The following is a 55,241-nucleotide window of genomic DNA, read 5'->3' on the forward strand; positions in this document are numbered from 1 at the left end:
CCCGCGACCTTGGCCGCGATCGGCTCGAGGGCCGAGAGCTCGTCCGCCGTCAGTTCGATCCGCGTGGCCGCCGTGTTCTCGTCCAGGCGGGACCGCTTGCGCGTGCCGGGGATCGGGATCACGGCCAGGCCGTGCACCTGGGCACGCTGCTGCACCCAGGCCAGCGCGATCTGGCCGGGCGTGGCACCGTGCGCCTCGGCGATGCGCCGCACCGGCTCGAGCAGGGCGGCGTTCGCGGCGGCGTTGTCGCCCGTGAAACGCGGCTGGGTACGGCGCCAGTCGTCGGCGGCCAGCTCCTTGTCGGCGCTGACGAACGAGCCCGTCAGGAAGCCCCGGCCGAGCGGCGAGTAGGGCACGAAGGCGACGCCGAGCTCGCGCGCGGCGTCGACCACGCCCTCCTCCACGTCACGGCTGAAGAGCGACCACTCCGACTGCACGGCCGCGATGGGGTGCACCGCGTACGCCGCGCGCAGCTCGTTCGGCGAGACCTCGCTCAGGCCGAGGTGACGGACCTTGCCCTCCCGCACCAGCTCGGCCATCACGCCGACGGACTCCTCCATCGGCACGTCCAGGTTGCGGCGGTGCATGTAGTAGAGGTCGATGTGGTCGACGCCCAGGCGGCGCAGGCTGCCCTCGATCGCGTTGCGGATGTAGGCGCGGTCGTTGCGGATCTGCTGGAAGGACGGGTCGTCCTCGCGCCGGTCGATGCCGAACTTGGTGGCGAGCGTGATGCGGTCGCGGTTCGCCCGGACGAAGGGTGCGATGAACTCCTCGTTGCGGCCGAAGCCGTAGACGTCCGCGGTGTCGAAGAGTGTGACGCCCAGGTCGAGGGCGTGCTCCAGAGTCGCCCGTGCCTCGGCCTCGTCGGTGGTCTGCCCGTATGCGTGGGACATGCCCATGCAGCCGAGGCCCTGGACACCGATCTCGGGGCCGGTGGTGCCGAGGGAAACGGTGCCTATCGTGTCGTGCGTCATCCCTGCCTCAAACCCTTTCGGACGCCGCTCGTCGGGCGCCGGAATAGATGTCGATCTTGTAATCGAGCACGTCGAGCGTGCCCTGCAGTTCCTCGATGCGCCGGCGCACCCCTTCGCGGTGCGCCCGCAGCAGCTGCTCGCGCTCGGCGAAGGTGTGCTCGCCGTCGCGCACCAGTTGCGCGTAACGGACCATGTCCGCCACCGGCATGCCGGTCAGCCGCAGCTTGCCGACCAGATCCAGCCAGTCCAGATCGCGGTCGGTGTAGCGGCGCTGGCCCGTGTGGGAGCGGTCGACGTGCGGCATCAGCCCGATCCGCTCGTACCAGCGCAGGGTGTGCGCGGACAGCCCGGCATAGTCGGCGACTTCGCTGATCGTGTAGCGATCCCGGCCCTCGGGGCGCCTGCGGCGCTCCTGCTCGAGCGCGGCACAACTGCGCGGGCGCACCGGCACGGTGTCGATCACGGTCATGCGAGTCCCCCTTGTGTCCCAAGTGACAGGTGTTGACTGCCGTTTCCTTGCGACGTCCTCAACGCTAGAGACTTGGAGAGCACTCCAAGCAAGCGATTCCTTGGGGAAATCTTGGCTGGGGAGGCGAGATAGGCTCGGGACCATGGAGAGCCTGCGGATGATCGAGAACTGGCCCGTGGAGACCGCCGCGGCGGCTGTCGTACGGGCCGACGGTACGCGTGCGGGGGCACACGGCCCGACCGGGCACCGGTTCGCCCTGGCGTCCGTCACCAAGCCGCTCGCCGCGTACGCCGCGCTGATCGCCGTCGAGGAGGGCGCGGTCGAGCTGGACGAACCGGCGGGCCCGCCCGGCTCCACGGTCCGTCATCTGCTCGCGCACACCTCGGGGCTGGCCTTCGACGAGGACCGGGCGATGGCCGAGCCGGGGACGCGCCGCCTGTACTCCAACGCCGGATTCGAGGCGCTCGGCGACCACATCGCCAAGGCGACCGACATCCCCTTCGCCGAGTACCTGCGCCAGGCGGTGCTCGAGCCGCTCGGCATGTCCTCGACCGACCTGGCGCTGCCGGGCTCGCCGGCCAAGGACGGTATCTCGACGGTCGATGACCTGGTTCGTTTTGCCGCTGAGTTGCAGGCGCCGCGGCTGCTCTCGCGTACGACACTCGACGAGGCGACGCGGGTGGCGTTCCCCGGCGTCACCGGTGTCCTGCCGGGGTACGGCCACCAGCGGCCGAACGACTGGGGGCTGGGCTTCGAGATCCGGGACGCCAAGTCGCCGCACTGGACGGGGAGTTCGTCCTCGCCGCGGACCTTCGGGCACTTCGGGCAGTCGGGTACGTTCCTGTGGGTCGACCCGGACGCGGGTGCGGCGTGCGTCGCCCTGGCGGACCGGGCCTTTGGGTCGTGGGCGGTCGAGGTGTGGCCGCTGCTGACGAATGCGGTGCTGGCTGAGCTGGGGTAGGGGTTGCTGCCCCGGCCCCGCCCTTTCTCCGTTTCTTCCGGGGCTCCGCCCCGGGCCCCGAAACCGCGCTCCGCGCGGTTGTCCTCAATCGCCGGACGGGCTGAATGTCACGGGAAGCTCGGCTCCGCGTGCATCTCCCACACCAGCAGCTCCGCGTCCTCCACCGCCACCGCGTCCAGTTCCACCGCGTCGAGCACCCGGGCCGCGTCCCCCGCCCCCAGCTCGTCCTCGCCCAGCCGCACCGCGCCCCGCACCACGTGCACGTACAGCCACGGCGCACCCGGCAGGGCGATCCGGTCGCCGGACAGCGGCCTGCGCACGTGCAGGACGGCCTCGGCGCGCGACAGCGCGTACGGCGCGGCGTCCGGGACGCCGCGTACGACCTCGTACGACGGCGGGCCGCCGAACTCCGACGGGGTCAGCCACATCTGCACGAACCGCAGCGGAGCGGACCCCGCGTTGCGCTCCGTGTGCCGCACGCCGACTCCCGCGCTCAGCCGCTGGACGTCGCCGGGGCGCACCACGGCCACGTGCCCCGTGGAGTCCTCGTGGGTGAGCTCGCCCTCGACCACCCAGGTGACGATCTCCACGTCCCGGTGCGGATGCTCGGCGAAGCCGGCGCCCGGCTCGAGGCGTTCCTCGTTGCAGGCCGCGAGCGGCCCGAACCGCACGTTGTCGGGGTCGTAGAACCCGGAGAAGGAGAACGCGTGCCAGGTCTCGATCCCGGCCGCCGGGTCACCGCCTCGGAAGCGCCGCGCGGCGCGCTGCACGTACGTCACCGGGCCACGGTAGCCCGCCGGTCCCCTACCGCACTCGGATAGGGCAGGCTTGTCCCGTGCCTGAACCCGCTGCTCACACCCCGCACCCGCACAGCGCCACCCTGCGCAACCTGGAGAAGTCGTCCGGGATGCTGGCCGCCGCCGCCATCGCCCGGATGGACGCCCAGCTGCCGTGGTACCGGGCGATGCCACCGGAGAACCGGTCCTGGATCGGCCTGGTCGCCCAGGCCGGTATCGCGGCCTTCACCGAGTGGTTCCGGCATCCCGAGACATCACAGGCGATCAGTACGGACGTCTTCGGGACGGCCCCCCGCGAGCTGACCCGGGCGATCACGCTGCGCCAGACCGTGGAGATGGTGCGCACCACGATCGAGGTCATGGAGTCCGCGATCGACGAGGTGGCCGCGCCGGGCGACGAGTCGTCGCTGCGCGAGGCGCTGCTGGTCTACGCCCGCGAGATCGCCTTCGCCACCGCCCAGGTGTACGCGCAGGCGGCCGAGGCGCGCGGCGCGTGGGACGCCCGGCTGGAGTCGCTGGTCGTCAACGCGGTGCTGTCGGGCGAGGCTGACGAGGGGGCGCTGTCGCGGGCGGCGGCGCTGGGCTGGAACTCGCCCTCGCACGTCTGCGTCGTGCTGGGCACGGCCCCGAACGGGGACAGCGAGCTGACGGTCGAGGCCATCCGGCGGGCCTCCCGGCACGCCAAGCTCCAGGTGCTGACGGGGGTGCTCGGCAACCGGCTGGTGGTGATCGCGGGAGGCTCCGACAATCCGCTGCAGGCGGCGAAGGCGCTGATCGGCCCGTTCGCCGCGGGTCCCGTCGTGGCGGGGCCGGTGGTCCCCGACCTGCTGGCGGCCACCCGCTCCGCGCAGGCCGCGGCGGCGGGGATCAGGGCGTCCGCGGCCTGGCCCGACGCTCCGCGGCCGGTGCTGGCGGACGATCTGCTGCCGGAGCGGGCGATGGCCGGGGATCCGGTGGCGCGCGAACAGCTGGTGGAGGAGATCTACAGACCACTGGAGGAAGCGGGTTCCGCGCTGCTCGAGACGCTGAGCGTTTATCTCGAACAGGCGAGCAGCCTGGAGGGCGCGGCGAGAATGCTGTTCGTCCACCCCAACACCGTGCGATACCGCCTCCGACGTGTGACGGACGTCACCGGATGGTCACCCTCCGATGTACGGTCCGCCTTCACTCTCCGTATCGCACTGATCCTCGGGCGTCTGGCCGAGGCCGATTGAGCGACGTAGGGTTTTGTAGAGCGTAAACAATTCCCCTGAGGGTTCTTCGTCCCTGTCCCCACGGGTGGGCGGACCCCTCCACGAGAGAGAGTGTGAGGGTGCTCGTACTCGTCGCCCCCGGCCAGGGCGCTCAGACGCCCGGCTTCCTGACCCCCTGGCTCGACCTCCCCGGTGTTGAAGACCGACTGCGGGAGTGGTCGGCCGCCATCGACCTGGACCTCGTCCACTACGGCACGAACGCCGACGCGGACGAGATCCGTGACACCGCCGTGGCCCAGCCGCTGCTGGTCGCGTCCGCCCTGATCTCGGCGGGACAGCTCTTCCCCACGTCCGAGGACTTCGCCGGCCTGGTCGGTGCCGCCGCCGGGCACAGCGTCGGCGAGCTGGCCGCCGCGGCCCTGACCGGTGTGCTCACCGAGCGGGAGGCGCTGGAGCTGGTGCGCAGGCGCGGGCTGGCCATGGCCGAGGCCGCCGCCGTCACCGAGACGGGCATGGCGGCGCTGCTCGGCGGCGAGCAGGAGACCGTGCTGCCCCACCTGGAGAAGCTCGGCCTGACCCCGGCGAACGTCAACGGCGCCGGGCAGATCGTGGCCGCGGGCACCATGGAGCAGCTCGCGGCGCTCGCCGAGGACAAGCCCGAGGGCACGCGCCGCGTGGTCCCCCTCAAGGTGGCCGGCGCGTTCCACACCGTGCACATGGCCCCCGCCGTCTCGGTCCTCGAGGCCGCGGCCGGCGAGCTGGCCCCGCGCGCCCCGCACACGCGCTACGTCTCGAACCGGGACGGCGCCGTCGTCGCCGACGGCCGCGAGGTGCTCATGCGCCTGGTCGGCCAGGTGGCCAACCCGGTCCGCTGGGACCTGTGCATGGAGACCTTCAAGGAGCTGGGGGTCACCGCGATCATCGAAGCGGCGCCCGGCGGCACCCTGACGGGCATCGCCAAGCGCGCGCTGCCAGGGGTCAAGACCCTCCCCCTCAAGACGCCGGACGACCTCGACGCGGCCCGCGCGCTGATCGCCGAGCACGCCGAGTCCCCCGCCGCTTAAGGAGCCCGAGATCATGACTTCCAAGATCAAGCCCGCCAAGGGCTCCCCGTACGCGCGCATCATGGGCGTGGGCGGCTACCGTCCCACCCGGGTGGTGCCGAACGAGGAGATCCTCAAGCGCATCGACTCCTCCGACGAGTGGATCCGCTCCCGTTCGGGCATCGCCACCCGGCACTGGGCCGGCCCCGAGGAGACCGTGGCCGCCATGTCCGTCGAGGCGGCGGGCAAGGCGATCGCGGATGCCGGGATCGCCCCCGAACAGGTCGGTGCCGTGGTCGTCGCGACGGTGTCGCACTTCAAGCAGACCCCGGCCATCGCGACCGAGATCGCCCACCGGATCGGTGCGGGCAAGCCGGCGGCGTTCGACATCTCCGCGGGCTGCGCGGGCTTCGGCTACGCGCTGACCCTCGCCAAGGGCATGGTGACCGAGGGCTCGGCCGAGTACGTGGTCGTCATCGGTGTCGAGCGGCTCTCCGACCTGACGGACCTCGACGACCGCTCCACCGCCTTCCTGTTCGGCGACGGCGCGGGCGCCGTGGTCGTCGGCCCCTCCGCGGAGCCCGCGATGGGCCCCACCGTGTGGGGTTCCGAGGGCGACAAGTCGGACACCATCAAGCAGACCGTGCCGTGGGACGCGTACCGCGAGGAGACCGAGGTACGCTTCCCCGCCATCACCCAGGAGGGCCAGGCGGTCTTCCGCTGGGCCGTCTTCGAGATGGCGAAGGTCGCCCAGCAGGCCCTGGACGAGGCGGGTGTGCGCGCCGAGGACCTCGACGTCTTCATTCCGCACCAGGCGAACATGCGGATCATCGACTCGATGGTCAAGACGCTCAAACTGCCGGAGAATGTCGTTGTCGCCCGTGATGTGGAGACCACGGGCAATACGTCCGCGGCCTCCATCCCGCTGGCGATGGAGCGGCTTCTGGCGACCGGAGCGGCGAAGAGCGGCGACACCGCCCTCCTCATCGGGTTCGGGGCGGGTCTCGTGTACGCCGCCACGGTCGTTACCCTCCCTTAGGCGAGATCCACGGGCGGTCCGGCATCAGCCGGCCGCCGACGGGCCTCTCCGCATCAGCAGTTCCTTATCGCAGTTCCACCACACGCAATATCGAAGGAGCGCCTCAATGGCTGCCACCCAGGAAGAGATCCTCGAGGGCCTCGCCGAGATCGTCAACGAGATCGCCGGTATCCCGGTCGAGGACGTCAAGCTGGACAAGTCCTTCACCGACGACCTGGACGTCGACTCGCTGTCCATGGTCGAGGTCGTCGTCGCCGCCGAGGAGCGCTTCGACGTCAAGATCCCGGACGAGGACGTCAAGAACCTCAAGACCGTCGGTGACGCGGCCGGCTACATCCTGAAGCACCAGGACTGATCCCAGCGTTCGTCGCCACCTCGCGGTGGCGGTTCCAGCACCTCTACACGTGGAGACAATTCCTGTGAATCCGACCAATCGCACCGTGGTCGTCACCGGTATCGGCGCAACCACACCGCTGGGTGGCGACAGCGCATCGACCTGGGAAGGGCTGCTCGCCGGGCGATCCGGCGTCAAGCCCCTGGAGGGTGAGCGGTTCGCCGAGCTCCCGGTCCGTATCGCCGCCCTCGCGGCGGTGGACCCGGAGGACGTACTGCCGCGCCCGCTGACCCGCAAGCTGGACCGGTCGGCGCAGTTCGCGCTGATCGCCGCCCGTGAGGCCTGGGCCGACGCGGGCTTCACGGCTAAGGCGGGCGAGGCCGACGAGGCCGGGGAAACAGCCATCGCCCCCGAGCGTCTGGGCACCGTCATCGCCTCCGGCATCGGCGGCGTGAACACCCTGCTCGACCAGTACGACGTGCTCCGGGAGAAGGGCGCCCGCCGCGTCTCCCCGCACACCGTGCCGATGCTGATGCCCAACAGCCCGTCCGCGAACGTCGGCCTGGAGGTGAACGCCCAGGCGGGCGTGCACACCACGGTCAGCGCGTGCGCGTCCGGCGCCGAGGCGATCGGCTACGCCGTCGAGATGATCCGCACCGGCCGCGCCGACGTCGTCGTCGCGGGCGGCACCGAGGCGGCCATCCACCCGCTGCCCGTCGCGGCGTTCGCCAGCATGAAGGCGATGTCCAAGAACAACGAGGAGCCCGAGAAGGCCTCCCGTCCGTACGACAAGGGCCGTGACGGCTTCGTCCTCGGCGAGGGCGCGGGCGTCGTCATCCTGGAGTCGGCCGAGCACGCCGCGAAGCGCGGTGCCCGCGTCTACTGCGAGGTGCTGGGCCAGGGCCTGTCCGCCGACAGCCACCACATCGCGCAGCCCGAGCCCACCGGCCGCGGCATCGCCGCCGCGATGCAGAACCTGCTGGACTCCAGCGACCTCAAGCCCTCGGAGATCGTGCACCTCAACGCGCACGCCACCTCCACCCCGCAGGGCGACCTCGCCGAGGTCAAGGCGCTGCGCAAGGTCCTCGGCGACGACCTCGACCACGTCGCCATCTCCGCCACCAAGTCGATGACGGGTCATCTGCTCGGCGGCGCGGGCGGCATCGAGACGGTCGCCACCGTGCTCGCGCTGCACCACCGGCTGGCTCCCCCGACCATCAACATCGACGAGCTGGACGAAGAGGTCGACGCGGACATCGTGCGCGGCGAGCCCCGCGCGCTGCCGCAGGGCACGATCGCCGCGGTCAACAACTCCTTCGGCTTCGGCGGCCACAACGTCGTGCTCGCCTTCCGCACGGTCTGATCCGTACGCGAACGATGTGAAGGGCCCGCCGGTCTTCTCGACCGGCGGGCCCTTCACGTCGTTTCAGACCACCTGGTGCAGCCAGCGGACGGGGGCGCCCTCGCCGGCGTGGCGGAAGGGCTCCAGCTCGTCGTCCCAGGGCTTGCCCAGCAGCTTGGCGATCTCGGCCTCGAGCTCCGTCTCCCCCCGCCGGGCGCGGGCGAGGGCGGCCCGCAGCCGGTCCTCGGGGACGAGGATGTCGCCGTGGATGCCGGTGACCGCGTGGAAGATGCCCAGGTCGGGCGTGGAGCTGTAGCGCTCGCCCTCGGCGGTGGCACAGGGCTCGGCGGTCACCTCGAAGCGCAGCAGGTGCCAGCCGCGCAGTGCGGAGGCCAGTTTGGAGGCGGTGCCGGGCCGGCCCCGCCAGGAGAATTCCGCGCGCCAGGTACTGGGGGCAGCGGGCTGCCGGATCCAGTCGAGGGTGACGCGCCCGCCCAGCACGCTCGCCACGGCCCACTCGACGTGCGGGCACAGCGCGCGCGGCGCGGAGTGCACATACAGAACTCCACGTGTCGTCACCGGGACCTCCTGTGCGCAAAAAGTCCAAAAAGGGACAGAATCTGATGTCATGTGATGCGGCAAAAGCTATCGTGCACCGAAAGTCCCGCGGTGACGTACCGTCGGTCCCGGACAGATATCACCCGGCCGGAGGGGGAAGTCCATGCGTACCAGGGCACGACGACGGGCCGTAACGGCGGCTTCCGCGCTCTTCGCAGCGCTGCTGATCGCAGGCTGCGACAACAAGGACGCGGCACACGAGGCCGCCGGGCCGAAGCCGAGCCCGAAGCCCGCCTGGAACACCCACCCCCGGTCCATGGCCTCGCTCGGCGACTCCATCACCCGCGGTTTCGACGCGTGTTCCCTGCTCTCCGACTGCCCCGAGGCCTCCTGGGCCACGGGTACGGACGTGGACAGCGTCGCCTCCCGCCTGCTGCCGTCCCCCGAGGGCAAGGTGTGGAACCACGCGAAGACCGGTGCCCGGATGGCCGACCTGCCCGGCCAGATGCAGGCGGCGATCGCGGACCGCCCCGAGCTCGTGACCGTGCTCCTCGGGGCCAACGACGCCTGCCGCTCGGACGTGGGCGACATGACCTCCGTCGATCGCTACCGCGCCGACTTCGAGACCTCGCTCAAGGAGCTCCGCCGGACGCTGCCGAAGGCCCAGGTGTACGTGGCGAGCGTGCCGGACCTCAAGCGGCTGTGGTCGGAGGGCAGCAAGGATCCGCTCCGCCGGCAGGTGTGGAGGCTGGGCATCTGCCCGTCCATGCTGCGCGACGCCGAGGCGGTGGACGCGGCGGCGGAGGACCGGCGCGCCCAGGTCGACCGCCGGGTCGGCGAGTACAACGCCGTCCTGAAGGAGGTCTGCGGACGGGACCCGCTGTGCCGCTACGACGGCGGCTCGGTGCACGGCTACGGCTTCACCAGCGAGGAGTTGAGCCGCTGGGACTGGTTCCACCCCAACAAGAAGGGCCAGCGGGAACTGGCCGACATGGCCTACCGCCGGATCACGGAGGACCGGCCGGTCGCGTAGCACGACAGGCAGGACGGGCAGGGCAGGGATGGGGGCCGTCAGGTCGTCCCACCCCTGCCCACCCGCACGCTATCGGATGAACACGCCGTCGCCACCGGCGAGTTCACCGGGCGGCTCATTCCGTACTGTCGCGGTGTGCGCTCAGGCCCACGCCGACGATGCCGTCCCAGTCCGTCAGCTCCTCGACGATCGGGTGCGCGGACGCCCTGCCCTCCAGGTTCAGCACGACGTCGGCCGCCTTGCCCGTGCCCTTCTCGTGGCCCTCGGACTCGATGTGCACGCCCGTCACCCGGAAGCCCTGGTCGGTGCACAGCTCCAGCACCCGCCCCAGCAGACCCCGGCGCGTCCGGTAGGACAGCCGCAGCTCGACCCGCTCGACGGCCGGCGCGGGCACCAGGTGGCGGGTCACCAAGGGGAACCCGCGCACGATCAGGAAGTGCACCACGGTCGCCGCCGCGCCGAGCAGCGGCAGCCCACCGCCGCAGGCCATGCCGACGGCGCAGGTCAGCCAGATCGTCGCCGCCGTGGTCAGACCGCGTACCGCGTCGCGGCGGACGAAGATGAGGCCGCCGCCGATGAAGCCGATGCCCGAGACGATCTGCGCGGCGACCCGCGAGGGGTCCACGTCGAAGCCGGGCACGCCGACCACGGCGCCGAAGCCGTGGATCGAGACCTCCATGAACAGCGCGCTGCCCACCCCGACCAGGGTGTGGGTGCGCAGCCCCGCGCTCTTCTGCCGCCACTCGCGCTCGAAGCCGATGAGGGAGGACAGCAGCAGGGCGAGGCCCAACTCGGCGAACTGGCGGACGTCCTGGCCGGTTCTCAGTCCGAACAGCGGGGCGGCGGAATGAGGGAACGCGGAGGATATCAGGTGTTGCGCTGAGGTGAACTCCGGTATAGCCATCGGGCCATTGTGTGGCCGGAATTCGCCGGTGCACAAGGGGAGTTGGCTGGGGGTGTCGTTTGCCCCGCACCACTGGTTTCATTCCGTCCCATGACGACCTTCACACGCACATCGGCCCTGCGGAGCGCCGCCGTGGCCGCCCTTGCGCTCACCCTGTCCCCCGTCGCCGCACCCGCCCGGGCCGCCGCCGGGCCGCCGCCGCTCACCGTGGAGGAGAGCCGGCTGGACGCACCCGTGCCGCAGGAGATCCTGCGGCGCAGCGGATTCGCCGCGACGGGGCCGGAGTTCGCCCGCGCCCTGTCCCGTACCCGCAGCGCCGCGCAGGCGGGGCGGGTCGCGGCCGACGAGGGGCGGCGGCTGTGGCGGCGCGCGGTGGACCGGGCGCAGGGCCGCGGCCCGGCGGGCGGCGACCTGAGCCGGGACGACGACCGGCCGCTGTACTGGGCCCGGTTGAGCCTGACGAAGGAGCTGCGCACGTGGCGGCCCCGCTTCCCGCTGAGCGAGGCCCGGCGCGAGGGCCTGATCGCACAGGTGGAGCGCTCCTCGCGGGGGCAGGACTCCGTAGCGTTCGCCCCGGGCCACAAGGTGAAGCGCATCCTGGTCACCGGCTTCGACCCGTTCCAGCTCGACGGCGACATCCGGCGCTCCAACCCGTCGGGTGCGGCGGCGCTGGCGCTGGACGGCACGACGGTCCGTACGCCCTCGGGTCCGGCGCGCATCGAGACCGTCGTCTTCCCGGTGCGCTGGGAGGACTTCGCGCACGGCACGGTGGAGCGGACCCTGCTGCCGTACTTCAAGGGGCCGGGGAAGGTGGACATGTTCACCACCATCAGCCAGGGCCGTCCCGGCCGTTTCGACGTCGAGCGCACCAACGGCGCCTGGCGCGGCGGCGCGCTCGACAACGCGCGCCTCTCGCGCAAGGGCACCGTGCCGGTACCGCGCGGCATTCCGACCGTCCATCCGCAGCCGCAGTGGACGCGCACGACGCTGCCGTACGCCGCGATGACCGCGGCGCACACGGGGCCGTTCCCGGTGGTCGACCACACCGAGGTCACCGAGATCCCGAAGGGCGGGACCGAGCCCGTCGTGCGCTCGGACGGGCCGACGCCGGGTTCGGCCGCACGCGAGGGCGGCGGGGGCGACTACCTGTCCAACGAAATCGCCTACCGGGCCACGCTGTTGCGCGATGCGGTGCGGCTGAGGGTCCCGGGCGGGCATCTGCACACGCCGGTGCTGCGGTTCGCTTCCGACAATACGGACCGTGTCACCGATCCCGAGTTCGTGCGCAACCGGATGGCCATCACCGCACAGGTCAGGTCGCTGCTCACGGTGGCCGCGGGCACCCTCGGTGGGTCATGATGAAGCGCATGATCATTGCAGCCGCACAGTTCACCGCCCGGCCGACGGACGTCGAGGCCAATGTCTCGGCCATGACGGGACTCGTCGCCGAGGCCGCCGGACGCGGCGCCTCGCTGGTCGTCTTCCCGGAGCTGGCCGTGAGCGGCTACGAGCTCGCCGCGATAGCGGCCGACCAGGACCGTCTCGCCCTGGACCCCGACGACCCGAGGCTCGCGCCCCTGCGCGGCACCGGCGTCACGGTCGTGGTCAACTGCGCGGGGCGCGGCGCGGCGGGGCCGACGATCAGCTCGTTCGTCTACGGCCCGGACGGCGCGTTGCTCACGCGCTACGACAAGCGGCACGTGACGACGACCGAGCGCGCCGCCGGTTTCGTCCCGGGTGACAGGGGTGAGGGCCGGTTCACGGTGGACGGGGTCGGCGTGGGCCTGGTCATCTGCTACGACGCCCACTTCCCCGAGCACGCGGCGTGTGCCGCTGCCGACAACTGCTCGCTGTTCGTGGCGAGTTCGCTGTACGGCAACGGCTGCGGCCGGCAGGAGCGTGCGGAGCTGTTCCCGGCGCTGGCCAAGGACCACGGCCTGCACGTCCTGCTCGCCAACCACGTGGGCCCGGCCGGTACCTACACCGCCTGTGGCCTCAGCGCGGTGTGGGCACCGGACGGCAGGGTGCTCGGCGAGGCCCCGGAGACGGAGCCGGGGCTGGCGCTCGCCACGGTTCCGGCCTAGGCCACGCGCAGGGTGACCTGGATGTTCCCGCGGGTGGCGACGGAGTACGGGCACACCTGGTGCGCCTTCTCCACCAGCGCCCGCGCGGTCGCCTCGTCGACGTTCGGGATGCGGGCCTCGATGACGACCGTGAGGCCGTAGCCGCCGTCCGCGGTCTTGCCGAGGCCGACCTCGGCGGTCACGGTCGAGCCGGAGATGTCGGCCTTCTCCTGGCGGGCGACGACGCCCAGGGCGCCCTGGAAGCAGGCGCTGTAGCCGGCGGCGAAGAGCTGCTCGGGGTTGGTGCCGGCGCCGCTGCCGCCGAGCTCCTTCGGCGGGTTGACGACGACGTCGAGCTTGCCGTCGTCACTGGCGACGCGGCCGTCACGGCCGTTCTCGGCGGTGGCGACGGCGGTGTAGAGGACCTCAACGGGCTGGACGGACATGGCGGTTCTCCTGGATTGCGGGGGTTCGGGCGTCAGAAGCTGACGATCATCTTGCCGGTGTTGTCACCGCGCAGCATGCCGAGGAAGGCCTCCACGGCGTTGTCGATGCCGTGCACGACGGTCTCGTCGCGCACCAGCTCGCCGGAGCGGATCCAGCCGCCGACCTCCTCGACGAACTGCGGGCGCAGGGCCTGGTGGTCGCTGACGATCATGCCCTGGAGGCGCAGCCGCTTGCCGATGGCGAGGACGAGGTTGCCCGGGCCGGGCTGCGGCTCGGTGGCGTTGTACTGGGCGATCGCCCCGCACAGCGTGACGCGGCCGTGGAGCTTGAGGGCGCCGAGAGCGGCCTCGAGGTGTTCGCCGCCGACGTTGTCGAAGTAGACGTCGATGCCGTCGGGCGCGGCCTTCGCCAGCTGCTCGGCGACGGGGCCGTTCTTGTAGTTGAACGCGGCGTCGAAGCCGTACTCCTCGACGAGGCGGCGCACCTTCTCGTCGGAGCCCGCGCTGCCGATGACGCGCGAGGCGCCCTTGAGCTTGGCGATCTGGCCGACCTGGCTGCCGACCGCTCCCGCGGCGCCGGAGACGAAGACGGCGTCGCCCTCCTTGAAGGAGGCGACCTCGAGCAGGCCCGCGTAGGCGGTCATGCCGGGCATGCCGAGCGCGCCGAGGTAGGCGGTGAGCGGCGCGGCACCGGCGTCCGCCTTGACCCCGTGCCGGGCGTCGAGCACGGCGTACTCGCGCCAGCCGAGCTCGTGCAGGACGTGGTCGCCCGGGGCGAAGCCCTCGGCGCGGGAGGCGATCACCTCGCCGACCGCCCCGCCGCTCATGGGCCGGTCGAGCTCGAAGGGCGGCACGTACGACTTGGTGTCGTTCATGCGCCCGCGCATGTAGGGGTCGACCGACATGTGCAGGTTGCGGACCAGGATCTGGCCCTCGCCGGGCTCGGGGACGGGGATCTCGCGCAGCGCGAAGTCCTCGGGCTTCGGCCAGCCGTGCGGGCGGGCGACGAGATGCCAGGCACGACCGGTGGTGGGCAGTGCGGACATAGGGGGGACCTCCTGCTTACTTCTATTACTTCAGCACCTAAAACAACATTGAACCTCAACATTTCATGTTGTCAAGCAAAGCGGTACGCTGTCCCCATGGCGCCCCGACCCATTCCCCGTACCGATCCGCTGACCGTCGAGGTCGTCGAGCTGATCGCCACCGTCGTGACCCGCTATCACGAGGAGTACGAGGCGGCCGCCGCGGGACACTCCCTCACCGGCGCCCAGGCCAAGCTGCTGACCCTGCTCGCCCGCGAGCCGCTGCCCATGCGCCGGCTCGCCGAGCGGCTCAAGTGCGAGCCGTCGAACGTCACGGGCATCGTCGACCGCCTCGAGACCCGCGGCCTGGTCGAGCGCCGGACGGACCCGGACGACCGCCGCGTCAAACTGGCCGCCGCCACGGCCGAGGGACGGGCCACGGCCGAACGGCTGCGGGAGGAGCTGAACTTCGCTCGCGAGCCCCTGGCAGGGCTGTCGCACGACGAGCGCACGGTCCTGCGCGACCTGCTCCGGCGCATGCTCGGGGACTCCGCGTAAACCCTTCCCGTAAACCTCTTCCCCGTCTTTCCCCGGACCGATCACCTGCCCCGGGCGCATACGCGACGATGACCCTCATGAGCCCCTCCGACCCTGAGCAGCCCTTCGGCCCCCTCGAGTTCCAGCTCGTCCTCCTGCGCCGCATGGCGGACCACCAGCCCGGCCTGGTCGAGGACGCCCTGCGCGAGCTGGGCGCGGAACGAGCCGCGATGCGCGAGGCCAACCGCCGCTGGCAGGCGATGCTGCACGGGCCGCGCCGCCGCGCGGCCGGAGCCCGCTACCGCTCGGTGCTCGGCCCGCCCGCGACCACGGCCACGCGCCGGGTCGGCGATCTGGACTTCGACGCCCTGACCTGGCCCGTACCGCTCTGGCCCGACCTGCGGTTCGAGGTGCTGACCGCCCCGGGCGGGGCGGTGTGGAACGAGTGGCTGGTGCGCACCCCCGGCATACCGGGCCCCGCACCCCGCACCGTCGAGGACCTGGTGCCCTGGTCGTGCACGGTGGACGAGGTGGCACGCGCCTTCGCCCCGGCCCGGCCGATGGAGGGCACGGCCCCGACCCGCTGGCGCCTCGCCTTCACCGCGCCGGACGCCTCCGGGGCGCGGGGCGAGTACGTCGCCGAGTTCACCTGGGGGCTCTTCCAGCGTCTCGTCCTTTAGGCGGATGCGCGGGGGCGGCGGACCGGCCATCTGCCCGAGGCGGCGGCGCGGGCCCCGTCCGTACGGTGAACGCATGTCCCGTACCCGCCGTCTCGCCCTCACCGGCCTCGCCCTGACGGCCCTGGCGCTGCCCGTGGCCCTGCTGGCCGGCTGCTCGCTGGGCGGGACGGACACCTCCAGGACCATCTCCGCCCCCGCCTCGCCCGACGAGCCGCAGCGGATCCGGATCCCCTCGATCGGGGTGGACAGCCCGCTGCTGCGGCTCGCCCGGAACAAGGACAAGAGCGTGCAGGAACCGCCGGCGGAAAAGGGCAGGACGGCCGGCTGGTACACCGGCAGCGCCCTGCCCGGCACCGCCGGGGCCGCCGTGATCATCGGTCACAGCAACGCCCGCGACGGCAAGGCCGTCTTCAACGACCTGCACAAGGTCGACAAGGGCACCGTGATCGACGTCGAGCGCGGCGACGGCAGGATCCTGCACTTCACCGTGACCGGCACCGAGACCGTCGACAAGAGCGCCTTCCCCACCGGCAAGGTCTACGGCAAGACCCTGGAGAAGGCCCTGCGCCTGGTCACCTGCGCAGGCGGCCAGGGCGACGCGAAGAAGCTCGTCGTCTACGCGACCCTGCGGCAGCCGTGACCGCGCCGGCTCAGGCGAGCTCGGCGTCCAGCGTGATCGTCGTGCCCGCGAGCGCCTGACTGACCGGGCAGTTCTTCTTGGCCTCCTCGGCCGCCGCGACGAAGCCCGCCTCGTCCAGCCCGGGCACCTCGCCGCGGGTCGTGAGGTGGATGCCGGTGATGCCCTCGCCGGGCTGGAAGGTCACCTCGGCCTTGGTCTCCAGCCGGGTGGGCGGCGTGCCCGCGCCGGCCAGGCCGTGGGACAGCGCCATGGAGAAGCAGCTGGAGTGGGCCGCCGCAATGAGCTCCTCCGGGCTGGTCTTCCCGTTCGCCTGCTCGGAGCGCGACGGCCAGCTCACCGGCTGCTCCCCGATGCCGGACGAGTCGAAGCTGACGACGCCGCTGCCCTTGAGCAGGTCGCCCGTCCAGACCGTGTGCGCAATGCGGTTGGTGGCCACGATGGTCCTCCTGGATGAATGCGGTTGATACGACGATCATCCGGGCCCGCGTCCGGCGGTCCCGGATCCGACACGCGCCCCGGCGCTTGGCCGGCGATTCCTCGCCGCAGGGCGCGGTGACTCCCTCCCGGAAGCCCGGCTACGGCACCGTGTTCCAGGCCACCAGCGCGGGGCGGCCGTGCTCGGTGCCGATGCGGCTGACGGTCCCGGTGTCCAGCCGGAACAGGGCGCCCGCCGAGGGCGGCAGCCCGAGCCTACGGGCCGTCAGCACCCGCAGGAAGTGCCCGTGGGCGACCAGCACCACATCGCCGCCCCGCGCATCCCGCAGGTACGGCTCGACGCGGGCCAGCACCCGGTCGGCGCGCGCCCCGACCTGCGCGGGACTCTCGCCCGGGTGCCCGGCGGGCCCCGGCACGGCCCCGTCGTCGAAGAGGAACCAGCCCGGCCGCGTCCGGTGGATCTCGGCGGTGGTGATCCCCTCGTAACCGCCGTAATCCCACTCCCGCATGTCCTCGTCGGTCTTCGCGCCGGACAGCCCGGCCAGCTCCGCGGTCCGTACGGCCCGCGCGGCCGGGCTGGTGAGCACCAGCCCGTACTCCCGCCCCGCGAGCAGCGGGTGCAGGGCCGCCGCCTGCTGCTCGCCGCGCCCGGTCAGCCCGACGTCGGTCCAGCTGGTGTGACGGCCCGTACGGCTCCACTCGGTCTCGCCGTGCCGGACGAGCAGGAGCTCACTCACCCGGGGTTCCCTGCGCCTCGGCGACGGAGGCCCGTACCTCGTCCATGTCGAGCGCGCGTGCCTGGCGGATGACGTCCTCCAGAGCGACCTCGGGAAGGGCGCCGGGCTGGGCGTACACCGCGATGTTGTCGCGCACGATCATCAGGGTCGGGATCGAGCGGATCTCGAAGGTCGCCGCCAGCTCGGGCTGCGCCTCGGTGTCGACCTTGGCGAACACCACGTCCTCGTGGCGCCGCGCGGCTGCCTCGTAGACCGGCGCGAACTGCCGGCACGGGCCGCACCAGGCGGCCCAGAAGTCGATGAGGACGAACGGACTGCCCGCCACCACCTCGTCGAAGTTGTCCTTGGTGAGCTCCACGGTGCTGCCGCTCATGCGCACACCCGCTTCCGGTCGTCGTCACTGTGACTCACGTACGGCAACCAGGGTGTGCCGGGGCGTATTCCTGCCCCTCCCGGCTGGCACCCGATGGCCTACACGGACCTACCGGCCGAGCGAATGTGACCGTGGTTACATGACCACCGATGGAGGTGATCATATGACCGGTGACAGAAAGCCGGCCCCGGAAGCGCACCTGTCCACCACCCGCCGGCGGGTGATGACCGCCGCCGCCCTGACCCCCGTTCTGGCCGGCACGGCCGCCGCGGGCTTCCGGTCCTTGCGGTCCGACTCCCGGCCCGACGACAAGCCGCCCGTCCCGGACCGGACGCTCATCAAACCCGTGCAGACCAAGACCGCCGACTGGCAGGAGGTCGGTGACATGCTGCGCGGCAGGGGCCGCGTCGCCGGCAACACCGTCTACCGGATCGGCTTCCCCCGCTACGACCTGTGCGTGCGCTCGCAGGGCGTCGAACTCGACGCCAACATGGGGGTCGGGTCGTACGTCTCCTTCATCCGCTACGCCGACGACCGGACCATGCTCATGGGCGACATGGCGGTCACGGACAACGAGCTGCAGCACGTGATCGACATCCTGAACGACCACGGCATCGGGCAGACCGCGATCCACAAGCACCTGCTCGCGCACGAGCCCAACGTGTGGTGGACGCACGTCCACGGGATCGGCAGGGCCGAGACCCTGGCCCGGGGGCTGCGCGCGGCGCTGAAGGTCACGGGCACCCCGGCGTGGTCCGAGCTCAAGCGGCGCGACGTCGACCTGGACACGAGCCGCATCGACTCGGTGTTCGGTGTCAAGGGCGGTGCCGAGGGCGGGATCCACAAGGTCACCTTCGCCCGCCGCGAGACCATCACCGACCACAACCGGCTGATGCCCAAGGGGACGGGGGCCACCACGGCCATCTCGTTCCAGCCGCTCGGCAACGGACGGGCCGTGGCCATCGGCGACTTCGTGCTGCTCGCCGGCGAGGTCCAGCCCGTCATCAAGGCACTGCGGCACGGGGGCATCAAGGTGGTCTCCCTGCACAGCCACATGCTGCGGGACGACCCGCGGCTCTTCTACCTCCACTTCTGGGGCGACGGCGACGCCGTGAAGCTCTCCCGGACGCTGCACACCGCCGTGAAGGCGACCAACGTCGCCCCATCAGGCGCCTCCGACGCCTGACGCGCTCCGCCCCCTCCCCCTCTCCCCGGGTGGGGAAGGGGGGTCCGCGGGGAAAGGGGCAGGCATGGTGACGATCGCGCTCCACTCCCTCGGCGGAACCATCGCCATGACCACCGACCCCGCGACCGACAGCGTGGTGCCGACGCTGTCCGCCCACGACCTCCTCGCCGCCGTCCCCGGCCTGGACGCGCTCGGCGTCGACTTACGCGTGCACGACGTGTGCCGGGTCCCCGGGGCGTCGCTCACCTTCGAGCACCTCACCGAACTCGCCGAGTCCGTCGACCGGTTACTGGCAGGAGGCGGCGTCGACGGCGTGGTGGTCACCCAGGGGACCGACACGATCGAGGAGGCCGCCTTCTTCCTGGACCTCTGCCACGCCCACCAGGCCCCGCTGATCGTCACGGGCGCCATGCGCAACCCGGCCATGGCGGGCCCGGACGGCCCCGGGAACCTCTACGCCGCCGTTGTCGCGGCGGCCGACCCGAAGCTGCGAGGCGCCGGATGCCTCGTCGTCATGGGCGACGAGATCCACGCGGCCCGGCACGTACGCAAGTCCCACACCACCAGCCCCGCCGCCTTCACCTCACCGGGCGCGGGCCCGCTCGGCCGCGTCACCGAAGGCCGCGTACAGCTCGTCGCCACGCCGCCTCGACGCCCCGCCCCCATGAAACCCCTGGCAGCACACGCGGCCAGAGTCGGCCTGTACACCGTCGCCCTCGGCGACGACGGGGCCCTGCTCGACCAGTGGGGCGACTCGTGCGACGGCCTGGTCATCGCCGCCTTCGGGGCGGGGCACGTACCGCGGCAACTCGCGGCAACGCTCGAGCGCCTCGCCGCGCGCATGCCGGTGATCCTCGCCTCACGGATCACCAACGGCCCCGTACTGACCCGCACTTACGGCTTCGCGGGCTCGGAGACGGACCTCATCGGCCGTGGCCTCATCCCGGCGGGCACCCTCAGCCCGTACCAGGCCAGGATCCTTCTCCGTCAACTGCTCGCCCAGGGTGCGGAACGCGCCGCGATCGAAGCGGCTTTCACGGCCGACTAGGGAAGGCCGGCGGCCACTACGCTTGGCGCATGTCCAAGACCGTTCGAGTTCGCTTCGCTCCGTCGCCGACGGGCATGTTCCATGTGGGCGGCGCCCGTTCCGCTCTGTTCAACTGGGCCGTCGCACGACAGCGACAGGGCAAGTTCGTCCTGCGGATCGAGGACACGGACACCGAACGCAACCGTCCCGAGTGGGTGGACGGGATCATCAATGCCTTGACGGCGATCGGGATCAGCGAGAAGGAACCGGCCTTCGAAGGACCGTACTTCCAGTCGCACAACACCGGGGCACAGCGGGAAGCCGCGCTGCGGCTGTTCGCCGAGGGCAAGGCGTACTACTGCGACTGCCGGCGGGACGACCTGGTCGAGCGCACCGGTTCGCAGCACCTCGGGTACGACGGTTTCTGCCGTGAGCGTGGCCTGGAGTACGCGGAAGGGCGTGCCCTGCGCTTCCGGACCCCGGACGCCGGAGCGACGGTGGTCGACGACGTCGTACGAGGACGCACCGAGTTCCCGAACGCGTCCCTCGAGGACTTCGTGATCGCCCGCGGGAACGGCTCCCCCGTCTTCGTGCTGGCCAACGCCGTGGACGACATCCGCGAGACCATCACCCACGTGATCCGCGGCGAAGAGCACCTGTCGAACGCCCCGAAGCAGCAGCTGCTGTGGGAAGCGCTGGGCGCCGGGCCGCCGGTGTGGGCGCATCTGCCGGTGATCGTCAACGAGAAGCGGCAGAAGCTGTCCAAGCGCCGTGACAAGGTGGCGCTGGAGGACTATCTCGCCGAGGGCTACCTGCCGGACGCGATGGTCAACTACCTGATGCTTCTGGGCTGGGGTCCGGGCGACGATGCCGAGATCCGGCCGTACGACGAGCTGGAGAAGCTGTTCCGCCTGGAAGACGTGAACAAGGCATCGGCCTACTTCGACGTGAAGAAGCTGTCCGCCTTCAACGGCGAGTACCTCCGGGCCCTGCCGCTGGAGCGGTTCGTCACCGAGTGCCGCAGGTGGCTGGAAGCGCCGTACGCCCCGTGGGCCCCGGAGGCGTTCGACGAGGCGGCGTTCCGGGCCGTGGCCGGCCTGGCCCAAACACGGCTGACGGTGCTGTCGGAGATCACGAGGTACGTGGACTGGCTGTTCCTGGACACCGCGCCCGCCGATGAGGCGTCGTGGGCGAAGGCCATGAAGCCGGACGCCCGCGACGTGCTGCTGTCGGCCCGGGCCCGCTGGGCGGAGTGCGACTGGACGGCGGACGGCCTCAAGGCCGGGCTGGAAGCCGCGGCGGCGGAGCACGGGCTGAAGCTGGGGAAGGCACAGGCCCCGGTGCGCGTCGCGGTCACCGGGCGGGCGGTGGGGCTTCCGCTCTTCGAGTCGGTGGAAGTCTTCGGGCGCGGGCGTACGTTGACCCGGATCGATGCGGCGCTCGAGCGGCTACCCGAAGCCGTGTGAGCCGGGATCAGGATCCCGACAACACGATGCCCCGCCCGGTCGTGACCGGTCGGGGCTCCGAAGACGCAGGCCAGATCGTTTCTGCATCGATGCCGTACGAGTGGGGCGGGTGGGACTCGAACCCACGACCGACGGATTATGAGTCCGCTGCTCTAACCGGCTGAGCTACCGCCCCGTCCACGGCGCGTCGCGCACATCTGTGCGCGCCGTCTGCCGCAGCATAGCCGCTCATACGATCTGCTGCCCCAGCGGGGCCGCATCGCGTGACCAGCCTGACCTTGAGGACTTCGATCACGGCCGGGTCGGTTCCCTTACAGACATAAAAAAGGACCCCCGAGGGGGTCCTCTTCCTTGCTCCTCCGACTGGACTCGAACCAGTAACCTGCCGGTTAACAGCCGGCTGCTCTGCCAATTGAGCTACAGAGGATCGCGCTCCCCCGACTGGACTCGAACCAGTAACCTGCCGGTTAACAGCCGGCTGCTCTGCCAATTGAGCTACAGGGGACTGTGCGTGTGCCTCGAATGCCTCTTCGCCCGGCTTCCCGGGCGGCGTGCGCTCGCTGCGAGACATACATTAGCGCAAGCAGGGGGGTGCTCCGCCAATCGGTATCCCGGGAGTGACCTCCCGGGACGCCGGGTAGGCGCCGAGCACAGCCCGGCAGGGGCTCCGAGATCTGCGGGGTTCAGGGGATCCGAGGGAAGGATGGGGCGTGATGCGCTACCGGCTGACGTTCGTCGCTGGGATGGCTGTCGGGTACGTACTCGGCGCCAGGGCCGGCCGCGAGCGGTACGAGGAGCTGCGCAAGGGTGCGCAGCGGATCGCACAGAATCCGGCGGTCCGCAATACCGCGGAGTCGGCCGCGCAGAATGCCCGGGCCATGACGAGCCGTGCCGTCGACCGGCTGAGCCACCGCATTCCCGGCCCGGTGGCCGACCGGGTGCGCTCGCTTCGGGAGCAGCGCGGGGCCGACGAGGACGACTGGGGTACGAGCAACACCTGACCGGATGCGGGGCGGGTGCGGAAGTAGGGCATCATCCTGCGCATGGGGATAGTCGCCGGGCTGGACAGTTCCAGTGAGAGCACGCGCATCGTCGTCTGTGACACGGACACGGGTGCCGTGCTCAGGCAGGGGTACGCACCGCATCCACCGTCCGCCGCCGAGGGCGATCCGCAGGCGTGGCTGATGTCACTGGGCGAGGCCGCCGCCGGAGGGGTGCTCGAAGGGGTGCAGGCCATCGGGGTCTCCGCGCAGCAGCACGGGCTGCTCGCGCTGGACGCCGGCGGGGTGCTCGTACGGCCCGCGCTGCTCGGCAACGACAGGCGGATGCAGGCCGCGGCGGCGGATCTGACCGACGCGCTCGGCGGCCGTGCCGCATGGGCGGAGGCCGTCGGGTCGGTGCCGCAGGCGGCGCTGGCGGTGGCGAAGCTGCGCTGGCTGGCCCGCAACGAGCCGGAGTCGGCGGCGCGGGTCGCGGCCTTGCTGCAGCCGCACGACTGGCTGGTCTGGCAGCTGCTGGGCCGCCCGCTGCGGCGTACGACGGACCGCGGCGACGCGTCCGGCACCGGGTTCTGGTCGGCGGCCACCGGCAGCTGGCGGCCGGATCTCGTGGAGCTGGCGCTGGGCCGTCAGGCGGTGATGCCGGACGTCCTCGCCCCCGCCGAGCCCGCCGGACACACCCCGGAGGGGCTGCTGATCTCGGCCGGTACGGGCGAGACGATGGCGGCGGCCTTCGGGCTGGGCGTCGGCCCCGGTGACGCGGTGATCTCGCTCGGCGCCTCGGGCTCGGTGTTCGCAGTGCACCACGAGGCGCTGGCGGACCCCACCGGCACGATCACCTCGTTCGCGGACGCGACCGGGATGCACCTGCCCGTCGTGCACACGCTCAACGCGGTGCGGGTGCTGCGCGGCACGGCCGAGCTGCTCGGTACGGACCTCGAGGGGCTGTCGGCGCTGGCGCTGCGGTCCACCCCCGGTGCGTCCGGGCTCGTGCTGCTGCCGTACCTGGAGGGCGAGCGCACCCCGCACCTGCCGCACACCGCCGGAACGCTGACCGGGCTGCGCCGCGAGAGCATGAAGCCGGAGCACCTGGCGCGGGCCTCGTTCGAGGGCATGCTGTGCGGGCTGACGGACGCGCTGGACGTGCTGCGCGGGCGCGGTGTCGTGGTGCGGCGCGTGTTCCTGCTGGGCGCGGCGGCGGAGCTGCCCGCCGTGCAGGCAATGGCACCGCTGCTGTTCGGTACGCAGGTCGTGGTGCCACAGCCGGCGGACTACGCGGCTCTGGGCGCGGCCCGGCAGGCGGCCTGGGCGCTGGGCGTGCAGCACGGCGTGCTGTCCCCGCAGGAGCCGCCGCGCTGGCCGTCCGCGGCCAGCCAGGTGTTCGAGGCGGGCGAGGAGCTCGCGGTCGGCCAGGCCGTACGGCAGCAGTACGTGACCGTGCGCGAGCAGACCCACCCGGGCGCCTTCTGATTCATTCCAGATAGCCCCGGAGCTGGTCCGCGAAGGCGTGGTCGCGCAGCTTGTTGAGGGTCTTGGACTCGATCTGGCGGATGCGTTCGCGGGTGACGCCGAAGATCCGGCCGATCTCCTCCAGGGTGCGGGCCCTGCCGTCGACCAGTCCGTAGCGCAGCTGCACGACCTTGCGTTCGCGCTCGCCGAGCGTGGACAGCACGGCTTCCAGGTGTTCGCGCAGCAGCAGGAAGGCCGCGGACTCGACGGGTGAGGCGGCGTCGCCGTCCTCGATGAGGTCGCCGAGCGCGACATCGTCCTCCTCGCCCACGGGGGCGTGCAGGGAGACCGGTTCCTGGGCGAGGCGCAGGACCTCGCTGACCCGTTCCTCGGAGAGGTCGAGGTAGGCGGCGACCTCTTCGGCGGTGGGTTCGCTGCCGCGTTCCTGGAGCATGCGGCGCTGGACGCGGACGACACGGTTGATCAACTCGACGACGTGGACGGGGACTCGGATCGTCCGGGCCTGGTCGGCGAGCGCGCGGGACATGGCCTGCCGGATCCACCAGGTCGCGTACGTCGAGAACTTGTAGCCCCGGGCGTAGTCGAACTTCTCAACTGCCCTGATCAGCCCCAGATTTCCCTCCTGCACCAGATCGAGCATGGTCAGTCCTCGGCCTATGTAGCGCTTGGCCACGGAGACGACGAGCCGCAGATTGGCCTCGATGAGACGGCGCTTGGCCATCCGGCCGAGCACCACGAGCCGGTCGAGGTCGAGGGCGAGCTGGGTGTCGAGGTCGGGGGTGCCCGCGAGCTTCTCCTCGGCGAAGAGCCCGGCCTCGACGCGCCGGGCGAGCTCCACCTCTTCGGCGGCCGACAGCAGGGGGATGCGGCCGATCTCGCGGAGGTACTGGCGGAAGAGGTCGGAGGACGGGCTGCCGGTGTCCGGGCGCCGGTCCTGTTCGGGGGCCGTGTCGTCGGCGAGGGTCTCTGCGGCGGGCGGCCCGGGCTGGTGCGGTACGGCCGGTACGGGGCCGGCCTCGGGCGGAAGAGTGGGGGTCCGGGTCTGCACGGGGGCGACCTCCAGGGTGATCGCTGCTGGGGCAGAACTTGTGGGGACGGTGCGCGTCGGGCGGAACTGCTCGGAACGTGGGCTGTTCGGCACGTGGGCTGTTGGAACGTGGGCTGGTCGGGGCCGGGCTACCGGGCAGCCGGGCTACTGGGCAGAGGCAGAAAAACCGGGCGTGGCGGCGGCCGGGCCACCGCCCGCCCAAAGCGAAAGAGCGGCTTCGCGGAGGGTCTTCGGTTCCCGGTCCCTGCCACGCCCGGAGGGCTCGGGCACCGCCCACCAGTGTGGGGCACGACGAGGGCCCGCCACGAGGGGCTTGCGGCCACTTTCTGCGGTCGGGCCGTGACCGGGCGCGGTTACAGCGCGTCGGCGCCGCGCTCCTTGAGGGCCTTGCCGTACTGCTCGAGGACCCACAGCTCGTTCTGCACGGCGGCGAGGTGGTCGGGGGCGGCCTGGACGCCGAGGCGCACCAGGCTCGCCTGCACCTGGCTGATCCGGCGCTCGACGGCCCGCAGCCGCACCTGCACCAGCTGGGCGCCCGCGTAGACCTCGTCGACCGTGCGGGCGTGGACGGCCTCGACGGCGAGCTCGGTGACCAGGGCGCGGACGGTGTCGTCGGGCGCGGCCTCGCGGACCTTGGCGACGTGGTCGCCGCCGGCCTGGGTGACACCGCCGGCCTCGTCGATGGCGCGGCGGACGACGGCGTAGGGCGGGGCGGTGAACTCGTCCTCCCCGTAGGCGTCGAAGGCGGGGGCGACCAGCTCGGGGTACTGGAGGGCGAGCTTGAGCAGCTCGCGCTCGGTGCGGTGGGCGGGGCTGCGGAGGTTGAGCGCGGGGCCGCCGGCCGGGGCGGGGCGCTCCGCCGCCGGGGCGGCGGCCGGGCGGGAGGCGGCGGGCGCGGGACGGCTCTTCGCCTCGCCGCGCTCGCGGGCCCAGCGGGCCAGCTGGCTCACGCGCATCACGACGAACTGGGTGTCGAGGATGCCCAGCAGGCCGGCGAGGCGCACGGCGTACTGGTGGCGGATGGAGCTGTCCTTGATGCCCGCCACGATGGGGGCGGCCTCTTCGAGGGCCGCGGCCTGGCCCTCGGGCGAGTCGACCTCGTGCCGGCCGACGACGGAGCGGATGGCGAAGTCGAAGAGCGGGGTGCTCTCCTCGACGAGCTGCCGGACGGCCTCGTCGCCCCGGTCGAGGCGCAGCTCGCAGGGGTCCATGCCCCCGGGGCTGACGGCGATGTTGGTGTGCGCGGCGAACTTCTGGTCGTCCTCGAAGGCGCGCAGGGCGGCGCGCTGGCCCGCGGCGTCACCGTCGAAGGTGAAGATCACCTTGGCGCGGGAGTTGTCCATCAGCAGCCGGCGGAGGATCTTGATGTGGTCGCCGGCGAACGCGGTGCCGCAGGTGGCGATGGCGGTGGTGACCCCGGCGAGGTGGCAGGCCATGACGTCGGTGTAGCCCTCGACGACGACGGCCCGGTTGCCCTTGGCGATCTCCTTCTTGGCGAGGTCGATGCCGTAGAGGACCTGGGACTTGCGGTAGAGCGGCGTCTCGGGGGTGTTGAGGTACTTCGGGCCGTTGTCGTCGTCGCGCAGCTTGCGGGCGCCGAAGCCGATCACGTCGCCGGTGATGTCGCGGATGGGCCACATGAGCCGGCCGCGGAACCGGTCGATGGGGCCCCGGCGGCCGTCCTGCGAGAGGCCGGAGAGGATCAGCTCCTTGTCGCTGAAGCCGCGGCCGCGCAGGAAGCGGGTGAGGTGGTCCCAGCCGGCGGGGCTGTAGCCGACGCCGAAGTGGGCTGCCGCGGCCTGGTCGAAGCCGCGGCCGGCGAGGAAGGCCCGGGCGATCTCGGCCTCAGGGCGCTCCAGCTGCTCGGTGTAGAACTGCGCGGCGGCCTTGTGGGCCTCGACCAGGCGGGTGCGCTCGCCCTGCTGGCGGCCGGGGGTGTAGCCGCCCTCCTCGTACCGCAGGGTGATGCCCGCCTGGGCGGCGAGGCGCTCGATGGTCTCGGCGAAGGAGAGATGGTCGATCTTCATGACGAAGTCGACCGTGTCCCCGCCCTCCTGGCAGCCGAAGCAGTGGTAGAGGCCCTTGGCCGGGCTGACGTGGAAGGACGGGGACTTCTCGTCGTGGAAGGGGCACAGGCCCTTGAGGCTGCCGCCGCCCGCGTTGCGCAGCTGGAGGTACTCGGACACAACGGCGTCGATCGGGACCGCGTCCCTGACCGCCTTCACATCGTCATCGTTGATCCTGCCTGCCACGCGTGAATTCTACGGTGGGGTTCGGACATCCCCTGCCGGGCCGGGTCACTGCGGCAGGAGCGAGGCCAGTGGCGTGCCCGGGTCCGCGAGGGCGGCGGGGTCGAGGACGGCTCCGGAGCGGATGAGCCGCTGGATCGGATCGGTGACGTCCCACACATTGACGTTCATCCCGGCCAGCAGGCGGCCCTCGCGCAGCCAGAAGGCGATGAACTCGCGCTTGCCGACGTCGCCCCGGCACACGACCTGGTCGTACGAGCCGGGCGGGGCGTAGCCGGAGTACTCGAGGCCGACGTCGTACTGGTCAGAGAAGAAGTAGGGCACCCGGTCGTAGGAGACGGGGCGGCCCAGCATGGCGCGGGCGGCGGCGGGGCCGCCGTTGAGGGCGTTGGCCCAGTGCTCGACGCGCAGGCGGGTGCCGAGCCACGGGTGCTCGGCGGAGGCGACGTCGCCGGCGGCGAAGACGTCGGGGTCGGAGGTGCGCAGCGACTCGTCGACGGCGATGCCGCCGCCATCGGCCCGGTCGATGAGGGCGAGGCCCGCGGCCTCGGCGAGGGCGGTACGGGGGGCGGCGCCGATCGCGGCGAGGACCGCGTGCGCGGGGTGCTCCTCGCCGTCGTCGGTGCGGACGGCGAGGACCATGCCGTCCTGGCCGGTGATCTCGGTGAGACGGGCGCCGAAGTGGAAGCGGACGCCGTGCTCGGCGTGCAGATCGGTGAAGACCTGGCCGAGTTCGGGGCCGAGGACGGCGTGCAGCGGGGTGGGCTGCGGCTCGACGACCGTCACCTCGGCGCCGTAGCCCCGGGCGGCCGCGGCGACCTCGAGGCCGATCCAGCCGGCTCCGGCGATGACGAGGTGGCCGTTCTCCCGGCCGAGGGAGGCGAGGACGCCGCGCAGCCGCTCGGCGTGGGCGAGCCGGCGCAGGTGGTGGACGCCGGCCAGGCCGGTGCCGGGGATGTCGAGCCGGCGCGGCTCGGCGCCGGTGGCCAGCAGCAGCCGGTCGTAGTGGATGCGGGTGCCGTCGCCCAGGCGCACGGATTTGGCCGCGCGGTCGAGGTGGACGGCGGGCTGGCCGAGGTGGAGCTCGATGTCGGCCTGGGCGTACCAGGCGGGTTCGTGGACGAAGACGCTGTCGCGCTCCTCACGGCCCGTCAGATAGCCCTTGGACAGCGGCGGGCGCTCGTAGGGGTGGTCCCGTTCGTCGCAGATGAGGATCACCCGGCCCGTGAAGCCCTCGGCACGGAGGGTCTCGGCGGCCTTCGCGCCGGCCAGGCCCCCTCCGACAATGACGAACGTCTGGTCTGCGTCCACCACTTGCTGCCTCCTCGCTGAGGTCCGTGTTGCGGTCGGTGCGTCCCCGGCCGGAACGCAGTGCCAAAGGGTCCCGCACACGGTGCGCGTCGGGAAGAGCACTGCCCCGGTCAGCTACCCGCGGTACGCCGGAGAACTCCTCCGCGGGCCGGGGCGTCGGATCATGGCTCGCCTTCGCGGCGCGGGGCCGCTCCGGTGAGCCGCGCGTGCAGGGAGCGCGCGGAGGCGTCGGTGAGGGCGGCTATCTGGTCGACGACGGCGCGCAGCCGCCCGGCGTCGTCGGCCGCCTCCGTGAACAGGGAGTGGAACTGCGGGTCGAGGCCGTCGGGCGCGCGGGCGACGAGAGCCCCGGCGAGCTCGGCGATGATGACGCGCTGCTCGGCGCGGAGCTTCTCCTGGTCCTCGCGCTGGATGACGTACCGGTCGGCGACGGCCTTGAGCACGGCGCACTCCAGCCTGGTCTCCCGGGGGACGACCAGCTCGGCGCCGTAGCGGGTCAGCCGGCCCGGGCGGTTGCCCCAGGCGGCGCGGGTGGCGGTCTCGGCGGCCAGGCAGAAGCGGCCGATGAGCTGGCTGGTGGCGTCCTTGAGCCGGGCCTGGGCCATGGCGCGGCCGTCGTACCCGTGCGGCCACCACTCCGCCTCGAGGAGGCGGTCGAGGGCCTCGGCCAGCTCCTCGCCGCCCGCGCCGGGGGCGTAGCGGGCGGCGGCGACGGCGAACACCTCGCGCCGCTCGGGCTCGGCGAGCAGGAGGTTGGGGTCGAGGTGCCCGGCGTGCAGGCCGTCCTCCACGTCGTGCACGGAGTAGGCGACGTCGTCGGACCAGTCCATGATCTGCGCCTCGAAGCTGCGCCGGTGCCCGGGGGCGCTCTTGCGGAACCACTCGAAGACGGGGAGGTCGTCCTGGTAGACCCCGAACTTGCGGGAGGCCGGGTCGGTGGGGTGACCGCCGCGCGCCCAGGGGTACTTGGTGGCGGCGTCGAGGGCGGCGCGGGTGAGGTTGAGCCCTACGCTCACCGGCTCGCCCGTCCCGGGGCGGGGGACGAAGCGCTTGGGCTCGAGCCGGGTGAGCAGCCGCAGCGACTGGGCGTTGCCCTCGAAACCGCCGCAGGAGGCCGCGACTTCGTCGAGCGCCTGCTCACCGTTGTGCCCGAACGGCGGGTGGCCCAGGTCGTGGGCGAGGCAGGCGGTCTCCACGAGGTCGGGGTCGCAGCCGAGCGCGGCCCCCAGCTCCCGGCCCACCTGGGCGCATTCCAGGGAGTGGGTGAGGCGGGTGCGCGGACTGGCGTCCCACGCCTGGCCGCCGGCGCCGCCCGGGGTGACGACCTGCGTCTTGCCTGCGAGGCGGCGCAGCGCGGCGGAGTGCAGCACGCGGGCGCGGTCGCGCTGGAAGGCCGTACGGCCCGGGCGCTTGTCGGGCTCGGGGGCCCAGCGTTCCACATCCGTTGCGTCGTACCCGGCGATGAGGGGCTGCTCTGTGCCGTTCATATCCCCGACGGTAGCCGCCGGGTGTGACAGCGGCATGGGCCGTACGTCACCGGAGCATGATTTCGCTGGTCAGCGGCCAGCAGCCGGAGGTCGGCGGCCGGAGGTCAGCGCTTGGGCTCACGGTTGTTGATGGCGTCGAGGTAGAGCTTGAAGACCTCGTCGTCGTTGACGGGGCTGTAGGAGACCGTCGACGACTTGTCCCCGTCGGGGCCGCCGCCGTTCAGCCCGCCCAGGATGCCGACCAGGTCGCCCGTTTTCGTCTTCTCGTTGAAGTGGATGAACCACGGGCTGCCGGACGTGCCGGAGAAGAAGCCGTCGCAGCGCATGCGCAGCTGGTTGTACTCCTCGAGCCGGCTCGTCATCGCCGAGCAGCGGATGGCCTCGTCGGCGGGGTCCTCGTCCGCGCTCGGATAGCCGATGACGGTGACGCGGTTGACGTATCCGGGCGTGCGGATCAGCCGGTTGGCGCCCGTGACCTGCTCTATGTGGCGGCCCTTGCTGTCGGGGCGGACGGTGGCGAAGGCGTAGTCGTAGTCGGAGCCGTCGCCGGTGTCGGTGCGCCGGGGGTCGGTGAAGGTGCGCTCCAGCGGCCACACCCCGTACGGCTGGTGGTCGGCGTCGGCGCCCTGCTGGTAGTCCGGTACGAAGGCCGCGTCGTCGCCTATCGAGCAGTGCCCGGCCGTGATGATGAGGTTGCCCTTGGGGCTGTGCACCACGCTCGCCGTGCAGTGGTGGCTCTTGAGGTCGTCGCCGGTGTAGAAGATGACGCCGACCGACGGTACGCCGCCGAAGTGCCGTGCGCTGCCGGTGATGCGCTGGGCCTCGCTCTTGGCGTCGGTGTCCGCGTCGCCGGCGTCGTCCGCGGTCCGGGCGGGTCCCCAGAACCGCTGGGCCTGTTGGCTCGACCAGCTGCGCTCCTTGCCGTGCGCGTTCGCTCCCCGGGGGATGACCGCCGCGAGGGCCACCACGTACAGCCCCGCGAGCACGGCCCGGGCCCACCGGGCCCGGCTCCACCGGGAGAAACGCACGGGCACCCCCACCAGGTAAGGAAGGTCGTCGACAGGCTGTCCGCACCATCCGGAACGGGAACCGCAGCGGAGTGTTGTCCACGCAGCCCACAACGGACGATTCGGCGTATGACCAGCGTACGAATGCTCATCAAACCCTGGCCGAATTTGGCATCCGGCGTGGCGCACGGGTGCGAAAGCCGAGGTTAGCGGGGTGATGGCCCCTTGCGCATCCCCCGGTTCGCACACCGGACCTATCGGTCGCACAGGGTTCCGACCGGAGTGGGGGCGAGGTCAGCCGTGCCGTAAGACCCGTGTAAGACCCGGGACGCGGCTCCTCAGGAGCGGACGCTGCTGTCCCACCTCCACGCCGTCCGGCGCGGGCGGCCGGGCAGCTCCGTGCGCCCGGTGGCCCAGAGCATGCTCTGCCAGGGGTCCTCGCCCGGCGGCACGTCCGGGAACAGACGGACCAGCGTCCGCGCGCACAGCGCCGCGGGCGGCGTGAACTCCACGCCGAGGCCCGCCGCGACGTCGTGCGCGTGCACCAGGGTCTCCACGACGCCCATCGCCGCGAAGCCCTCGGGGTCGGCTATGCCGGCGGGATGGAACGCGCGGGCCTCGGCCGGGGTCGTACGCACCATGGCCACCAGCAGCGCGCCACTGGCCTCGAGCACCTGGAGCAGCCCCGCGGGGCCCGCCTCCCGGTCCGCGAAGACCGTGTTCCGCGGACCGCCGGGCCGGCGGCCCGCCATCAGGAACGGGAGGTAGCTCTCCAACGGGCGTATGCGCGGCCCCAATTGCGCGGCATAAGCGAACAGATCGTCCGCGAGGTGCTCCACGGTCTCCCAGCAGTCCCAGTCCAGGGACCCGGCGGGCCTGCCCCACATCCCCTCCGGCACGCCCGCCAGCGCGGCGACCGTCACATGCACGGCCTCCGCGACGTCGTCGGCGGTCACCGGGGCGTGTGCTTCCTGCGCTGCTGTTCCATGCGATTCCGACATGCCGCGACCGTATCAACGCCCGCTGACATTCGGGGGACTGTGCGCGCGCCGTCCGGCCGACCGTCGCCTAGGCTGGGACCGGCACAGGCTACTCACGCGTAGAGGAGCACGGCACAGTGAACGGCTGGACTGCGAACGACATACCCGACCAGAGCGGGCGCACCGCGGTGGTGACGGGTGCCAACAGCGGCATCGGTCTCGTCACCGCCCGCGAACTCGCCCGCCGCGGCGCCAGAGTGGTGCTGGCCTGCCGGGACGCGACCCGGGGCAAGGCGGCCGAGGAGCTGATCCGGTCCCAAGCACCCGGTGCCGACGTGGAGTTCGCCCGGCTCGACCTGGCGGACCTGTCCTCCGTACGGTCCTTCTCCGACGACCTCAAGGCCGACCGGATCGACCTGCTGGTCAACAACGCGGGCGTGATGGCCCTGCCGCAGCGCAGGACCGTCGACGGGTTCGAGATGCAGTTCGGCACCAACCACCTCGGCCACTTCGCGCTGACCGGCCTGCTGCTGCCCAGAGTTCGCGAAGCCGGGTACGGGGCGCGGGTGGTCAGCCTCTCCAGCGGCCTGCACTTCCTGAGCACGGTCGACCCGCGCGACCTCAACATGGAGAATCGTTACCGCCGTTGGATCGCCTACGGCCGGTCCAAGAGCGCCAACCTGCTGTTCATCCACGAGCTCGCGCGCCGCCTGGCCGCGGACGGTTCGCCCGTGGTGGCGGCGGCCGCGCACCCCGGTTACGCCTCCACCAACCTGCAGACCGCCGGCGTGCAGATGGAGGGCCGGGCCTGGGCGGAACGATTCGTCGGAATCGCCAACCGCGTCGTCGCCCAGAGCGCCGAGGACGGGGCGCTGCCCACGCTCTACGCCGCGACCGCGCCGGACGTCCGGCAGGACGACTTCATCGGCCCCCGCGTCCAGTTGCTGCGCGGTGCGCCGACCCGCTCGGTCCGTGCGTCGTGGACGCGCAGCGACAAGGCGAGCGCCGGCCTGTGGGCGGCGTCGGAGCGCCTCACGGGCGTGACCTACGACTGGCCGCCGAAGGTCGCGTAGTCCCGGCACTCCCTAGTCCAGCCCCGAGGCCCGGAACACCTGGCGCGCCCCCTCGCCGTCGATCCGCTCCGCCAGCGCGGCCAGTGAACTCGCGCCCTCGCGCAGCAGATTGGCCTCGCGCGAGCGGCGCACTCCGGTGTCGAGCAGGTGCCACAGCAGCGGGTTCGCCTTCAGCACCCGGGGGTCGAACTCGACGCGGCCGCCGCACGCGTCGATCAGGACCAGCCGCGGCGCGACCCCGTCGTCCCGGCGCACGTGCGTGAGCCGGTCGGTGCGCACGCGTCGCTCGCGTAAGACGGTCCGGGCCGCCAGCCACCCGTCCCCCGCGGTGATCCGCGGAGGACGGAGCACGAAGAGAAGAGTGGCGCCCAGCACCATCCACGCGCCGGCGCGTGGCGGATCGAGCGAGCCCCGGGCGAGGTCGGCGAGCGTGAGGACGCCCGCGAGCCCGATGCCGAACCGCCAGGCGGATTTGGCCTCGCGCCGCCATCCCCGGTCCCAGGCGAGTACTCCGTCGCCGGGCGGGGGGCGGTCCAGCGACCTCCGTCCGCGTACCTTCGCGCGTGCCGCACGAGCGCGTGCCGCCAGTCGCCGTCCCATGTTCGTGACGCTAGGACGGCTTCTTCCCGGCTTCGTGGAATGTTGACGCGACACTGATGCTCGACGGGTCAAACCTGACGCCGTGCTGACACACCGTCCACCCCACGCGTCAACAAGCCGTGAAGATCCCGCCAAAAACCGCCAAGAGACCGACAACGGCGGGCTCGGACCGGTCGGCGCCGACGCACGCTGGCCGTCCCACGTCACGGAGGTACGACCAGAGATGTCCACGCTGGCCAATACGGACAAGCGGCCCGGTGGCAACGGCGGGGAACCGCCTGATACCAACGCCGCGCAGGCCGCCGCCGAGGACCGGCACCGGCTCACCGCCACCCAGGGCCTCGCCGCCCTCTCGCTCGACGCGATGGCGTCGGTCGCGTACGGGCCCGAGTCGATCGTCCTCGTGCTCGCGGCGGCCGGGGCCCACGGCCTCGGCTTCACCCTGCCGGTCACCCTCGCGATCGCGGCCCTGCTCGCGGTCCTCGTCGCCTCCTACCGGCAGGTCATCGCGGCCTTCCCGGACGGCGGCGGCTCGTACGCGGTCGCCAAGCGGCACCTCGGGCGCCGCACCAGCCTGGTGACCGCGGCCTCCCTGATCCTGGACTACGTGCTGAACGTGGCGGTCTCGGTCACCGCCGGCGTCGCCGCCCTGACCTCCGCCTTCCCCTCCCTCTACGACCACCGCGTGTGGATCTGCCTGGCGGTGCTCCTGCTCGTCACGGCGATCAACCTGCGCGGCATCGTGGAGTCCGCCAAGGCCTTCATCCTGCCGACCGCGATCTTCGTCGGCTCGATCCTCGCGGTGATCGTCGTGGGCCTCTTCCGTGACGCGCCCGCGAGCACCACGGCCACCGCCGGGCACGCGTCCGTGGTCAGCCAGAACGCGACCGCCGTCGGCGCCCTGCTGCTGCTCAAGGCGTTCTCGGCCGGTTGCTCCGCCCTCACCGGCGTCGAGGCCGTGGCCAACGCCGTGCCGTCCTTCCGCGCACCGCGCGCCAAGCGCGCCCAGCGCACGGAGGTCGCGCTCGGCGCGGTGCTGGGTGTCATGCTCATCGGCCTGTCCATCCTCATAGGCCGCTTCCATCTCCAGCCGGCCGAGGGTGTCACCGTCCTCGCCCAGCTCACCGACGCCTCGCTCGGCCACAACTGGGCGTTCTACGTCGTCCAGTTCGCGACGATGATCCTGCTCGCCCTGGCCGCGAACACCTCCTTCGGCGGCCTGCCCGTCCTGATGAGCCTGCTCGCCCGCGACAACTACCTGCCGCACGTCTTCGCGCTCAAGGCCGACCGCCAGGTCCACCGGCACGGCGTGCTCGCCCTCGCCCTGGTGTCCGCGCTGCTGCTGGTCTTCTCCGGCGGCGACTCCAACACCCTGGTGCCGCTGTTCTCGATCGGCGTGTTCGTGGGCTTCACGGTCTGCCAGGTCGGCATGGTCCGCCACTGGCGCCAGGAGCGCTCGGCCGGGTGGCAGGGCAAGGCCCTCCTCAACGGCTTCGGCGCGGTGCTCACCGCGGCGGCGGCCGTCGTCGTCACGGCGACCAAGTTCAGTGAGGGCGCCTGGATCATCGTCCTCGCACTGCCGCTGCTCGTAGTGGCGTTCGAGGTCGTCCACAAGGCGTACGGCCGGATCGGCGACCGCCTGGAGCTGGGCCGGGTGCCCGAGACCCCGCGCCGCTGCCACTCCGTGGTCGTCGTGCCCGTCTCTTCGCTGTCCCGCCTGACCAGCAAGGCGCTGACCGCCGCCGTCTCGCTCGGCGACGAGGTGGTCGCCGTGACCGTCGCCCACCCCGACTCGGAGGGACGGCAGGCCACCGAGTCGCTGCGGCGCGACTGGGAGCTGTGGAACCCGGGCGTCGACCTCGTCGAACTGCCCGCCTCCACCCGGGCCCTGGGCCGTCCGATCATCGAGTACGTCCGCGAGCTGACCGACCGCCACCCGGACAACCGCGTCACCGTCCTCATCCCCGAGGTCGAGCCCGCCCACTTCTGGCAGCGGCTGCTGCAGAACCAGCGCGGCGCGGTCGTGGCCCACGCGGTACGCCGGGACACGGACGCGGTGATCTGCCGGCTCCGGTTCCGCATCGGCGCGGCGGAAGCCCGCTGACGCGTGACGCGCCGCGGCCCCCGTTGTGACGGCACAACGGGGGCCGCTGCATGTGCGCTACCGGCTGAGCTGGAACGTCTTCCCCTTGCGGGCGTTCGCGGAGCAGGACGTCTTCTCCGCGTCCGTCATCTTCCGGCTCTTGACGACCACGGCGTTGCTCACACCGTCCGTGCCGTTGGCCGCGGGCCCGGTGATGGTGTCCGGGACGTACCAGTAGTAGTGGCCCCACTTGGGGCTGTCGTAGTGCGTCTGCCAGGTTCCCGAGACCTTCTGCATCACCTGGGCGCGGGAGATCCAGCCGACCTCGCCGGGCTGCACGGTCATGTTCAGGGAGCTGGACTCGGTGCGGGAACTCGACCAGGTGTGGCTGTAGTTCGCGGTCACACTGAGGTTGATGATGTCGGCGATCTTGCCGCCCGCCGTGATGGACACGCCCGCCGTGTCCGAGGAGCCGACGGTGTCGGACCAGGTCATCGACTGGGTGGCGGCCGTCGTGCTGCAGTTGTAGAGCGAGTTGGAGACCTGGCGGAAGTCACCGAGGTACGCGTCGCCGAGCTTCGGGTCGTTGAAGGTGCACTTGCCCACGCCCGAGGCGCAGTCGGCTATGAGCTCCTTGCGGGTGGGGTTGCTGTCGGCCGCGGCGGGCAGCGCCATCGCCGCCACCATGCCCATCGCCGCCCCGGACAGTGCCAGCACCCGGCCGCCGTAGCGCAGCGTTCTGTTCTTCACCATGTCGTTGTCGTTCCTCTCGCAACACGCGTGGGGGGGACGGCGATGTCAATGCGCAGGGAGTCGCCGCCTGTTGCGAAAGAGACTGACGTAAACAATTAATCAAATACACCAAGACTTGGCAAAGTTGTAGTTGATCGTTAAGCGATCCTGGTAAGTGGTTCGCGCTGCAACTTCCGCCCTACCGAAGGGAATCAGTCATGACCACCGAACGTATCCAGCCATCTCTGCACGCCGGCGAGCGCGAGGCGCTCCGCGGCTACCTCGACTTCCATCGCTCCACACTCGCCATGAAGTGCGACGGCCTCACCGACGAGGAGCTGCGCCGTCGTTCGATGCCGCCCTCGACGCTCTCCCTGCTCGGCCTGGTGCGGCACATGGCGGAGGTGGAGCGCGTCTGGTTCCGCGCGGTGCTGAACAAGGAGGACATACCTCTTGTGTGGTCGGCCGAGAGGGACTTCCAGGCCGCGTACGACGCGAGCACGGCCACCCGCGAGGAGGCGTTCGCCGCCTGGCAGGCGGAGGTCGGACAGGCCCGCCGGATCGAGGAGAAGGCCACGTCCCTCGACGTCGCCGTGCGTCATCCCCGTACCGGCGAGGAGATGTCACTGCGGACGCTGATGCTGCACGTGATCACCGAGTACGCCCGCCACAACGGGCACGCCGACTTCCTGCGCGAGGGCGTCGACGGCACCGTCGGGGCCTGACGCGCACACGGGCGCGGGGGCCCGGAAGAGACCCGGACCCCCGCTGCCTGCTGTAACGTTTCCGCTACTTCACATGCGTTACTTCACATGCGCTACTTCACGTTGATGGCCGTCCAGGCCGAGGCGACGCCCTTGTACTCGGCGCTGCTGGAACCGTAGAGGTCCGCGGCGGCCTTGAGCGTACCGGCGCGCGCGGCCTTGTAGTTGGTGGTCGAGGTGAAGTACTCGCTCAGGGCCTTGTACCAGATCTTGAGGGCCTTGTCCCGGCCGATGCCGGTGACCTTCGCGTTGTTGGCGGTGGGGCTGTTGTAGGAGAAGCCGTTGATGGTCTTCGCCCCGCTGCCCTCGGAGAGCAGGTAGAAGAAGTGGTTGGCCGGGCCGGAGGAGAAGTGGGGGTCGAGGCTGCCGAGGCTCGAGGACCAGGAGTCCTTCGACCGGCCATCCTTGCTGGGCTTGTCCATGTAACGCAGCGGCGTGCCGTTGCCGTTGATGTTGATCTGCTGACCGACGAAGTAGTTGCCCGGAACGGCCGGGTTGTTGGCGTAGAACTCGACGCCCTTGCCCATGATGTCGCTGGTGGCCTCGTTGAGGCCGCCGGACTCACCGCTGTAGTTCAGCCCGGCGGTGGCGGAGGTGACGCCGTGCGTCATCTCGTGCGCGGCCACGTCGAGCGAGGTCAGCGGGTGGGAGTTGCCGTCGCCGTCGCCGTAGGTCATGCAGAAGCAGTCGTCGTCCCAGAAGGCGTTGACGTAGTTGTCGCCGTAGTGGACGCGGGAGTACGCGGCCTTGCCGTCGTTGCGGATACCGGTGCGGCCGAGCACGTTCTTGTAGAAGTCCCAGGTGGCAGCGGCACCGTACTGCGCGTCGACGGCCGCGGACTGGTTGCCGCCGCCCCAGGTGTCGGTGCTGTTGGTGAACAGGTTGCCCTGGCCGTCGGTGCCCTGCGCCAGGTCGTACGTGCTGTGGCCGCCGCGCTTGCCGTCGGTGAGCGCGAATCCCGAGTCCGCCGTCTGGGTGGTGTCCAGCTGAACCTTGCCGCTGTAGGTGCTGGTGCCCTCACCGGTCTCGATGGCCTCGTGCTGGAAGAGCTTCTTGCCGGTGGTGGCGTCGGTGACCACCTGGAGCCGGCTGGGGGTGCCGTCCTTCTGCACGCCCTTGACCACGGTCTGGTACGCGAGGACCGGCTTGCCCTGCGCGGCCCAGATGACCTTGCGCGGGGCCTGGCTGTCGGTCTTGCTGTTCTTCGCGTCCTCGGAGGCGACCAGCGCGCTCTTCTTCGCGGCGGAGGGAGCGAGCGAGGGGGCCGTGGTCGGCACGGATATCTCGGCGTCGTTCGCCTTGGTGACGCTGTGCTTGCCGCTCTTGGCCTGGTGCACGACCAGGTCGCCACCGAGGACCGGCAGCCCGTCGTAGGTGCGCTCGTACCGCGTGTGCACGGTGCCGTCGGCGTCCTTGACGACGTCCTTGACGATCAGCTTCTCCTTGCCGCCCAGGCCGATCTTCTTGGCGGTCGAAGCGGCCGCGCCCTGCGCGCCCTTGAGCGCCGCGACCCGCTGACCGGCCGAAATCGCCTGCGGCTCAGCGCCCTTGGCCCGGTCCGGCGAGGCGCTCGCCGCGCCGCTCTGCACACCGACGACGACCATCGCGGCGGAGGCGACCAGGGCCGCGGCGCGCAGGGTGTTCTTGCGGGAGGGGGTGGTGAAGCTTCTCAACTCTGTCTCCTTATTGGGGGGTTCGGGCAGCCGACAGGTAGCCGCCCGCTGTCACAGGAGTGATGCCGGAGTGAATTGAGAAGAGAGTGCCATTGGTTGACGCCGATTGACAGGGCCGCAACAAGGATGTGACGTGCTGTTTTCCGATGGGCGGTGGATTGACTCCGATATGCGGTGACTTGAGCACTGCATAGTTAACATGACGGCCTCATACATTCCCCCTCGCGACGGAGGCGGATGAGCCCGGCGGTCGATGCAACCGGAGCGAGGCGTGCGGAGTCTTGAGGTGTTCCGTCCGCACACCACCGGAGGTACCGATGCCGACCGCTCCCCCGAACTCGCCTGCCCGGGCGCCCCTTTCCCGGCTTTCCCGGAGGTGGCCGGAGTGGATGCCCCGTGCCGCCGCGGCCTGGGGAGCGGTGTACGCCGCCATCCAGGCCGTCTGGGCGCTGACGGACACCACCGTGCCCATGACCGCGCATGTCACATACACCCCGGAGGCCCACCTCGGTGTGGCCGTCATCGCCGCGGTCTCCGCATGTGCCAGCAGCCAAATACTAAGGAATCCATGGTGGTTGCCCCTGACCATCCCGGTGTTCATCTTCCAGATGGTCGGCCTGCCGGTATATCTCGTAATGCTGCTGTCACTGTCGGGAGTGGAGAGCGCCACCGGCCTGGCACAGACCCTGCTGAGCTCGCTCGGCGTATGCCTGCTGCTGCCCACCGCACTGGCGCGCCGCCGACAGCGGCGCGGACTGTGCCCGCGCTGCGGACAGTCACATGCGGGCGGCGACGGCCCACTCACCCACCCGGCGGCGTCAGTTGCCCCGGTGCGCACCAGAGTGGCAGTCTATGCGCTGATGTGCGGGCTCCTGCCGTGGGCGGGACTCAAGACCATCTGGACCCTGGGCGGCAACGCACTCGGCGTCACCGCCGAAGGCTGGCACAAGGAGATGACCGCCCACGGGTCGGACTCGTCAAAAGCCCTTGCTTCGGCGGGCATTGACGTCAGCGTGCTGGCCGCACTGGCCGCGATCTTCCTGCTGCTGGGCCTGCTGTACCCGTGGGGGCAGGTCTTCCCCCGCTGGACCCTGTTCCTGTCCGGGCGGCGCGTCCCACGGCTGCTGCCGCTGCTCCCGGCCTGGCTGATCGGCGCGGCGCTGTCGGTGTACGGCATCCTGCTCACCGCCGCCGCACCCCTCATGGCCATCGGCGTCCTGCCCAAGGCCAAGGCCCAACCACCCTTCACCTCCACATCCTTGGCCTGGATGATCGAGTTCGGCGGCCTCGCCTTCGCCGGGCTCGGCATCGGCCTGGCCGTCGCCGCCCGCTCCTACGCGGCCCGCACCCGGCCGGTCTGTGCGCCACGCACGGCTCAGGTGCCTCACGGGTGCGCCACCCGCACATGAATCCCCATGACCTCGGTCAGCTCCACCGCCGCCAGGCAATCACCGGCTTCCAGTGCCTCGGTCCGCTTGCGCTTGATGTCCCAGCACACCTCGCACCGTCCGCTCCCCCGCCTGCTCCGGCTGTTGACGTCGGCCACCTTCGCGCGCAGTGCGTCGTGGGCGGTGGCGGGGCGCACATCGCAGAGGAACGCTTCCCACGTCTCCCCTCCGATCAGGGCTCGGATGTGCACCCTGCCGTCGATGACTCCGGCCACCTCGCCGACGCGGTCTCGGCGGGCGTCCAGCACCAACTCCCCTGCACCAGGCTTCCCCTGCGGCACTCCGTGCATCAACATCCCCTTTCGCGCGCCGGTCTCACACACGCCGAGCCTGCACGCCGCTTTCCGACACATCGAGGTCTGTTCGCGGACAGTCGGAGCGTTCGGGCGCTACCGTTGGAGAACGCCCAAACGTCCGCAGGGGGACCCTTGAACTCGGCCCTACGATCAGCTATGGCGTCCGCCGGGCTGTCGCCCAGGCAGCTCGCGCTCCGCGTGGGAGTGTCCGGCAAGACCGTGGAACGGTGGGTTGCGGATGACGAGTTGATCCCGCATGCCAGAAACCGAGAAGACGCCTCCGCGGCGCTGGGAGTGGAAGCCGAGATGTTGTGGCCGAAGGCAGTCAGGAGCCGGCTGAAGACCGGCAGTGATCAGGAAATCATCCAGAGCTACCCGTACCGGTCCACGTGCCCCTCCACGGTATGGGGTGACCTCATCACCGACGCGACCGATGACCTGTTCTTCGGCGGCTTCACCTCGTACTTTCTGTGGACCCACGTACCGGCCCTGCCCGATGTGCTCCGCCGGAAGGCGACGCAGGGCTGCCGCGTGCGCTTCCTGCTCGGAGATCCTGCCGGGGCAGCAACGCACCAGCGCGAGGAGATCGAGAACGTGGCCCTGACAGTGTCCACGCGGATCCGGATGACCCTGGAACAGTTGGAGCGGCTGGGCCAAGTGGACGGGCTGGAAGCGCGGTTCTCCGCACCGGCCGACGCCACGAACCACATCTCGCTGTCCGTCTTCCGCTTCGACGACGAAGCGCTCGTCACACCGCACCTGGCACGACTCGTCGGCCACGACTCGCCGCTGCTGCATCTGCGCCGCCGAGGCAGCAGCGGCATGTTCACCCGATTCGTGGAGCACGCCGAGGAGTTGTGGTCCCGGGGTGTCGCCACTACCGCCGCTTGAGCCGGTCCCGTACGCCCTTGAGCAGGTCCACCTTGCCGACCCGCAGTGTGAGCGCGTCCCGGCCCGGCAGTGGCTTGGCGTACCACGGCATGCCGAGTCGCTGCCAGCGTGCGGCCTCGAGGTCGGACTGGGGCGGGACGGGGACGGACCACGAGCGGTCACCGGCGGCCAGGCGCAGGGTGAGGCGCCATTCGCCGGGGGTGGTGCAGGGGACGAGGGCGGTGAAGTTGCCCGGCTCGACCGGGACGGTCCGTTCGGTGCCGTCGGGGCCCTCGGCGCACAGCGTCAGGCTGCCGGGCGGGAGGTCCGCCAGGGTGCAGCGGCCGTTCACGGCGAGGGTCGCGGGGGCGTCCGGGGACCAGGACGCGCCGGTGACGCGGAGGTGGGGCAGGACGCGGTGCCGGGTCTCGCCGGCGTCGAGGGTGAGGTTGCCGTAGGGCTTGGTGGTGTAGAGCGCGACTGCCGTGCCGTCGGCGGTCACCAGGGTGGTCGTCTTCGTCGTGACGGACTCCGCGCGGCGGCTGCCGAGGCGGGCCTCCTTGGTGATGCCCTGCGCGCTCACGGCCAGGTAGATGTCCCACATGCCGGGCGACAGGGACTCGAGGCTCACGGTCACGTCGAAGCCGGTGCCGTCCTCGTCGGGCGGCGCGGGGGTGGGGTGTACGGGGCTGCGGTGTTCCTCGGCCGAGGCCGAGGCCGCCGCCGAACCGCGCCTGCGCAGGACGAGTTCGGCGGTGACTCCCGCGTCGGATATCTGCGTGATGGACGTGTGGCCCGTGAGGCGCAGGCCGGTGCGGTTGACCTCCGCCGACGCGATGTGGTGCCGGACGCGCAGTTCGGCAGTGATGTCGTAGCAGTCGTCGGGGATGTTGAGCGTGGAGTCGCGGAAGTACGGGTAGAGCGCGTAGGCCCGGCCGTTCTCGACGAGGACCTCCGGTCCGCTCGAGGCCGTGGCCGCGAGGGTGGTGATGCCGTAGCTCGCGGTGCCGCGGTCCAGTTCCCACCGGGTGAGCGTGAGCAGTTCGTCGAGGAGGCCCTGCCGGATCAGGTGGCAGCGCAGCCGGGCCACGGCGTTCAGCCGGGCGGCCAGGCCCTCGGAGTAGTGCGGCTCGATCAGATCGCTCAGATCCGCGAGGAGCTTGACCTGTTCCTCACGGTGGGGCTCCCGGCACAGCTGGAGGGCGGCGTCGCGCAGCTCGACAGCGAAGTGACGGTGCATCAGAACGTCTCGGTCGGCGCCGGGGGCGACCCGTTCGGCGACGAGTTCGGTCATGAGCCGGAAGAGGTCCATGCGCATGCGCGCGCTGTGCGGCTGGGACGTGATGTTGGTGCCGTCGTCGCGCGCGACCCAGTACAGGCAGTCGTAGTCCGCGACCACGGATATCGCGGAGGCCTCGAGGTAGGCGGTGGCGGTGAACGGCTGGTCCTCGCCTATGGACAGCCCGGTGGCGAAGCGGAGCCCGAGCCGGTCGATCAGCTCGCGGCGGAAGAGCTTCATCGGGTTGAGCGTCCAGTAGACGCGGGACGCGAAGACGTCGGTCTTCGGCTGGTTCCGGCCGAACATCGAGGCCGGGGCGCGCCGTCCGCCCTCCCCCACGATCCTGCCGAGGGCGACGTCCGAGCCGTTCTCGTCCGCCATGGTGATCATGCGCTCGAGTGCCTCGGGGCCGAGGCGGTCATCCGCGTCGAGGAAGAAGACATAGCGCCCGGTGGCCCGGTCGAGGCCGAGGTTGCGCGGGCCGGCGGGCCCGCCGGAGTTCGGCTGGCGGATGACGTGCATCAGCGGGGCGGCGGCCGCGAGGCGGTCCAGTTCCTCCGCCGTGCCGTCCGTGGAGCCGTCGTCGACCACGATCAGCTCGATCCGGTCGGCCCCCAGGGTCTGCTCGAGTACGGAGGTGACACTGTGGGTCACATACGGCATGGCGTTGTACGCGGCGATGACGACCGTCACATCCGGGCCCGGCATGATGGCGTGCTCCGTTCTGGCAAGTCCGGCATGGGCCGTTTCAGAGTAATCGCCATCCGAGAAGGTCCGAAAACGACCGGGAGCCAGGCCTGTGCTGTGCGTTACATCCGCGCATCCGCGCGTTACATCGCCGGCGATGTCCGTCGCGCCTGCGAGCCGCGGTGGCCGCCGCGCAGCAGGGCGGCGCCGAGCGGGGTCAGGGTGTGCATGACCGCGCTGCCGTTGCGCAGGGTCAGTACCAGTCCGGCCTCGCGCAGGACGCCCGCGTGCTGGCTGGCCGATGCGGCCGACACCCCGACCCTGCGGGCGAGTTCACTGGTCGTGCAGCCGCCGCCTATCGAGCCCAGGACGGCCGAGCGCGTGTGGCCGACCAGCTTGCCGAGCGAGCGGGGCGGGGCCTGGACGGGCGGCGCGGACTCCGACAGATGCCCGGCGGGATAGACCAGCACCGGGGTGAGCTCGGGGTTCTGCAGGGTCACGGGGTTGCCCCGGCAGAAGAACGAAGGGACGAGCAGCAGCCCGCGCCCGCCCAGGTACAGATCGCGGTCGACCGGGTAGTCCGCCTCCAGCACCGGGGCCTTCCAGCGCATGGTGGACGGCAGCGAGGACAGTAACGCGTCGGCGCCCCCGTCCAGCAGGGCCCGGCCGCGGACCGCGCGGTCGGCCTCGATCCGTGCCTGTATGTGCGTCCAGTACGGGGCGATCGCGGCCTCGTGATAGTCATGCAGGGCGCCGATCAGCTTGCCGAAGGCGCGGGTGTCGCCCTCGGCGAGCGATCGTATCCAAGCCGGCAGCGTACGGGCGGCGGGCAGCCGGCCCAGTTCCTCGTGCACCCGCTCGGCGGGCGTGGCCCGCAGGGCCTGTACGCCGGACTCGAGTCCGAGCACGCCTTCGGCCGGTGTGAGGAAGTCGGGGAAATAGCCGCGGGGCGGAACCAGCGGAGCCAGAAGCCGCGTTTCACTATTCAACCGAGTGCGGGTTTCGGATCGCCAATCACCGAAGATCGACTCACCTTGTTTATCCCTCAACCGGTGCAGACTCAATACGGTTTCCCAGAGCACGTCGGGGTCTCCGGCCAGCCGCACCCGGGCCAGATCGAGTTGAGTGAAATGGACACGCAGCACCAAACCCCCACATGAGACATCCGCCGTCACCCCCCGCCCACTGAGTATGCACACCGATACGTGCTGTTACCACGCCCTTTTGGCCACAGTTGAAAGGCCTCGCGGCGAACACCCCTGAAGCGAAATCCTATTCACGCACTCGGGGCCGCCCCGGCTCGTTCCCGTGGGGGGTGGCGAGCGGAAAAGCGGCCGCTGAGTATGCGAGTTGCCGCCCGAGCCGATGCGGGCGGCAACAACTCCCGGTGGGGGAGTTGAGAGGGGCGGCGTCCCCGCACGGACGCCGCCCCTCCGCCATGTCGTCGCCGGCTCCCGGTGTCCACGGGGTGCAACTCACGTTACGTACGGGTTACACCGCCGGGGCCCTTGCCACCGCTTCCCTGACCTTGCTGTGCACGCGGCGGCTTCGGCTACCGGGCGATGGTGACCGGACGATCGGCATGACCTCCGGAGGCCGCCGCCGGGCTGAGGGTCCCGGCAGCGGCTCCGGTGCTTCGCGGGCCGGTCAGCGGGTGTCGCTGACCACGCCGATCGCCGCCGCCCGGCCGGCCTCGAGCCGCGCGACCGGAATGCGGAACGGCGAGCACGAGACGTAGTCGAGACCGACCTCGTGGAAGAAGTGCACCGACTCCGGGTCACCGCCGTGCTCGCCGCAGACGCCGAGCTTGAGGTCGGGACGCGTGGCCCGGCCGGCCTCGGCGGCGGCGCGCACCAGCGAGCCGACGCCGTCCCGGTCGATGGTCTCGAACGGGCTGACCCCGAAGATGCCCTTCTCCAGGTAGGCGGTGAAGAAGCTCGCCTCGACGTCGTCGCGCGAGAAGCCCCACACGGTCTGGGTGAGGTCGTTCGTGCCGAAGGAGAAGAACTCGGCCGCCTCGGCGATCTGACCCGCCGTCAGGGCGGCCCGGGGCAGCTCGATCATCGTGCCGAGCGCGAGCCCCAGTTCCGTACCGGTGGCCCGCTCGACCTCGGCGATGACGCGCTCGGCCTCCTCGCGGACGATCTCCAGCTCCTGGACCGTGCCCACCAGCGGGATCATGATCTCGGCGCGGGGGTCGCCCTTGGCATTCCTGCGCGCGGCCGCGGCCTCGGCGATGGCCCGTACCTGCATGGCGAACAGGCCGGGGATGACCAGGCCGAGGCGGACGCCGCGCAGACCCAGCATCGGGTTCTGCTCGTGCAGCTTGTGGACGGCCTGGAGCAGCCGCAGGTCGTTCTCGTGCGGCTCCTGGCGGGCCTCGGCGAGCGCGACCCGCACCGACAGCTCCGTGATGTCCGGCAGGAACTCGTGCAGCGGCGGGTCGAGCAGCCGCACCGTGACCGGCAGCCCGTCCATGGCCTCGAAGAGCTCGACGAAGTCGGCCTTCTGCAGCGGCAGAAGGGCACCGAGTGCCTCCTCGCGCTCGGTCTCCGTGTCGGCGAGGATCAGCCGCTCGACCATCTCGCGCCGCTCGCCGAGGAACATGTGCTCCGTACGGCACAGGCCGATGCCCTGGGCGCCGAACCGGCGGGCGCGCGCGGCGTCTTCGGCGTTGTCCGCGTTGGCCCGGACGCGCAGCCTGCGCACGCGGTCCGCGAAGGCCATCATCCGGTGCACGGCCTGGACCAGCCCGTCGGCGTCGTCGGCGCCCGCGTGCATCCGGCCCTCGAAGTACTCGACGACCGGCGACGGCACGACCGGCACCTCGCCGAGGTAGACCTTGCCGGACGAGCCGTCGATGGAGACGACGTCGCCCTCCTCGATGACCGTGCCGTCGGGCGCGACCATGCGCCGCTGCTTGGTGTCGACGTCGAGCTCCTCGGCGCCGCACACACAGGTCTTGCCCATGCCGCGCGCCACGACGGCGGCGTGCGAGGTCTTGCCGCCGCGCGAGGTGAGGATGCCCTCGGCGGCGATCATGCCGTTGAGGTCGTCGGGGTTGGTCTCACGGCGGATCAGGATGACCTTCTCGCCGGAGCGCGACCACTTGACGGCGGTGTACGAGTCGAAGACCGCCTTGCCCACGGCCGCGCCCGGCGACGCCGCGATGCCCCGGCCCAGCAGATCGGGCCCCTCCTTGCCGCCGGCCTTGTCGTCGAAGCGGGGGAACATCAGCTGTGCCAGCTGCGCGCCGGTCACCCGCTGGAGCGCCTCGGCCTCGGTGATCAGGCCCTGGTCCACCAGCTGGGTCGCGATGCGGAAGGCCGCGCCCGCGGTGCGCTTGCCGACACGGGTCTGGAGCATCCACAACTTGCCGCGCTCGATGGTGAATTCGATGTCGCACAGGTCGCGGTAGTGCGTCTCCAGCGTCTCCATGATCTGCATCAGCTGGTCGTACGAGGCCTTGTCGAGCCGCTCCAGCTCGGCGAGCGGCACGGTGTTGCGGATGCCGGCGACGACGTCCTCGCCCTGGGCGTTCTGCAAGTAGTCGCCGTAGACGCCCTGGTGGCCGCTGGCGGGGTCGCGGGTGAAGGCGACGCCGGTGCCCGAGTCGGGGCCGAGGTTGCCGAAGACCATCGAGCAGATGTTGACGGCCGTGCCCAGGTCGCCGGGGATGCGCTCCTGGCGCCGGTAGAGCTTGGCGCGCTCGCCGTTCCACGAGTCGAAGACCGCCCTTATGGCGAGGTCCATCTGCTCGCGGGCCTCCTGCGGGAAGTCCCGGCCGGTCTCCTTGGAGACGATGTCCTTGAACTGCTCGACCAGGCCGCGCAGATCGGCGGCGTCGAGCTCGACGTCGGTGCTCACGCCCTTGGCGTGCTTGGCCTCCTCCAGCGCCTCCTCGAAGAGGTCGCCGTCGACGCCCAGCACGGTCTTGCCGAACATCTGGATGAGGCGGCGGTACGAGTCCCACGCGAACCGCTCGTCACCGGCCTGGGCCACGAGCCCGGTCACGGAGGCATCGGAGAGGCCGATGTTGAGGACGGTGTCCATCATGCCGGGCATGGAGAACTTGGCACCCGAGCGCACCGAGACCAGCAGCGGGTCGTCGGCCTGGCCCAGCTTCTTGCCCATCCGCGCCTCGAGCGCGTCGAGGTGGGCGGTGACCTCGTCACGCAGTGCCGGGGGCTCCTCGCCCCCGGCGAGGTAGACCTTGCACGCCTCGGTGGTGATGGTGAAGCCGGGAGGGACGGGAAGACCGAGGTTGGTCATCTCGGCGAGGTTGGCGCCCTTGCCGCCGAGCAGGTCCTTGAGCTCCTTGTTGCCCTCGGTGAAGTCGTAGACGAACTTCTGCTGTTCTTCGTTTACCGGCACGGGACTCGACTCCTCACTGGGGCCTCCCGGACTCAGATGGGGAGGGCTGCCCTGACGGCGGGGAGCGTACCCAGATCGAAGGCTTCTGAGGAGGTCCACTCCATCGTCATGGGGCCGCAACCACCCGTCTGCCAACAGATCGAAAGTCACCCACCCCACCGAGGTAGATGAGCGATCCCTTCACATTGTGAAGACAGATTCACGGAAAGGCGTCGAGCCATCACGGCCTGTCGAGAATTCGCGCCGTTCGCCGTCATCTTATGAAGGCGTACCGAGGGTGGCACCCAGTGCCACCTTTGGAAAATGCAACCTCCTTTAAAGCGCTCATCTGAGCGGTCCCCCTATCAGAGGTGGCGAGAATCACGCCGGTGGCAGACCCCGCAAAGTACACTTTCCGGGTGAACGAGAACCTGCCTCCCTGCCCCAACTGCTCGAGTGCGTACACCTATGAGATGGGTGCGCTCCTGGTCTGCCCCGAGTGCGGACACGAGTGGTCTCCCGAGCCGACCGATGCCGCGGCCGATGCCGGTGAGAAGACAGTCAAGGACGCGGTCGGCAACGTCCTGGCCGACGGCGACACCGTGACGGTGGTCAAGAGCCTCAAGGTCAAGGGGCACCCGACCGGCATCAAGGCCGGCACCAAGGTGCGCGGCATCCGTCTCGTGGACGGTCCGGACGGCCACGACATCGACTGCAAGGTCGACGGAATCGGCCAGATGTACCTCAAGTCCAGCCTGGTCAAGAAGGCCTGAGCCGCTGCACATAGCCACTGCACATATGAGACCGCCCGGGAGATCCTCCCGGGCGGTCTCATATGTGCCGACGGGCTCAGCCGCCCGAGGTGTCCAGCTCCGCGTCCGCGCTCACGGCGGCGCAGTCGTACGGGTCGTCGAGCCAGCCCTCCGGCAGGACCACGCGGTTGCGGCCGGAGGTCCGCCCGCGCGGACCGTCGGCGCCCGCGGGCCAGGGCTGGTCGAGGTCGAGCTCGCCCAGCAGGCTCTCCAGCTCGGCCAGGGACGAGGTGATCGCCAGCTTCTTGCGCAGCTCCGAGCCGATGGAGAAGCCCTTGGTGTACCAGGCGACGTGCTTGCGGAAGTCGATGACGCCGCGCTCCTCGCTCTCCAGCCACTGGCCGAGCAGCTCCGCGTGGCGCAGCATCACGCGGCCCACCTCCCGCAGGGTCGGCGCGGCGGGGCTCTGGGCGCCGTCCTCGTCGAACGCGGCCACCAGGTCGCCGAAGAGCCAGGGCCGCCCGAGGCAGCCGCGGCCGACCACGACACCGTCACAGCCGGTCTCGCGCATCATCCGCACCGCGTCGTCGGCCGACCAGATATCGCCATTTCCGAGCACGGGGATCTCGGGGACGGCTTCCTTCAGGCGGGCTATGGCATCCCAGTCGGCGGTGCCGCCGTAGTGCTGGGCCGCCGTGCGGCCGTGCAGGGCGATGGCCGTGACGCCCTCCTCGACGGCGATCCGGCCCGCGTCGAGGAAGGTGATGTGGTCGTCGTCGATGCCCTTGCGCATCTTCATCGTGACCGGCAGCGAGCCGGCGTTGCCGACGGCCTCGCGCAGGATCGAGCGCAGCAGGTTCCGCTTGTACGGCAGCGCGGAGCCGCCGCCCTTGCGGGTGACCTTGGGGACGGGGCAGCCGAAGTTGAGGTCGATGTGGTCGGCCAGGTCCTCGTCCACGATCATGCGGACGGCCCTGCCGACGGTGACCGGGTCGACACCGTAGAGCTGGATCGAGCGCGGCTTCTCGGTGCCGTCGAAGTGGATCAGCCGCATGGTCTTGGCGTCCCGCTCGACGAGCGCCCGGGTCGTGATCATCTCGCTGACGAAGAGCCCCTTGCCCCCGCTGAACTCACGGCACAGCGTGCGGAAGGGCGCATTGGTGATCCCGGCCATCGGGGCAAGGACCACCGGCGGCTGCACCGAGTGCGGGCCGATCTGGAGCTGCGTCATGGAGAGGCTTCCTCGGTCGTGCGGTGGGAGGGACGACCGTCCATTGTCCCTCATTCGGCACAGTCCTCATCCGGCGCAGGCGCCGACCCGCTGCTCGGCGATCACCAGGCGCTGCAGCTCCTCGAGCCGCTCGCGCGTCTCCTCGTCGACCGGGGTGTAGGTGGACAGCCGGGCCCCGGGGGTGGGCCCGAGCCACATGCTGGTGTGCTGGACCCTGAGCAGGCCCACGCGGGGGTGCTGGAACGCCTTGGTCCGCGCGGCGGCGTCGTGGACGACCTCGTGCCGGGCCCATATCTCGCGGAACTCCGGGGAGGCGTCGTGGAGCCGCTTGACCAGGCACTTCCAGGCGGGCTCGGCCACGTGCTCGGCCATGGCGGCACGGAACTTGGCGGCCATCAGGCGGGTCGTCTCCTCGCGCTGGACGAGGCGGGCGCGCCAGTCGGCGTCGGTGAAGGCGAGCCACATGCAGTTACGGTCACGCGGGGGCAGGGCGTCGAGGTCGCCCAGCAGCTGCCCGTAGGTGCGGTTGTAGGCGAGGATGTCGTAGCGCGCGTTCTGCACGCAGGCGGGGAAGGGCTCGAGCTGGCGGAGCATCTGCACCACCGCCTCCGCCACGCCCGTGTGCTCGGTCTCGGGCAGCGGGTCGGCGACGTTGGCCAGGGCGAAGAGGTGGGAGCGCTCGTCGCGGCCGAGCATCAGGGCGCGGGCGACGGAGTCGAGGACCTGCACCGAGGCCTGTATGTCGCGGGCCTGCTCCATCCACGTGTACCAAGTGACACCGACGGCGGCGAGCTGGGCGACCTCCTCGCGGCGCAGCCCGGGGGTGCGGCGCCGGGGACCGCGCGGCAGGCCGACCTGCTCGGGCGTTATGCGCTCGCGGCGGCTGCGCAGGAAGGCTGCGAGCTCGTTGCGGCGTACGTCGTCGACGACCTCGGTCGGGGTGGTCGGGGGTTCCAGCGCCATCGCGGTCATGTCTCCAGGGTGCGGGACGGGCGAGCGGGTTGCCAGGTAGTGCTGGTACCAGGATAAAGAGACTCTGGTACCTGTCTGACGGAGCCGGGATCGTGGTGTCCGTGAGCGAACTCCGTACTGCCACCCGTCCCGTTTCCCCGCCTCGATCATCTCCCACCCATTCCGCCTCGTCTGCCGCGTCCACCGCGTCCGCCTCGTCCGCTGCGCTCGGCGGGCTGGGCCTGCTGACCGTCCTGCTCGGCGCCGCGCTGCCGATGGTGGACGCCTTCATCGTCAATGTCGCCCTGCCCACCATCGACCACGACCTGCACGCCGGGCCGGCGCTGCTCGAGATGGTGGTCGGCGGCTATGGCGTGGCCTATGCCGTGCTGCTCGTGCTGGGCGGGCGGCTGGGCGACATGCTCGGCCGCAGACGGCTGTTCCTGTGGGGCACGGCCGCGTTCGGGATCACGTCGGTGGCCTGCGGCCTCGCGCCGGACGCCTGGACGCTGGTCGCCGCCCGGGTCGCGCAGGGCGCGGCGTCGGCGCTGATGATGCCGCAGGTCCTCGCGACGATCCAGGCCACGACGAGCGGCCAGTCCCGGATCAGGGCGCTGAGCAAGTACAGCGCGACCGCCGGGGTCTCGAGCGCGGTCGGCCAGGTGCTGGGCGGCGTGCTGGTCTCGCTGGACATAGCCGGCACGGGCTGGCGCTCGATCTTCCTGGTGAACGCCCCGGTGGCGGTGGCCGCCCTGGTGCTGGCGGTGCGCACCGTGCCGGAGACGCGCTCGGAGCACCCGACGCGCGTGGACGGTCCGGGCACCGCGCTGCTGTCGCTGACGCTGATATCGCTGCTGCTGCCGCTGACCGAGGGCCGGGCCGCCGGCTGGCCGGTGTGGTCCTGGGTGCTGCTGGCGGTGTTCCCCTTCGCGGCCGTGGCGTTCCTGGTGGTCGAGTGGCGCTCGGAGCGCGCGGGCCGTACCCCGCTGGTGCCGCCGTCGCTGCTGCGGATCCACTCGGTGCGCAGCGGGCTGGCGCTGCTCGTGCCCTTCTGCCTGGGCTGGGGCGGCTTCATGTTCGTGATGGCGGTGGCCCTGCAGGAGGGGCTGCGCCTCGGCCCGATGGCGGCGGGGCTGGCCCTGGTGCCGCTGTGCCTGGCGTTCTTCGTCGCCTCGACGGTGGGCCCGCGGCTCGCCGCGCGCCACGGCCGCCGGGTCGTGACGGCCGGTGTGCTCTTCCAGGCGGTCGGGCTGCTCGCGCTGCTCGCCACCTTCCACTGGGGCTGGCACGGGCTGGACGGCTGGGGCACGGCTCCGGCGCTGGCGCTGCAGGGGCTGGGCCAGGGCCTGCTGTTCCCGCTGACGATGCGCACGGTGCTGAGCGAGGTGCCGGTGGCCCAGGCGGGTGTCGGCGGCGGGGTCATGGTCACCACGCAGCAGTCCTTCATGGCACTGGGTGTGGCCACGCTCGGCACGCTCTTCCTCTCCCTGTCCTCGTCGATGGGGATGCGGGACGCCCTGACGGTCACGCTCGCCGTGCAGCTTGCGGCCGTGGCGGTGACGGTGGTGCTGAGTCTGCGGCTGCCGCGCGAGGTGCGCTGAGGCCCGACCCCGGAGGCAGTGCGGACAAGCATGGAATGACAGATATTGAAATCTGTCATTCCATGTGTCACTCTCTAGAGGCACCCCCTGTTCCTTGCTCACTGAGGAGTCCCCCGTGCTGCACCGCACTCTTGGCACCACCGGTCCCCAGGTCTCGGCCCTCGGCCTCGGCTGCATGGGCATGTCCGCCCTCTACGGCGACGCCGACCGCGCCGAGTCGATCGCCACCATCCACGCCGCGCTGGACGCGGGCATCACCCTGCTCGACACCGGCGACTTCTACGGCATGGGCCACAACGAGCTGCTCATCGGCGAGGCGCTGCGCTCCGCGAGCCCCGCCCACCGCGAAAAGGCGCTCACCAGCGTCAAGTTCGGCGCCCTGCGCGGCCCGGACGGCAACTGGTCCGGCTACGACGGCCGCCCCGCGGCGGTGAAGAACTTCGCCGCGTACTCGCTCCAGCGCCTCGGCACCGACCACATCGACATCTACCGCATCGCCCGCGTCGACCCGGACGTCCCGATCGAGGAGACGGTCGGCGCGATCGCCGAGCTGGTCGAAGCCGGGTACGTCCGGCACATCGGCCTCTCGGAGGTGGGCGCGGACACCGTCCGCCGGGCCGCCTCCGCCGCCCCCATCGCCGATCTGCAGATCGAGTACTCGCTGCTCTCCCGCGGTATCGAGGCGGAGATCCTGCCGGCCTGCCGCGAGCTGGGCATCGGCGTCACCGCCTACGGCGTGCTCTCGCGCGGCCTGATCAGCGGCCATGTCTCCCGCGACGCGCAGTTCGCCGCGAACGACTTCCGGGGCATGAGCCCGCGCTTCCAGGGCGAGAACCTCCAGCGCAACCTCGACCTGGTCGACGCACTGCGGAAGGTCGCGGACAAGCAGGGCGTCACGGTGGCGCAGACCGCGATCGCCTGGGTGCTCTCCCGGGGCGAGGACATCGTCCCGCTGGTCGGCGCCCGCCGCCGTGACCGTCTCACCGAGGCGCTCGGCGCACTGGACGTCGCCCTGAGCACGGACGACCTGGCCGCCATCGAGGCAGCCGTCCCCGTGGGCGCGGCGGCCGGCGAGCGCTACCCGGCCGCGCAGATGGCGCACCTCGACAGCGAGCGGTAGCCCGCGCGGGCGGGGTACGGCAGCGGCCGGCCCCGCCCGTACGCCCGTTACCCTCGACCGGTCGGCGCCTGCCACCGAGGCGCCTGCCACCGAAAGGACCGTTGCCTCTCATGCCGCCCGAGACCCTGACCCCCGAACGCATCCTCGAGGCCACCGAGGAGGTACTGCGCCGCTTCGGCCCGGCCAAGGCCACCGTGGTGGACGTGGCCCGGGCCCTGGGCGTCAGCCACGGCAGCGTCTACCGCCACTTCGGCAGCAAGGCCGCGCTGCGGGAGGCGGTGACCGACCGCTGGCTCGGCAAGGCGCACGCCGAGATGTCCGCCATCGCGGAGGCGGACGGCCCGGCCGCGGACCGGCTGCGTGAGTGGTTCGTCGCGCTCTTCGCCGCGAAGCGGCGCAAGGCCGGTGACGACCCGGAGCTCTTCGCGACGTACATGGTGCTCACCGGCGAGAACAGCGAGACGGTCGAGCGCCATGTCCAGAGGATGCTCGACCAGCTGGCCGCGATCGTCGAACAGGGCGTCCGCAGCGGGGAGTTCACGTCCTCGGACCCTGCCGTCACGGCCCGCGCGCTGTGGGACGCGACCGGCCGCTTCCACGACCCCGCGTACGCGGCGGAGTGGTCCCGCCCGGGGATCGACGCGGCGTTCGCCGCGGTGTGCGACCTGGTGCTGCGGGGGCTGTCCGTCAGCTGACGCCCAGGAAGCGGAGCACCGCCAGCACACGGCGGTGGTCCGCGTCCGCCTTCGGCAGGTCCAGCTTCCCCAGGATGCTGTTGATGTGCTTCGCGACAGCGCTCTCGCTCACCACGAGCCGCTCCGCGATGCCCGCGTTCGACCGGCCCTCCGCCATCAGCTCCAGCACTTCCCGCTCGCGCGGCGTGAGCCGGTCGAGCGGGTCGCTGTGCCGGCGCACCAGCAGCTGCGAGACCACCTGCGGGTCGAGGGCCGTACCGCCGCCCGCGACCCGTCTCAGTGCCTCGATGAACTCCTCGACGTCCGCGACGCGTTGCTTGAGGAGATAGCCGACGCCCCGGGTGTCGCCCGTGAGCAGGTCGGCCGCGTACCGCTCCTCGACGTACTGCGAGAGCAGCAGCACCGCCATGTCGGGCCACTGCTTGCGCATGACGAGCGCGGCCCGTACGCCCTCGTCCGTGAACCCCGGCGGCATCCGGACGTCGCACACGGCGATGTCCGGACGGTGTTCCTCCACGGCGGCCAACACGGCCTCCGCGTCGCCGACTTCCGCGACCACCTCGAATCCTGCCGCCTCGAGGACCTTCACCAGTCCCACCCTCAGCAGAACGGAATCCTCGGCGATCACGGCGCGCACGGCAGCTCCACAGTCACAACGGTCGGGCCCCCCACGGGGCTGCTGATCGAGAAGGTGCCGTCGACCGACGCGACCCGCTTGGCCAGACCCGCCAGCCCGGTGCCCCCGGAGGGATCCGCACCGCCCACGCCGTCGTCGGAGACGACGACGAGAAGTATCCCCCCGAACCGTTCGACGGTGACATCCACCCTCGACGCCTGTGCGTGTTTGACCACGTTCGCGAGCGCCTCCGATACCACGAAGTAGGCCACGGCCTCGATCGCCGGCGCGGGCCGCGACTCCAGGTCGACCCTGACCCGCACCGGCAGCGGCGACCGTTCCGCGAGGCCCGACAGCGCCGCGTCCAGCCCACGGTCCTCGAGCACCGCCGGGTGCAGGCCCCGTACGAGGTTGCTGAGCTCCTCGATCGCCTCCTTCGCCTCGCGGTGCGCCTCGTCGATCACCTTCCGGGCATCCTCGGGCAGATCGGGCAATGTGGCTTTCGCGAGGCCGAGGTTGACCGCCATGGAGACCAGCCGCTGCTGTGCCCCGTCGTGCAGGTCGCGCTCGATCCGCCGCCGCTCGGCGTCCGCCGCGTCCACCAT

53 protein-coding genes and 3 tRNA genes (2 of these 56 running past the window's edge) are annotated in these 55,241 nt (G+C 71.3%); 26 read left to right on the forward strand and 30 right to left on the reverse strand.

Annotated elements, in window-relative coordinates; translation table 11 throughout:
• Positions 1-974, reverse strand: partial view of an aldo/keto reductase gene (locus ACV530_RS12600; protein ID WP_494332466.1) — the 5' portion only. 46 nt of this gene lie to the left of the window's left edge; the window shows 974 of its 1,020 coding nt (coding positions 1-974); the start codon lies at positions 972-974; its stop codon lies beyond the left edge, outside the window.
• A gap of 7 nt (positions 975-981) precedes the next feature.
• Complete coding sequence (locus tag ACV530_RS12605) at positions 982-1,443, reverse strand: MerR family transcriptional regulator (protein ID WP_494332467.1); 462 nt, start codon at positions 1,441-1,443, stop codon at positions 982-984.
• 142 nt (positions 1,444-1,585) lie between these two features.
• On the opposite strand from ACV530_RS12605, the gene ACV530_RS12610 reads away from it, so the two are divergent.
• Positions 1,586-2,404: a serine hydrolase domain-containing protein gene (locus ACV530_RS12610; RefSeq protein WP_494332468.1), complete on the forward strand. Its 819-nt coding sequence runs from the start codon at positions 1,586-1,588 to the stop codon at positions 2,402-2,404.
• 107 nt (positions 2,405-2,511) lie between these two features.
• Here the strand turns inward: ACV530_RS12610 and ACV530_RS12615 are convergent, their stop codons facing one another.
• Positions 2,512-3,183, reverse strand: a complete 672-nt coding sequence (locus tag ACV530_RS12615) for a pirin family protein (RefSeq protein ID WP_494332469.1) — start codon at positions 3,181-3,183, stop codon at positions 2,512-2,514.
• A gap of 56 nt (positions 3,184-3,239) precedes the next feature.
• Between ACV530_RS12615 and ACV530_RS12620 the strand changes: the two genes are divergently transcribed.
• From ACV530_RS12620 to fabF, 5 genes are all read left to right on the forward strand, one after another.
• Positions 3,240-4,415, forward strand: a complete 1,176-nt coding sequence (locus ACV530_RS12620; RefSeq protein WP_494332470.1) for a PucR family transcriptional regulator — start codon at positions 3,240-3,242, stop codon at positions 4,413-4,415.
• A 98-nt stretch (positions 4,416-4,513) separates the two neighbouring features.
• Positions 4,514-5,458 carry an ACP S-malonyltransferase gene (locus ACV530_RS12625; protein WP_494332471.1) on the forward strand — a complete coding sequence of 315 codons (945 nt, stop codon included), beginning with the start codon at positions 4,514-4,516 and terminating at the stop codon, positions 5,456-5,458.
• Between the two features lie 13 nt (positions 5,459-5,471).
• Positions 5,472-6,476, forward strand: a complete 1,005-nt coding sequence (locus ACV530_RS12630; protein ID WP_494332472.1) for a ketoacyl-ACP synthase III — start codon at positions 5,472-5,474, stop codon at positions 6,474-6,476.
• Between the two features lie 106 nt (positions 6,477-6,582).
• Complete coding sequence (locus ACV530_RS12635) at positions 6,583-6,831, forward strand: acyl carrier protein (protein ID WP_494332473.1); 249 nt, start codon at positions 6,583-6,585, stop codon at positions 6,829-6,831.
• 64 nt (positions 6,832-6,895) lie between these two features.
• The gene (gene fabF / locus ACV530_RS12640; RefSeq protein WP_494332474.1) at positions 6,896-8,173 is read left to right on the forward strand and encodes a beta-ketoacyl-ACP synthase II; all 1,278 of its coding nucleotides are present in this window, start codon (positions 6,896-6,898) and stop codon (positions 8,171-8,173) included.
• A 63-nt stretch (positions 8,174-8,236) separates the two neighbouring features.
• On the opposite strand, the gene ACV530_RS12645 is transcribed toward fabF, so the two are convergent.
• Positions 8,237-8,731, reverse strand: a complete 495-nt coding sequence (locus tag ACV530_RS12645) for a DUF3145 domain-containing protein (RefSeq protein ID WP_494332475.1) — start codon at positions 8,729-8,731, stop codon at positions 8,237-8,239.
• Positions 8,732-8,873: 142 nt separating this feature from the next.
• Between ACV530_RS12645 and ACV530_RS12650 the strand changes: the two genes are divergently transcribed.
• Complete coding sequence (locus tag ACV530_RS12650; protein ID WP_494332476.1) at positions 8,874-9,743, forward strand: SGNH/GDSL hydrolase family protein; 870 nt, start codon at positions 8,874-8,876, stop codon at positions 9,741-9,743.
• Between the two features lie 115 nt (positions 9,744-9,858).
• On the opposite strand, the gene ACV530_RS12655 is transcribed toward ACV530_RS12650, so the two are convergent.
• Positions 9,859-10,647: an MgtC/SapB family protein gene (locus ACV530_RS12655; RefSeq protein ID WP_494332477.1), complete on the reverse strand. Its 789-nt coding sequence runs from the start codon at positions 10,645-10,647 to the stop codon at positions 9,859-9,861.
• A 90-nt stretch (positions 10,648-10,737) separates the two neighbouring features.
• On the opposite strand from ACV530_RS12655, the gene ACV530_RS12660 reads away from it, so the two are divergent.
• Together ACV530_RS12660 and ACV530_RS12665 are read left to right on the forward strand one after the other, a co-directional pair.
• The gene (locus ACV530_RS12660; RefSeq protein ID WP_494332478.1) at positions 10,738-12,006 is read left to right on the forward strand and encodes a pyroglutamyl-peptidase I; all 1,269 of its coding nucleotides are present in this window, start codon (positions 10,738-10,740) and stop codon (positions 12,004-12,006) included.
• A gap of 8 nt (positions 12,007-12,014) precedes the next feature.
• Positions 12,015-12,731, forward strand: coding sequence for a carbon-nitrogen hydrolase family protein (locus tag ACV530_RS12665; protein ID WP_494332479.1), 717 nt, complete (start codon positions 12,015-12,017; stop codon positions 12,729-12,731).
• On the opposite strand, the gene ACV530_RS12670 is transcribed toward ACV530_RS12665, so the two are convergent.
• Both ACV530_RS12670 and ACV530_RS12675 read right to left on the reverse strand, forming a co-directional pair.
• Positions 12,728-13,156: an organic hydroperoxide resistance protein gene (locus ACV530_RS12670; protein ID WP_494332480.1), complete on the reverse strand. Its 429-nt coding sequence runs from the start codon at positions 13,154-13,156 to the stop codon at positions 12,728-12,730. The genes ACV530_RS12665 and ACV530_RS12670 overlap by 4 nt on opposite strands.
• A gap of 32 nt (positions 13,157-13,188) precedes the next feature.
• Positions 13,189-14,202 (reverse strand): NADP-dependent oxidoreductase, encoded by a 1,014-nt coding sequence (locus tag ACV530_RS12675; RefSeq protein WP_494332481.1) that lies wholly within the window; start codon positions 14,200-14,202, stop codon positions 13,189-13,191.
• A 96-nt stretch (positions 14,203-14,298) separates the two neighbouring features.
• Here ACV530_RS12675 and ACV530_RS12680 point away from each other — a divergent pair, with 96 nt between their 5' ends.
• The 3 genes from ACV530_RS12680 to ACV530_RS12690 all read left to right on the forward strand — a co-directional run bounded on the left by ACV530_RS12680 (position 14,299) and on the right by ACV530_RS12690 (position 16,038).
• Positions 14,299-14,739, forward strand: a complete 441-nt coding sequence (locus tag ACV530_RS12680; RefSeq protein ID WP_494332482.1) for a MarR family winged helix-turn-helix transcriptional regulator — start codon at positions 14,299-14,301, stop codon at positions 14,737-14,739.
• Positions 14,740-14,807: 68 nt separating this feature from the next.
• A complete protein-coding gene (locus ACV530_RS12685; RefSeq protein ID WP_494332483.1) occupies positions 14,808-15,398 on the forward strand; it encodes a hypothetical protein in 591 nt (196 codons plus the stop codon).
• A gap of 73 nt (positions 15,399-15,471) precedes the next feature.
• Positions 15,472-16,038: a sortase domain-containing protein gene (locus tag ACV530_RS12690; RefSeq protein WP_494332484.1), complete on the forward strand. Its 567-nt coding sequence runs from the start codon at positions 15,472-15,474 to the stop codon at positions 16,036-16,038.
• A 10-nt stretch (positions 16,039-16,048) separates the two neighbouring features.
• Here ACV530_RS12690 and ACV530_RS12695 read toward each other — a convergent pair whose 3' ends face one another.
• From ACV530_RS12695 to trxA, 3 genes are all read right to left on the reverse strand, one after another.
• Positions 16,049-16,474 carry an OsmC family protein gene (locus ACV530_RS12695; protein ID WP_494332485.1) on the reverse strand — a complete coding sequence of 142 codons (426 nt, stop codon included), beginning with the start codon at positions 16,472-16,474 and terminating at the stop codon, positions 16,049-16,051.
• Positions 16,475-16,613: 139 nt separating this feature from the next.
• A complete protein-coding gene (locus tag ACV530_RS12700) occupies positions 16,614-17,210 on the reverse strand; it encodes a histidine phosphatase family protein (protein WP_494332486.1) in 597 nt (198 codons plus the stop codon).
• Positions 17,203-17,583, reverse strand: coding sequence for a thioredoxin (gene trxA / locus ACV530_RS12705; RefSeq protein ID WP_494332487.1), 381 nt, complete (start codon positions 17,581-17,583; stop codon positions 17,203-17,205). The genes ACV530_RS12700 and trxA overlap by 8 nt, the downstream gene beginning before the upstream one ends.
• 163 nt (positions 17,584-17,746) lie before the next feature.
• Between trxA and ACV530_RS12710 the strand changes: the two genes are divergently transcribed.
• The 3 genes from ACV530_RS12710 to gltX all read left to right on the forward strand — a co-directional run bounded on the left by ACV530_RS12710 (position 17,747) and on the right by gltX (position 21,262).
• Positions 17,747-18,769 carry a DUF1259 domain-containing protein gene (locus tag ACV530_RS12710; RefSeq protein ID WP_494332488.1) on the forward strand — a complete coding sequence of 341 codons (1,023 nt, stop codon included), beginning with the start codon at positions 17,747-17,749 and terminating at the stop codon, positions 18,767-18,769.
• A 64-nt stretch (positions 18,770-18,833) separates the two neighbouring features.
• The gene (locus ACV530_RS12715; RefSeq protein WP_494332489.1) at positions 18,834-19,817 is read left to right on the forward strand and encodes an asparaginase; all 984 of its coding nucleotides are present in this window, start codon (positions 18,834-18,836) and stop codon (positions 19,815-19,817) included.
• A gap of 29 nt (positions 19,818-19,846) precedes the next feature.
• Complete coding sequence (gltX, locus tag ACV530_RS12720; protein WP_494332490.1) at positions 19,847-21,262, forward strand: glutamate--tRNA ligase; 1,416 nt, start codon at positions 19,847-19,849, stop codon at positions 21,260-21,262.
• 101 nt (positions 21,263-21,363) lie between these two features.
• Here the strand turns inward: gltX and ACV530_RS12725 are convergent.
• The 3 genes from ACV530_RS12725 to ACV530_RS12735 form a co-directional block, all read right to left on the reverse strand.
• A tRNA-Ile gene (locus ACV530_RS12725) sits at positions 21,364-21,437 on the reverse strand.
• A 179-nt stretch (positions 21,438-21,616) separates the two neighbouring features.
• A tRNA-Asn gene (locus ACV530_RS12730) sits at positions 21,617-21,689 on the reverse strand.
• A 5-nt stretch (positions 21,690-21,694) separates the two neighbouring features.
• A tRNA-Asn gene (locus tag ACV530_RS12735) sits at positions 21,695-21,767 on the reverse strand.
• Positions 21,768-21,975: 208 nt separating this feature from the next.
• Here ACV530_RS12735 and ACV530_RS12740 point away from each other — a divergent pair.
• Together ACV530_RS12740 and ACV530_RS12745 are read left to right on the forward strand one after the other, a co-directional pair.
• A complete protein-coding gene (locus tag ACV530_RS12740; RefSeq protein ID WP_494332491.1) occupies positions 21,976-22,263 on the forward strand; it encodes a YtxH domain-containing protein in 288 nt (95 codons plus the stop codon).
• A 42-nt stretch (positions 22,264-22,305) separates the two neighbouring features.
• Entirely contained in the window at positions 22,306-23,730 is a 1,425-nt protein-coding gene (locus ACV530_RS12745; RefSeq protein ID WP_494332492.1) for an FGGY family carbohydrate kinase, read from the forward strand.
• Position 23,731: 1 nt separating this feature from the next.
• Here the strand turns inward: ACV530_RS12745 and ACV530_RS12750 are convergent, their stop codons facing one another.
• The 6 genes from ACV530_RS12750 to ACV530_RS12775 form a co-directional block, all read right to left on the reverse strand.
• Complete coding sequence (locus tag ACV530_RS12750) at positions 23,732-24,799, reverse strand: RNA polymerase sigma factor (protein WP_494332613.1); 1,068 nt, start codon at positions 24,797-24,799, stop codon at positions 23,732-23,734.
• Between the two features lie 332 nt (positions 24,800-25,131).
• Positions 25,132-27,030, reverse strand: coding sequence for a DNA primase (gene dnaG / locus ACV530_RS12755; protein WP_494332493.1), 1,899 nt, complete (start codon positions 27,028-27,030; stop codon positions 25,132-25,134).
• Between the two features lie 45 nt (positions 27,031-27,075).
• Positions 27,076-28,341 (reverse strand): NAD(P)/FAD-dependent oxidoreductase, encoded by a 1,266-nt coding sequence (locus ACV530_RS12760; protein ID WP_494332494.1) that lies wholly within the window; start codon positions 28,339-28,341, stop codon positions 27,076-27,078.
• Positions 28,342-28,499: 158 nt separating this feature from the next.
• Positions 28,500-29,825, reverse strand: coding sequence for a deoxyguanosinetriphosphate triphosphohydrolase (locus tag ACV530_RS12765; RefSeq protein WP_494332495.1), 1,326 nt, complete (start codon positions 29,823-29,825; stop codon positions 28,500-28,502).
• A 104-nt stretch (positions 29,826-29,929) separates the two neighbouring features.
• Entirely contained in the window at positions 29,930-30,853 is a 924-nt protein-coding gene (locus ACV530_RS12770; RefSeq protein WP_494332496.1) for a trypsin-like serine peptidase, read from the reverse strand.
• Between the two features lie 317 nt (positions 30,854-31,170).
• Complete coding sequence (locus tag ACV530_RS12775) at positions 31,171-31,833, reverse strand: maleylpyruvate isomerase mycothiol-dependent enzyme family protein (RefSeq protein WP_494332497.1); 663 nt, start codon at positions 31,831-31,833, stop codon at positions 31,171-31,173.
• Between the two features lie 116 nt (positions 31,834-31,949).
• On the opposite strand from ACV530_RS12775, the gene ACV530_RS12780 reads away from it, so the two are divergent.
• Positions 31,950-32,885 carry an oxidoreductase gene (locus ACV530_RS12780; RefSeq protein ID WP_494332498.1) on the forward strand — a complete coding sequence of 312 codons (936 nt, stop codon included), beginning with the start codon at positions 31,950-31,952 and terminating at the stop codon, positions 32,883-32,885.
• A 12-nt stretch (positions 32,886-32,897) separates the two neighbouring features.
• Here ACV530_RS12780 and ACV530_RS12785 read toward each other — a convergent pair whose 3' ends face one another.
• Complete coding sequence (locus tag ACV530_RS12785; protein WP_494332499.1) at positions 32,898-33,485, reverse strand: hypothetical protein; 588 nt, start codon at positions 33,483-33,485, stop codon at positions 32,898-32,900.
• Between the two features lie 223 nt (positions 33,486-33,708).
• Between ACV530_RS12785 and ACV530_RS12790 the strand changes: the two genes are divergently transcribed.
• Complete coding sequence (locus tag ACV530_RS12790; protein WP_494332500.1) at positions 33,709-35,589, forward strand: APC family permease; 1,881 nt, start codon at positions 33,709-33,711, stop codon at positions 35,587-35,589.
• Positions 35,590-35,646: 57 nt separating this feature from the next.
• Here ACV530_RS12790 and ACV530_RS12795 read toward each other — a convergent pair whose 3' ends face one another.
• A complete protein-coding gene (locus ACV530_RS12795; RefSeq protein WP_494332501.1) occupies positions 35,647-36,321 on the reverse strand; it encodes a hypothetical protein in 675 nt (224 codons plus the stop codon).
• A 197-nt stretch (positions 36,322-36,518) separates the two neighbouring features.
• Between ACV530_RS12795 and ACV530_RS12800 the strand changes: the two genes are divergently transcribed.
• Positions 36,519-37,025, forward strand: a complete 507-nt coding sequence (locus tag ACV530_RS12800; RefSeq protein WP_494332502.1) for a DinB family protein — start codon at positions 36,519-36,521, stop codon at positions 37,023-37,025.
• A gap of 92 nt (positions 37,026-37,117) precedes the next feature.
• Here the strand turns inward: ACV530_RS12800 and ACV530_RS12805 are convergent, their stop codons facing one another.
• Complete coding sequence (locus ACV530_RS12805; RefSeq protein ID WP_494332503.1) at positions 37,118-38,737, reverse strand: M4 family metallopeptidase; 1,620 nt, start codon at positions 38,735-38,737, stop codon at positions 37,118-37,120.
• Positions 38,738-39,126: 389 nt separating this feature from the next.
• On the opposite strand from ACV530_RS12805, the gene ACV530_RS12810 reads away from it, so the two are divergent.
• Positions 39,127-40,146, forward strand: coding sequence for a hypothetical protein (locus ACV530_RS12810; RefSeq protein ID WP_494332504.1), 1,020 nt, complete (start codon positions 39,127-39,129; stop codon positions 40,144-40,146).
• Here the strand turns inward: ACV530_RS12810 and ACV530_RS12815 are convergent.
• On the reverse strand, positions 40,122-40,475 hold the full coding sequence (locus ACV530_RS12815) for a hypothetical protein (RefSeq protein ID WP_494332505.1): 354 nt from the start codon (positions 40,473-40,475) through the stop codon (positions 40,122-40,124). The genes ACV530_RS12810 and ACV530_RS12815 overlap by 25 nt on opposite strands.
• A 312-nt stretch (positions 40,476-40,787) precedes the next feature.
• Here ACV530_RS12815 and ACV530_RS12820 point away from each other — a divergent pair, with 312 nt between their 5' ends.
• A complete protein-coding gene (locus ACV530_RS12820) occupies positions 40,788-41,372 on the forward strand; it encodes an XRE family transcriptional regulator (protein WP_494332506.1) in 585 nt (194 codons plus the stop codon).
• On the opposite strand, the gene ACV530_RS12825 is transcribed toward ACV530_RS12820, so the two are convergent.
• The 3 genes from ACV530_RS12825 to ppdK all read right to left on the reverse strand — a co-directional run bounded on the left by ACV530_RS12825 (position 41,359) and on the right by ppdK (position 47,691).
• Complete coding sequence (locus ACV530_RS12825) at positions 41,359-43,338, reverse strand: glycosyltransferase family 2 protein (RefSeq protein WP_494332507.1); 1,980 nt, start codon at positions 43,336-43,338, stop codon at positions 41,359-41,361. The genes ACV530_RS12820 and ACV530_RS12825 overlap by 14 nt on opposite strands.
• Positions 43,339-43,460: 122 nt before the next feature.
• The gene (locus ACV530_RS12830; protein WP_494332614.1) at positions 43,461-44,462 is read right to left on the reverse strand and encodes an ArsR/SmtB family transcription factor; all 1,002 of its coding nucleotides are present in this window, start codon (positions 44,460-44,462) and stop codon (positions 43,461-43,463) included.
• 502 nt (positions 44,463-44,964) lie between these two features.
• A complete protein-coding gene (gene ppdK / locus ACV530_RS12835) occupies positions 44,965-47,691 on the reverse strand; it encodes a pyruvate, phosphate dikinase (protein ID WP_494332508.1) in 2,727 nt (908 codons plus the stop codon).
• 398 nt (positions 47,692-48,089) lie between these two features.
• On the opposite strand from ppdK, the gene ACV530_RS12840 reads away from it, so the two are divergent.
• A complete protein-coding gene (locus ACV530_RS12840) occupies positions 48,090-48,443 on the forward strand; it encodes a zinc ribbon domain-containing protein YjdM (protein WP_494332509.1) in 354 nt (117 codons plus the stop codon).
• Positions 48,444-48,519: 76 nt separating this feature from the next.
• Here ACV530_RS12840 and dusB read toward each other — a convergent pair whose 3' ends face one another.
• The gene (gene dusB, locus ACV530_RS12845) at positions 48,520-49,653 is read right to left on the reverse strand and encodes a tRNA dihydrouridine synthase DusB (RefSeq protein WP_494332510.1); all 1,134 of its coding nucleotides are present in this window, start codon (positions 49,651-49,653) and stop codon (positions 48,520-48,522) included.
• 66 nt (positions 49,654-49,719) lie between these two features.
• The gene (locus ACV530_RS12850; RefSeq protein ID WP_494332511.1) at positions 49,720-50,625 is read right to left on the reverse strand and encodes a helix-turn-helix transcriptional regulator; all 906 of its coding nucleotides are present in this window, start codon (positions 50,623-50,625) and stop codon (positions 49,720-49,722) included.
• A 101-nt stretch (positions 50,626-50,726) separates the two neighbouring features.
• Here ACV530_RS12850 and ACV530_RS12855 point away from each other — a divergent pair, with 101 nt between their 5' ends.
• The 3 genes from ACV530_RS12855 (at position 50,727) to ACV530_RS12865 (ending at position 54,020) form a co-directional block, all read left to right on the forward strand.
• Complete coding sequence (locus tag ACV530_RS12855; RefSeq protein WP_494332512.1) at positions 50,727-52,205, forward strand: MFS transporter; 1,479 nt, start codon at positions 50,727-50,729, stop codon at positions 52,203-52,205.
• A gap of 115 nt (positions 52,206-52,320) precedes the next feature.
• Positions 52,321-53,325 carry an aldo/keto reductase gene (locus ACV530_RS12860; RefSeq protein WP_494332513.1) on the forward strand — a complete coding sequence of 335 codons (1,005 nt, stop codon included), beginning with the start codon at positions 52,321-52,323 and terminating at the stop codon, positions 53,323-53,325.
• A gap of 110 nt (positions 53,326-53,435) precedes the next feature.
• Complete coding sequence (locus tag ACV530_RS12865) at positions 53,436-54,020, forward strand: TetR/AcrR family transcriptional regulator (RefSeq protein ID WP_494332514.1); 585 nt, start codon at positions 53,436-53,438, stop codon at positions 54,018-54,020.
• On the opposite strand, the gene ACV530_RS12870 is transcribed toward ACV530_RS12865, so the two are convergent.
• On the reverse strand, positions 54,013-54,657 hold the full coding sequence (locus ACV530_RS12870) for a response regulator (protein WP_494332515.1): 645 nt from the start codon (positions 54,655-54,657) through the stop codon (positions 54,013-54,015). The two genes, ACV530_RS12865 and ACV530_RS12870, sit on opposite strands and share 8 nt — an antisense overlap.
• Positions 54,645-55,241 carry the final stretch of a sensor histidine kinase gene (locus tag ACV530_RS12875; RefSeq protein ID WP_494332516.1) on the reverse strand. Its footprint extends 672 nt past the window's final position, so 597 of the gene's 1,269 nt are visible here — the last part of the coding sequence; the start codon falls outside the window, past its right edge; it ends in the stop codon at positions 54,645-54,647. The genes ACV530_RS12870 and ACV530_RS12875 overlap by 13 nt, the downstream gene beginning before the upstream one ends.

The organism is Streptomyces sp. SX-6, from assembly GCF_059089585.1.

Bases quoted from the DNA above. Each gene is read 5' to 3' on its own strand.
- ACV530_RS12605 (WP_494332467.1), bottom strand. From the start codon at position 1,443: ATGACCGTGATCGACACCGTGCCGGTGCGCCCGCGCAGTTGTGCCGCG.
- ACV530_RS12610 (WP_494332468.1), top strand. From the start codon at position 1,586: ATGGAGAGCCTGCGGATGATCGAGAACTGGCCCGTGGAGACCGCCGCG.
- ACV530_RS12630 (WP_494332472.1), top strand. From the start codon at position 5,472: ATGACTTCCAAGATCAAGCCCGCCAAGGGCTCCCCGTACGCGCGCATC.
- ACV530_RS12635 (WP_494332473.1), top strand. From the start codon at position 6,583: ATGGCTGCCACCCAGGAAGAGATCCTCGAGGGCCTCGCCGAGATCGTC.
- ACV530_RS12650 (WP_494332476.1), top strand. From the start codon at position 8,874: ATGCGTACCAGGGCACGACGACGGGCCGTAACGGCGGCTTCCGCGCTC.
- ACV530_RS12655 (WP_494332477.1), bottom strand. From the start codon at position 10,647: ATGGCTATACCGGAGTTCACCTCAGCGCAACACCTGATATCCTCCGCG.
- ACV530_RS12660 (WP_494332478.1), top strand. From the start codon at position 10,738: ATGACGACCTTCACACGCACATCGGCCCTGCGGAGCGCCGCCGTGGCC.
- ACV530_RS12665 (WP_494332479.1), top strand. From the start codon at position 12,015: ATGATCATTGCAGCCGCACAGTTCACCGCCCGGCCGACGGACGTCGAG.
- ACV530_RS12670 (WP_494332480.1), bottom strand. From the start codon at position 13,156: ATGTCCGTCCAGCCCGTTGAGGTCCTCTACACCGCCGTCGCCACCGCC.
- ACV530_RS12675 (WP_494332481.1), bottom strand. From the start codon at position 14,202: ATGTCCGCACTGCCCACCACCGGTCGTGCCTGGCATCTCGTCGCCCGC.
- ACV530_RS12680 (WP_494332482.1), top strand. From the start codon at position 14,299: ATGGCGCCCCGACCCATTCCCCGTACCGATCCGCTGACCGTCGAGGTC.
- ACV530_RS12685 (WP_494332483.1), top strand. From the start codon at position 14,808: ATGACCCTCATGAGCCCCTCCGACCCTGAGCAGCCCTTCGGCCCCCTC.
- ACV530_RS12690 (WP_494332484.1), top strand. From the start codon at position 15,472: ATGTCCCGTACCCGCCGTCTCGCCCTCACCGGCCTCGCCCTGACGGCC.
- trxA (WP_494332487.1), bottom strand. From the start codon at position 17,583: ATGAGCGGCAGCACCGTGGAGCTCACCAAGGACAACTTCGACGAGGTG.
- ACV530_RS12710 (WP_494332488.1), top strand. From the start codon at position 17,747: ATGACCGGTGACAGAAAGCCGGCCCCGGAAGCGCACCTGTCCACCACC.
- ACV530_RS12715 (WP_494332489.1), top strand. From the start codon at position 18,834: ATGGTGACGATCGCGCTCCACTCCCTCGGCGGAACCATCGCCATGACC.
- gltX (WP_494332490.1), top strand. From the start codon at position 19,847: ATGTCCAAGACCGTTCGAGTTCGCTTCGCTCCGTCGCCGACGGGCATG.
- ACV530_RS12740 (WP_494332491.1), top strand. From the start codon at position 21,976: ATGCGCTACCGGCTGACGTTCGTCGCTGGGATGGCTGTCGGGTACGTA.
- ACV530_RS12745 (WP_494332492.1), top strand. From the start codon at position 22,306: ATGGGGATAGTCGCCGGGCTGGACAGTTCCAGTGAGAGCACGCGCATC.
- ACV530_RS12765 (WP_494332495.1), bottom strand. From the start codon at position 29,825: ATGAACGGCACAGAGCAGCCCCTCATCGCCGGGTACGACGCAACGGAT.
- ACV530_RS12775 (WP_494332497.1), bottom strand. From the start codon at position 31,833: ATGTCGGAATCGCATGGAACAGCAGCGCAGGAAGCACACGCCCCGGTG.
- ACV530_RS12785 (WP_494332499.1), bottom strand. From the start codon at position 33,485: ATGGGACGGCGACTGGCGGCACGCGCTCGTGCGGCACGCGCGAAGGTA.
- ACV530_RS12790 (WP_494332500.1), top strand. From the start codon at position 33,709: ATGTCCACGCTGGCCAATACGGACAAGCGGCCCGGTGGCAACGGCGGG.
- ACV530_RS12795 (WP_494332501.1), bottom strand. From the start codon at position 36,321: ATGGTGAAGAACAGAACGCTGCGCTACGGCGGCCGGGTGCTGGCACTG.
- ACV530_RS12800 (WP_494332502.1), top strand. From the start codon at position 36,519: ATGACCACCGAACGTATCCAGCCATCTCTGCACGCCGGCGAGCGCGAG.
- ACV530_RS12810 (WP_494332504.1), top strand. From the start codon at position 39,127: ATGCCCCGTGCCGCCGCGGCCTGGGGAGCGGTGTACGCCGCCATCCAG.
- ACV530_RS12815 (WP_494332505.1), bottom strand. From the start codon at position 40,475: ATGCACGGAGTGCCGCAGGGGAAGCCTGGTGCAGGGGAGTTGGTGCTG.
- ACV530_RS12820 (WP_494332506.1), top strand. From the start codon at position 40,788: ATGTTGTGGCCGAAGGCAGTCAGGAGCCGGCTGAAGACCGGCAGTGAT.
- ACV530_RS12825 (WP_494332507.1), bottom strand. From the start codon at position 43,338: ATGCCGGGCCCGGATGTGACGGTCGTCATCGCCGCGTACAACGCCATG.
- dusB (WP_494332510.1), bottom strand. From the start codon at position 49,653: ATGACGCAGCTCCAGATCGGCCCGCACTCGGTGCAGCCGCCGGTGGTC.
- ACV530_RS12850 (WP_494332511.1), bottom strand. From the start codon at position 50,625: ATGACCGCGATGGCGCTGGAACCCCCGACCACCCCGACCGAGGTCGTC.
- ACV530_RS12865 (WP_494332514.1), top strand. From the start codon at position 53,436: ATGCCGCCCGAGACCCTGACCCCCGAACGCATCCTCGAGGCCACCGAG.